We start from the raw sequence: 55,742 nt of genomic DNA, 5'->3' as shown, positions 1-55,742 counted from the left end.
AGTAACCCCAGTAGTTGTGCCTGCCCGAGCGCAGGAGAAGTGGCTCGTCGGCGAACGAGTGGACGGGCAGCAGTTCGACGGCCGTCACGCCCAGCCACAGCAGATGGTCGACCACGGCGGGGTGGGCCAGGCCGAGATAGGTGCCGCGCAGGTGCTTGGGCACGTCGGGATGGAGCTTGGTGAACCCGCGCACGTGCAGTTCGTAGATCACGGTCTCCTCGAACGGCACGTCCGGGTGCGGTCCCGGGTCGGGCCCGCCGGGCGAGGTGACCACCGACAGCGGAACGGAACCGAGCGAGTCGATCCGCGACGGCGGGCCGGTCATCGGGTCGCCGCGGTAGCCGCGGGTGGCGGCCAGGTCGGCCACCGCGCCGGTGATCCGCCGCGCGTAGGGATCGACGAGAAGTTTCGCCGGGTTGCAGCGGATGCCGCGTGCGGGGTCGTAGGGACCGTGCACGCGATAGCCGTAGCGCTGGCCGGGGGTGACGCCGGGGACCATGCCGTGCCAGATGCCGAAGGTGCGCTCGGTCAGTTCGATCCGCTGCTCGACAGGCCCGTTGTCGCCGTCGGCCACCAGACAGAGTTCTACCGCTTCGGCCACCGACGACGCGACGGCGAAGCGCACGCCACCGGCCTCGGGATGTGCGCCGAGCGGAAACGGATGACCGGGCAGCGGACGCCGAGTTGAGTGAGGCACGTCCTCCATCCTGGACCACCGGGCTGACAGGTTCGAGGTGTCAAGGCCGGGGTGCTGGACAGAGCCACGATTCGGGTTGCCGGTTGGCCCGCGCCTACAGCCGGAAGGTGTGGTGTTCGAACGACTCGTCCTCGTTCTCGGCCGTACGTCGGCTGCGGGAAGAAGGGCCGGGGTTCTCGGCAGGCAGTTCGCCTGACGGAGTCGCGGAGGCGACCAGTGCGCTGAACAGCCGCTGGTGCTCGTGCCAGCCCCGCTGGGACGGGCTTGCCAGCGTCAGCAGCAGCATCCGACCGGTGTCCGGCTCCGGGATGAACCCCTGCAACTGCAGTGTCAGCGGCAGCCGTTCGCGCGCTTGCTCAGGGCCGGGGATGCGCTGGGCGATCACGGCTGGGCCCATCGCGGTCTCCACGGTCATCGTCTCCCGCACGTCCGGGCCGCCGACGTTCTCGACGGAGTCGCGCAGGGCTTCGGCCGTGTCGGTGTCCCAGCCTGCCGGTACGACCAGGGCGACGCCGGTGAGCAGGGCAGGGTCGGCGCCTTCTGGGGTGACCACCGCCATCAGGAACGCGCCCTCCCGCAGCGCGGCGTCCACGGCCTGGGCTGCCAGTGGCTCCAGGTCGGCCGCCGACGCGGGGGTGTTGCGCAGGTCACCGATGATGCTTGCGAACTCCTGGACCGCCAGCTCCGGCTGCCCCATCGACACCTGGCGGGCTTCGGCGGGCATGGCGAGCCTCACGGGTTGTGCTCCTTCGCGGTGACCGCGGTCGTGTTGATGACCGCGTTCTCCGCCGCGCCGCGGCCGGGGTTGCCCGCGAGCTTGAGCAGCTCCAGCTCGCGCCGCTGGGCGGGGGTGAGTTCGACGCCCGCCGCGGTGGCGGACTTGACGGTGGTGTCGACGGCGGCGGAGAAGGCGTCGCCCGTGGAGCGGAGGCGGCCGAAGGCGTCGCGCTGGGCCGGGGTGAACTTCTCCGGGTCCTGGAAGCGCTTGGCGAGGTCGTCGCCCTTGTCGCGCAGGTCTTTGGCGCCCTTTTCGCGCAGGGCCTCCTTGAGCGACCCGGTGGTTCGGGTGGCGTCGCGCAGTTCCTTGATGTTCTTCGCGGCCTGGCCGAGTCCGGCGGAGGTGAATCCGTCCTTGACGCCGTCGCGGGCACCCGCGCCCGCGGTACGCAGCCGCGTGCTGTTCTCGGCGACGTCGTCGAGCAGGCCCTTGCCCAGGCCGACCGCGCCGGAGGTGACCGTGCGGCCGGGGACGAGCCCGAGCCCGATGTCGATCCAGTGCGGCGCGTTGCGGGAGCCCGCGGCCTTCTGGGCGAGCCCGGTGAGCGCGTTGATCCCGCCCGCCCCGGCCGCGACAGTGCCCGCGATCGGGGCCACGACCAGGCCGACACCGGGGATCAGCAGCGAGCCCGCGGCGACCAAGGCCGCCGCGCTGGAGACGATGCCCGAGGTCTTGCCGATCCCGTCGAGGGTCTGCACGAACCAGCCGTCGTTCTCCACGCCGAACACGTCGTCCGGGCCGCTCTTGAGGCCCTCGGCGGCCTGATTCGCCTCCCGCAGGTGCTTGCTCTTGAGCCGTTCCGCGTCGGCGATGACCGCTTCCAACTGCGCCCGCAGGTCGCCCGCCTCGTCGACGGTGTTCAGGAACGCCTGGTACTTGTCGTCGTAGTCCCGCCGGGTGGTGTCGTGCGGGATGGCCGATGCCGCCGCGTCTTGGGCGGCCTCGGCTGCCTTGAGCTGCTTCTTGAGCTTCTTCGCCTTGGCTTCGAGGTCGTCGGCCTTGTCCTGGTTGGCCTTCATCTGTCCGCCCCAGGTCGCCAGGGCCGTGGACGCCTTCGTCATGGACTCCGCGCCCTTGTCGATCCCCAGCGGGAGGTCGTCGCCGTGGTCGCTGAACTCCTCGGCGGCCGAGCCGTCCCAGTCGTCGGCGATCTTGATCGCTTCGGAGAGTCGGGGGCCGACCGCGGCGAGCATGGTCTGCACCTGGGCGAGGTTGATCAGCAGCTCTTGTACCGACGAGACCTCGCCCTCGGCGGGATCGAAGCCGAGTGCTGGGAAGGAGCGTGCCATCGTGGTCAGCCTCCGGTCTTGGCCGTGTCAGCGAGCAACTGGTCGGATTTGGCCTGCTGGGCGGCCGCGGCGACGCGCAGGACGTCGAGCTGCTGCTCGGCGATGCTCTCGTCGACCGCCATCCGCAGCCGGTCGGCACCGGCCTGCTCGACCGCCTCGTAGTTGGCCACCGCGCCGCTGACGTTGTCGGCGAGCTTGTCGATCTTGTCCCGCATCTTCCCGAGGTTGTCGCGCCACTGGTCGGCGAGTTCCTGGGCGGCGGCGGCGATGTTGCCGGGGCCGAGGTCGCCGCTGGCGCCGTCGAGCGCCCCCGCGGCCGCCTCGACCTCACCCGCCAGGGCCTTGAGTTCCCCGACCCGGACGGCCAGGCTCGTGGTGTTGACGGTGTAACCGGTTCCCATCAGCGCACTCCTTCGCGTTCGACGCCAGTCAAGGCGCACTCGCCGCGCGCGCCCAGCGCGGGTGCGCAGGGAGGCAAGCGGAGCGCACGGTGAGGCAAAGGCACAATGACGGCCGTGACCGCGCAGACTCAGGCCAGTGCTCCCGACGACCTCGTGCTGCACCTGGCGGACGTCGGCGTCCGCCGCGGCGGCAACGACCTGCTCACGGCGGTGGACTGGAGCGTCGAGCTCGACGAACGCTGGGTGATCCTCGGCGGCAACGGCGCGGGCAAGACGACCCTGCTGCGCCTCGCGGGCGCCGAACTGCACCCGACGACCGGCACCGTGGACGTGCTGGGCGAGCGCCTCGGCCGGGTGGACGTGTTCGAACTGCGCACCCGCATCGGGTTCTGCTCGGCGGCGTTGGCAGGCCGGGTGCCCGCCGACGAGAAGGTGCTCGACCTGGTGGTCAGCGCCGGGTACGCGGTGCTCGGCCGCTGGCGCGAGGAGTACGACCAGCTCGACACCGGCCGCGCCGGGGAGCTGCTCAAGGCGATGGGTATCGCGCACCTGGCCGACCGGACCTTCGGCACGCTGTCCGAGGGCGAGCGCAAGCGCACCCTGATCGCCCGCGCCCTGATGACCGACCCGGAGCTGCTGCTGCTCGACGAGCCCGCCGCCGGCCTGGACCTGGGCGGCCGCGAGGACCTGGTGTCGCGGCTCTCGGAGTTGGCGCTCGACCCGGACGCGCCCGCGACCGTGTTGGTCACCCACCACGTGGAGGAGATCCCGCCCGGGTTCACCCACCTGCTGCTGCTGGCCGAGGGCGGCGTGGTCGCGCAGGGTCTGGTGGCGGATGTGCTGACCAGCGAGAACCTGTCGGCCGCGTTCGGTCAGGAGCTGGAGCTGGAGCGGTCCGGGGAGCGGTACTTCGCCCGCCGCCGAAGCTGAATTCCGTACCGGCAGGTAGCCTGCGACGGTCGTTGCACCGGACCGGTAGGAGGCGTGGCCGTGGGTGAGTTCGTTCGGCTTGAGGTGGAGGACGGCATCGGCACCATCCGGCTCGACCGGCCGCCGATGAACGCGATCAACCGGCAGCTCCAGGCCGAACTGCGCGTGGCCGCGCACGAGGCCCGCGAGCGCGACGACGTCAAGTCGGTGATCGTCTACGGCGGTCCGAAGGTGTTCGCGGCGGGCGCGGACGTCAAGGAGTTCGCCGAGATGTCCTACACCGACATCGCCGACTACGCCCCGGAGCTGTCCGCGTCGCTGGCCGAGATCGCGGAGCTGCCGAAGCCGACGGTGGCGGCCATCACGGGCTTCGCGCTCGGCGGCGGGTTCGAGCTGGCGCTGTGCTGCGACCGGCGCATCGCGGGCGACAACGCCAAGGTCGGTCAGCCGGAGGTGCTGCTCGGCCTCATTCCCGGCGCGGGCGGCACCCAGCGGCTCACCCGGCTGATCGGCCCGAGCCGCACCAAGGACATCGTCTACACGGGACGGTTCGTGAAGGCCGACGAGGCGCTCTCGATCGGCATGGTCGACGAGGTCGTCGCCCCCGACGACGTCTACGAGGCGGCGAAGCGTTGGGCGGGCCAGTTCACCAAGGGTGCCGCGCGCGCGCTCGCCGCGGCGAAGCTGGCGATCGACTTCGGTCTCGACACCGACCTCGCCAACGGCCTGAAGCTGGAGACGACGCTGTTCGCCGCGTTGTTCGCGACCGAGGACCGCGAGACGGGTCTGCGCTCGTTCATCGACAACGGCCCCGGGAAGGCGGAGTTCCATGGCCGCTGACCCGATGCCGAACCCGCACGCCACCGCCGAGCAGGTCCGGGCCGCGTTCGCCGACCCGAAGCTCGCCAACGTGCTCTATCACGACTGGGAGGCGGGCTCGTACGACGAGAAGTGGTCCATCTCCTACGACGAGCGCTGCATCGACTATGCGGTCGGCCGGTTCAGGGCGGTTGCGGGCGAGCGGGACTGGCCGTACGAGACGGCCATGGAATTGGGCAGTGGCACGGGTTTCTTCCTGCTGAATCTGATGCAGGGCGGGGTGATCAAGAAGGGCTCGGTCACCGACCTGTCGCCCGGCATGGTCGAGGTGGCGCTGCGCAACGCCCGCAACCTCGGGCTCGACGTGGACGGCCGGGTCGCCGACGCCGAGCGGATTCCGTACGACGACGACAGTTTCGACCTCGTCATCGGCCACGCGGTGCTGCACCACATCCCCGACCTGCCCGCGGCGTTCCGCGAGATCCGGCGCGTGCTCAAGCCGGGTGGGCGGTTCGTGTTCGCGGGCGAGCCGACCAAGATCGGCGATCGCTACGCGCGCAAGCTCGGCCAGGCGACCTGGTGGCTGGCCACGAACCTCACCAAGGTCGGCCCGCTGCGGACGTGGCGGCGGCCGCAGGCGGAACTGGACGAGTCGTCGCGGGCGGCGGCGCTGGAGGCCGTGGTCGACATCCACACCTTCGACCCGGCGGAGTTGGAGCGCACCGCGCGCGAGGCGGGCCTGGTAGAGGTCGGCGCGGTCACCGAGGAGTTCGCGGCGGCGCTGTTCGGCTGGCCGGTGCGCACCTTCGAGGCGGCGGTGCCGCCGGGGAAGCTGGGCTTCGGCTGGGCCGTGTTCGCCTTCCGCACCTGGCAGCGACTGTCCTGGTTGGACGAACGGGTGCTGCGCAAGGTGTTGCCGCGCAACCTGTTCTACAACGTGCTGATCAGCGGCCGCAAGTCCCGCTGAGTGGGCTACGCGTTCAACCTCGGCGACGTCGGCTTCCTGCGGTCGGCCGCCGGGTTGGTGGCGGCGGCCGAGGTCGACCGGCTGCCGCTGACCTCCGCGAGCTATCTGGCCGACGTCGCGGCCGCGCGGTCGCTGGCCGGTGATCGCGCGTCCGCGCTGCTGGAAACCGTGCTGCTGCGCCGAAAAGCCATGTCCAAAGTGGACTCTCCAGAGCGGTGGCTGTTCACCGACGCGGCGCTTCAGCAGGCCACGCCCGCACTGGTCGCCGGACACCGGGCGCGCCGACTGGTCGGGCGCGACGTGCACGACGTGACCTGTTCGGTCGGAGTCGATCTGGTCGCCGTGGCCCGGGTCGCCGCGCGCTGCGTGGGCTCCGACCTCGACCCGGTCCGGCTTGCCATGGCGCGCAACAACATCGACGCCGCGAACGTGGCCGCCACGCTGTTGCGGGCCGACGCGCTCGGCCCGGTCACCCGCGGGACCGCTGTGCTCGCCGACCCGGGCAGGCGCGACGCGTCGGGCCGCAGGCGGTGGCGGCCGGAAGATTTCGCCCCGCCGCTCGGCGCGCTGGCCGAGACCTACCGGGGCCGCGACCTGGCGGTGAAGTGCACGCCCGGCATCGACTTCGCGGACGTGCCCTGGGCCGACGAGGTCGAACTCGTGTCCCTCGATGGCGCGGTCCGCGAGGCGTGCCTGTGGACCGGCGACCTGGCGACCGGCGTGCGCAGGCGGGCCACGGTGCTGCGCTCGGACGGTACCGAGTGGACAGTCACCGACACCCAGGACGACGACTGTCCGGTGCTCCCGGTGGGCGAGTGGATCATCGACCCGGACGGCGCCGTGGTGCGGGCCGGGCTGGTGCGGCACTACGCCACCGCGCACGGCCTCGGCCAACTCGACGAGCGGATCGCCTACCTGACCGGGCCGGTGCCGCCACCCGGGGTGCGCGCCTTCCGCGTGCTCGAACACGGCCGCTACACCGAGAAGGCGCTGCGCGCGACCCTCGCTCGGCTCGACGTCGGCCGGGTGGAGATCCTGGTGCGCGGCCTCGACGTCGACCCCAATGCCCTGCGCCCGCGGTTGAAACCGCGAGGTGGCGGGGAAGCCTCCGTCGTGCTGACGCGGATCGGTCGGGCGCCGGTGGCTATCGTGTGCCGCGCGGAGCGCACGTCCAGTTAGGACAGTCTACTGAGGATGAACGCGCGCAGGGCGTCCAGGTCGGTGTCGAGCGCGACGTCGATCGGCCGCGCACCCGACTCGTCAGCGAACGAGGTCAGCCTGCGGTCGGCGATCACCGAGCCGCGGGCCGGGCCGAACGCCGTCTCCACCGCCACGGGCAGCCGGGTGGTGGCGAGGATGCCCGGCCGGATCGCCTCGGCGACGGCGACGGCGTCGTGGATAACGGTGCCGTCGAAGCCCATCGACTCCCGGTAGTGCGCCCGGTAGACGCCGGTCAGCGAGTCCAGGGCAGCGCCGATCGGGCCGGTCGCCGCGAGCCGCGCCAGCCAGTGGTTGTCGACGGCGCAGCGGTAGGTCAGGTCGATGGGCACCAGCACAGTCGGCAGGTCCTCCACCACGAGCACCCGCCGCGCGGCTTCCGGGTCGCACCACAGGTTGAACTCCGCCGCCGCCGTGCAGTTGCCGCCGCTCAGGCCGCCGCCCATGATCACCAGGCGGTCGATCTTCGGCTTGACGCCGGGGTGCGCGGCGAGCAGCAGCGCGATGTTCGTCAGCGGCCCGATCGGCACCAGCGTCACCGGTTCGGGTGATGCTTGCAGCACCTGGGCCATCAGGGTCACCGCGTCCACCGGCTCGACGCCGCGCCCCCGGGCGGGCAGCGTCGCGGCCCGCCCGGACAGGCCGTCCGCGCCGTGCGCGGCCGTGGCCTCGCGCGGCTGCGGGTGCACCAGCGGCCGGGCCGCGCCGACCGCGACCGGCACGTCCTCCCGGCCGCACAGCGCCAGCACGCGCAGCGCGTTGTGAGTCGTGGCCGCCAATCCGACGTTGCCGAACACGGTCGTGACCGCCAGCAGGTCGACCTCGGGGGACCGGGCGGCCAGCGCCAGCGCGAAGGCGTCGTCCACGCCGGGGTCGGTATCGATGATCAGTCGGGGCATGCCACCACCCTGCCATCGGCCCCCGCCCGCTGGGCTACCGTCTTCGGCCATGACCTCGATGTGGGCCTCTCCGGTGGCCGCCCGGCTGCGGTGTTGGTCGCGCGCGCGGCGCGATCCGGCGCAGGCGCGCTTCCTCACCCGGGACTCGCTGCGCTGGGTGCTGCGCAATCGCGCCTACTCGCCCTGGTACCTGGTCCGCTACTGGCGGCTGCTCAGGTTCCGGCTCGCCAACCCGCACATCGTGCTGCGCGGCATGGTGTTCCTCGGCAAGGACGTGGAGATCCACGCGCGGCCCGGCTACGGCCGGATGGAGATCGGCCGCTGGGTGCACATCGGCGACGGCAACGCCATCCGCTGCCACGAGGGCTCACTGCGCATCGGCGACAAGGCCGTGTTCGGGCGGCAGAACGTGATCAACTGCTACCTCGACATCGAACTCGGCGCCGCCGCCCTGGTCGCCGACTGGGTCTACATCTGCGACTTCGACCACGTCACCGCCGACATCCACCAGCCGATCAAGGACCAGGGCATCGTGAAGTCGCCGGTGCGCATCGGCCCGGACACGTGGATCTGTACGAAGGTCACCGTCACCAAGGGCACCCGGATCGGCCGGGGCGCGGTCATCGGCGCCCACGCGGTCGTGCGCGGCGACATCCCGGACTACGCCATCGCCGCGGGTATGCCCGCCAAGGTGGTCCGCGACCGCCGCACCGCCTACGAGGCCGACGCCGAACGCCGCGCCGCGGTCGCCGACATGGCCCGCAAGGCATCGAAGGCCCTGCAGAAGACCTTGGAAGGCTAGGGTCCGAAGGCGTTGCCGGAGGCGATCTTCGGCCTGCCAAGCGGTCCGTGCTCACCGACGCGGGCATTCCCGTAGACGGTGGCGGTCTGCGCGGCGATCAGGTTCCAGTCGAAGTCCACCGCCAGGCGGGCTTTCGCGGTCCGGGCACGGCGCCGGGCCGCGGCCGGGTCGTCCAGGACGTCGCGCACGGCGGTGGCGATGCCGTCGACGTCCCCCGGGGTGAAGGACAGCCCGGTCTCGCCGTGCACCACGACCTCGCCCAAGCCGCCCGCGGTCGAGGCCACCAGCGGCGCGCCCGCCGCGGCCGCCTCCAGCGCCACGATGCCGAACGGCTCGTACCGGCTGGGCAGGACCACCGCGTCGGCCGCCGCCAGGGTCGCGCCGAGGTCGCGGTCGGAGAGCTGTCCGGCGAACTCGACCGCCCGGCGCACCCGCAGCTTGCGCGCCAGCTCGACCAGCGCCTTCGCCTGGGAGCCCTTGCCCGCCACCACCAGCCGGGTGCCCGGGTGCGTGCGCCGGATGCGGGGGAGCGCGGCGATCAGGTCGTGCACGCCCTTCTCCCACTCCAGCCTGCCGAAGAACAGCAGCAGCGGCGCCGCGTGCGCGGCGCGGGTCGGGCGCACGCGCCAGTTCCGCGGCTCGATGCCGTTGTGGATCACCGCGATCGAGGCCGGGTCGATCTCGAACAGGTGAACCACCTCGGCCCGCATCGCCGCCGAGCAGGTGATCAGCGCGTCCGCCCGGTTCGCCAACCACCACTCGACCGAGTGAATCTGCTGGTTGAGCGGCTGGGACAGCCAGCCGCTGTGCCTGCCCGCCTCGGTGGCGTGCAGGGTGGCCACCAGCGGCACCCGCGCCTGGTCGGCCAGCGTGATCGCCGGGTGGGTGACCAGCCAGTCGTGCGCGTGCACCACGTCCGGGCGCCACGCGTCGAGCAGCGCGAGGCCCTCGCGGATCATCGCGTGTCCCATGGCCAGCGTCCACGCGACCAGGTCCTGCTCGAACACCAGGTGGGTGGGGTCCTCGGCCACCCGGACCACGCGCACGCCGTCGTGCAGGCCGTCCTCGGTCGGGTGGGTGAGCGCGTCGGTGCCCGCCTCGTGCCTGCACAGCACGACCACGTCGTGGCCCTGGTCGGCGAGATGCCGCGCGACGGCGTGCACATGTCGGCCGAGCCCACCCACGACCACCGGGGGGAATTCCCAGGACAACATCAACACGCGCATCGTGAACCGGAATCCTCGCCGTCGGGTCTGGGGCACCCTACTCGCCGGTACCCAGCGCGCGTGCGTCGAGCCCGCCGAACAGACCGTCCTCCGCGCGGACCCGCGCCGCCCGCCCGGCGGCCCGGTCGCGGGCGCCCGCGCGCAGCAGCGACGCCAGTTCGGCGTACCGCTCGCCGTGCACTTTGGCCCGGCGGTGCGCGTAGTCGGCGGCGGAATCCTTGGTCACCATGAACGCCCAGTCGCTCGACAGCGCGAGCAGCGCCTCGCGCACCGCCTGGTCGAGCACCGGGTCGCGGCCGACGCCCGCGGGCAGGTGGTCCACCAGGTCGAGCAGGTCGCGCTGCAGTTCGGCGCCCGCGTGCACCAGGTCGGACACCTGCTCGCCGTCCCAGACCCGCCAGTCCTTGCCCGACCCCCACGACGACGCGGGCAGGTCGACCCGCCCGCCGACGTACCCGGCGTCGAGCGCCCCGCCCAGCGACGTGACGCGCACGCCCGCCTCGGGCAGCGCCCGCAGCACCGCCTCCAGCCAGGCCGGGCCCTCGTGCCACCAGTGGCCGTACAGCTCGGTGTCGTAGGCCGACACCACCAGCCCGGGCCTGCCGTGCCTCGCGCGCAGATCGCGCAGGCGCAACACCACCGTCTCGACGAAGTCCGCGGCGTGCCTGGCTATCGCCTCGGCGGCGAGCGCGGCTTCGTAAGGCCGCTTGTCCTCGGGCGCGACCTGCCTGCCGGTGACCCGCGACGGCTTGAGCCCGGACGGGTGGTCGTAGGTGTGGAAGTCGCGGTAAGCGGGGTCGCCGGGGTAGCCCGCCTTGGGCGACCAGACCCGGTAGGTGACCTCCAGGTCGCGCCCGAAGCACACCACGTCGGACTCGCCCACGGTCCGCGCGAACGCCGTGTCGCCATGCAGCGCGGGCCCGTCCACCAGGAACCGCTCGACGCCCGCCGCCGCGTAGCCGCGCTCCATGCCGGGCGCGTAGCCGCACTCGGGCGCCCAGATCCCGGCCGGGGTCCGGCCGATCCGCCCGGCGGTGTCGGCGAGCCCGGCCCGCAGCGCGAACGACCGCACCCGAGGGTCGAGCAGCGGCTGGAACGGGTGCGTCAGGGGGCCGCCGATCAGCTCGACCACGCCGCTGTCCACCAGCGGGCGCAGCACCGGGGAGAACCCGTGCCGCCACCGCGTCTCGAACTCCGCCAGCGCCCGCGCCGACGCGCGGTACTCCGCCGCGGCCACCTCGCGCAGCAGCGGATCACCGCCCTGCCAGCGGACGGCGGCGTACTGCGCGCGCAGGTTCCAGTTGCCCAACCAGTCGTGCAGGCCGCGCAGCGCGTACGGGTCGTCGAGCTGCGCGGCGAGCACCGGCGTGACGCCCAGGGTGAGCACGTCGCGGCGGCCCTCGTCGGCCAAGCGGCGCAGCAGGTCGACCACGGGCAGGTAGGAGTGCGCCCACGCCTGGTAGAGCCACTCTTCGCCGACCGGCCACGTGCCGTGGTGCGGCAGCCAGGGCAGGTGGCTGTGCAGGACGAGCGCGAACCCGCCGATCGGCTCCTTCATGCCCGCGCGACCGCGACCAGGTCGAGGCTCGCGGCCAAGTCCTCGCCGGTGATCTCGAAGTCGTCAGCCGTCACCGACGCGACGGCGGCCAGCAGCTCGGCCGACCACGGTTCGCCCGACACGGCGACGGCCACCTGCGCGTCGATGATCGAGCCGCCGAGCGCGGCGTCCAGCGCGCGCAGCCGCGGGCCGTGCCGCACCCCGCCGAGGAACTCGACCCCGAACCCCGCCGCGCGCACCAGTTCGTCCAATTCGGACGGTGCGAGTTCCCTGGTGTGGAAGGGGTTCAGCGGGGTGTCGCGGCCGGGGGAGAAGGTGAACCGGTTCGGCGTGGTCACCAGCAGCAGACCGCCGGGGCGCAGGACGCGGCGGCACTCGGTCAGGAAGCCCTCCTGGTCCCAGAGGTGCTCGATCACCTGCAGGTTGGCGACCACGTCGACCGACCCGCTCCGCAGCGGCAGCCCGGCGAGGTTGCCACGCACCGTGCGCACCGCCGGGTACACCTTCGCCACGTGCGCCGCGGTCAGCGCGTCGTAGTCCAGGCCGAGCACGAGCCGGGCGCGCGCGGCGAGCAGGTCGGCGCCGTAGCCCTCGCCGCAGCCCGCCTCCAGCACCACGGCGTCGGCGCACCGGTCGGCCAGCCGGAGATAGGCCACCTCGTGCCGCCGGAACCAATAGTTCTCCCGTGCGACGCCGGGAACAGTGCGTTCGCCGGTGAGCGGCAACTGGTCGGCCGGGTCTGCCGTTTCGGTGGACACGGCAGCACGGTAGCCGATGGCCTACCGGCCAGTACGGGTCAGGGCTTGCGGCCCACCGCGCCCGCGATGCAGTACTGGACCTGGTCGAGCGGCTTGATCCGCGGGCCGTCCGGCCACCAGTCCGCGCACAGCGAGAAGCCCGGCTCGATCATCTCCAGGCCCGCGAACAGCTCCTCGATCTGCGGCCGGGTGCGGAACAGGCCGCTGCCCATCGGGCTGTGCAGGAACACGTCCTCCATCCGGCGGGCGAGCGGGCTGTGCTCGTCGGTCTCCGGGTCGAAGAAGTGGCTGATCGCGACGATCGAGCCCGAGGGCAGCGCGTCGATGTAGACCTTCATGATGTCGGCCGGGGGGCGCTCGCCCGCGTAGTGGTGGATCGTGCCGAGCTGGAACAGCGCGATCGGCTCGGTGAAGTCGAGCGTGCGGGTGACGCACTGGTTCTGCACGATCCGCTCGGGCTCGAAGATGTCCTCGGCGATGAACAGCGTCTGGTCGTTCTCCTCCAGCAGCGCGCGCCCGTGCGCGAGGACCACGGGGTCGTTGTCCACGTAGACCACGCGCGAGTCCGGGTCGATGCGCTGCGCCACCTGGTGGGTGTTCTCCGCCGTGGGCAGCCCGGAACCGCAGTCGAGGTACTGCTTGATCCCCGTCTGGGTGGCGATGAACCGGGTGACGCGGATCAGGAACTCGCGGTTGTCCCGCGCGAGCTGGGCCGCCTCCGGCGCGACCCGCTGGACCCGGCGGAGCACCTCGCGGTCGATCTCGTAGTTGTCCTTGCCGTTGAGGAACGCGTCATACACTCGCGCGATGCTGGCCTTCGTCGTGTCGATGTAGATCGGCACGTCGTGGTCGGTCGGCTGGGCATCGGTGGTCGACATCTGGTCCTCACAGAGCGTCGTGGATCGTGGACGTTGTGCAGTCAAGGGGTACCCTCACCATAGGGGTACGTGCAAGTGGAAGACGCTGTCGGGTGCTGTGTCGGATATCGACGGATTCGCGAGAGGACGCGCTATGGCCGAGAGCCGGGCAGACGGCGGTCAGGGCAGGCCGACGGCGCGCAGAATCGTGCTGGGGTCCCAACTTCGCAGGCTTCGCGAGAAGCTGGAGATCTCCCGCGCCGACGCGGGCTGGCAGATCCGCGGCTCCGATTCCAAGATCAGCCGGATGGAGCTGGGCCGCGTCTCGTTCAAGGAGCGCGACGTCGCCGACCTGCTGACCATGTACGGCGTCATCGACCAGGACGAGCGCGAGCAGTTCTTCGACATGGTCAAGGACGCCAACGAGCCCGGCTGGTGGCACCGCTACAAGGAGATGCCGAACTGGCTGCAGGACTTCGTCGGCCTGGAGGAGTCCGCGTCCCGGATCCAGACCTGTGAGCTGCAGTTCGTGCCCGGTCTGATGCAGACCGAGGAGTACATGAAGGTGCTGGCCGCGCACGGGCGGCCGGACATGGCGGACGAGGTGACCGAGCGGCGGGTCTCGCTGCGGATGGCGCGGCAGAAGCTGCTGCACCGCACGGACTCGCCGAAGCTGTGGGCGGTCATCGACGAGTCCGTGCTGCACCGGCCGATCGGCGGGCCGCGGGTGCTGCGCAGGCAGATCGAGCACCTGCTGGAGCTCATCCGGCTGCCCAACATCACCCTGCAGGTGGTGCCCTTCGGGATGAGCGGGTACGCGGCGGAGGGCTCGTTCACCATGCTGCGGTTCATCGAGGGCGAGCTGCCCGACATCGTCTTCATCGAGCACCTCAGCGGCGCGCTCTACCTGGACCGGGTCGATGAGATCGAGCAGTACAGCCGCGTCCTCGACCGGCTCTCGGTGGACGCGGAGACGCCGAGCGGCTCCCGTCAGATGTTGATGAAGCGCCTCGCCGAGATCTGACCGGACGGTCACGCAGAGAACCGACTGATCCACCCCCTGTCGCGGCACGCTCGGATGCACGTGCATTTGCGCGGTCAACGGAACGTGTTATCTTCGACACGCACCGAATGCACGTGCATCTGCACGGCGACTGGGAGTCGGGAGGCGAGGTCATCATGACCGCTGTTCGCAACGGAGTATCAGCCGCGAAACTGACCGGCGCGCGCTGGCGCAAGGGCAGCCGCAGCGGCGCGGTGGGCAACTGCGTCGAGGTCACGCCAGTGGACGACCACCGCACCGCGATCCGCAACTCACGCAACCCCGAAGGCCCCGCGCTGGTGTTCCGCGGCCCGGTGGTGGGCTCCTTCGCCACGGTGGCCCGCGCGGGCGCCGTCGACGCGCCCGACACCGCGGCCTACCTGCGCAGACTCGTCGAGCGCGGCTTCGAGTTCCTGCACCCGCGCGACGCCACCGGCGAGATCGCCGCGGTGGTCGGCGTCCGCGCGCACGACAACGTCATCGACGTCGTCCGGCTGCACGCGGAGAACGACGTGACCGCGTCGCGGCTGCCTGGCGACGCGCCCGACGTGCTCAACCCGCGCGCCGTGCTGTGGCAGCGCACCGGCTGGGCCACCACCGTCCTGCGCGACCTGCTCGACCTCCCGGACGACCGCACCCCCGGCGCCCTCGGCAGGCCGCTCGCCGAGACCTCCGCCAACGGCTGTTGGGTGCCGACCGACCCGGGCCGCGCGAAGTGGCTCCCGGCGACCGCCTGAACGCCCACGTCGCGGGCCACCGCCCGACCGTGATCCGACCAGCGCGCCCTGGTCCATCACCCGAAGGCCACCTTCGCCGAAGGTGGCCTTCGGCGTTCGCCCGCTCAGATCGGCGAAATGGTGATGCCCAGCGCGCCCGGTCCCAGGTGGACGGCCAGCACGGAACTCACCTCGGTGACCACGGTCGCGCGGGTCCGCGGCAGCCGCTGTCCCAACTCGTGCAGCAGGGCCCGCGCCTGGTCCGGCACGCCGACGTGTTCCACCGCGATGTCCACCTCCCGGTCGGCCGCGCGGCGCACGGCGGTCTCGACCAGCCTGCGCAGTGCCCGGGTCGCGCCGAGCACCCGCTCCAGCGGCGCGATCTGGCCGTCGACGAGTGTCAGCAGCGGCTTGAGCGACAGGGCGCTGCCGACGAACTTCGCCGCCGCGCCGATCCGGCCGCCGCGGCGCAGGTACTCCAGGGTGTCCACATAGATCAGTGCGGAGCTGCCGCCGAGCCGGTGCGCCAGGATGTCCATGACCCGGCGCGGATCGGCGCCCGCGAGGGCTCCGCGGGCGGCGGCGGCCGTGGCGTAGCCCACGCTCATTCCGCAAGTGCGGGAATCCACCACGTGCACCGGCAGTCCCGCCTGCCCGGCGGCCTGCGTGGCGTGTTCGTAGGTCTGCGACTGCCGCGACGAGACGTGGACCGACACCACGGCGTCGGCGCCGTTCGCGGCGGCGGCCTGGTAGGCCCAGAAGAACGCCGCCGGGTCCGGCGGCTCGGTGGACACCGGCGTCCCGCCGCGCATCGCGTCGAGCAGGTCGGACTGGGACACGCGCGCCTCGTCGTCCAAGTGGTCGCCGATTCGGACCTGCATCGGCACGACGGTGATGCGCTCGCGCGCGGCCAACTCGGCAGGCAGGTTCGAGGTGGAATCGGTGACGACAGCGACCCTCATGTCCGGCGACAGTAACTCGTTCGGAGCAACAGACCCACCCTCCAGGGGGAAGTTTGGTGAGCGCCATCACGGACCGCTAGTGCTTGCTCTGGTTTGCAGTCACGCTACTGGTGAGTAACATACGGGTGGTGCAGGCCACCGTGCAAACCGGCCGATTGACATGGCAAGGTCTGCCGAACCGCACGAAAATCTGGGTTGCGCCGGCGCCGTCGGCGGCTCGTTTCCGGGAGGTCGAAGAAGGCCCATGCCAAACATCGTTGTCCTGGTCAAGCAGGTGCCAGACACCTACTCGGAGCGCAAGCTCTCCGAGTCCGACCACACGCTGGATCGCGAGTCCGCCGACGCGGTGCTCGACGAGATCAACGAGCGCGCCGTCGAGGAAGCGCTGTTGATCAAAGAGGCGCAGGGCGGCGAGGTCACCGTGCTCAGCGTCGGCCCCGACCGCGCCACCGAGGCGATCCGCAAGGCCCTGTCGATGGGCGCGGACAAGGCGGTGCACGTGTCCGACCCCGCGCTGCACGGCTCGTGCGTGCTGCAGACCGCGAAGGTCATCGCCGCCGCCATCGGCACGGTCGAGGGCGTCGACCTGGTCATCGCCGGGAACGAGGCCACCGACGGCCGCGCGGGCGCTGTCCCTGCCATCCTCGCCGAGCTGCTGGGCTACCCGCAGCTCACCCACGCCCGCAAGGTCGAGATCGACGGCACCACTGTCAAGGTGCTCCGCGAGACCGACGAGGGCATCGCGCACCTGGAAGCGGCCATGCCCGCCGTGATCAGCGTGGGCGAGAAGATCAACGAGCCGCGCTACCCCTCGTTCAAGGGGATCATGGCCGCGAAGAAGAAGCCCGTCGCCACGCTCACCGTCGCCGACCTCGGCATCGACGCGGGCGAGGTCGGCCTGGCCAACGCCAGCTCCACCGTGGTCGAGTCGGCCCCGAAGCCGCCGCGCACGGCGGGCACCCGGGTGAGCGACGAGGGCGACGGCGGCAGCAAGATCGCCGAGTACCTGGTTTCCCAGAAGCTCATCTGAGCAGGCAGCGAAGGAGGAGAGACACATGTCAGAGGTCCTGGTTCTCGTCGACCACATCGACGGCGAGATCAAGAAGGTCACCTTCGAGCTGTTGACCGCCGCCCGCCTGCTCGGTGAGCCGTCGGCCGTCGTCGTCGGCTCGCCCGGCACCGCGGCGAAGCTCAAGGAGTCGCTGGCGTCCTACGGCGCGGCCAAGGTCTACGTCGCGGAGTCCGATGACGCCCTCGGCTACCTGGTGACCCCGAAGGTCGACGTGCTCGCGGCCCTGGTCGAGCGCACGTCCCCGGCTGCCGTGCTGGTCGCCGCGACCGCCGAGGGCAAGGAGGTGGCCGGGCGGCTCGCCGCGCGGACCGGCTCCGGCCTGCTGGTGGACGCGATCGGCATCGAGGGCGCCGAGGGCGACGTCACCGCGGTGCAGTCCATCTTCGGTGGCGCGTTCGTGGTGAAGTCCAAGTCCACCAGGGGCACCCCGATCGTGTCGGTGCGCCCCGGCGGCATGGAGGCCGAGCAGGCGCAGGGCGCGGCGGCCGAGGAGGTCGTGGAGATTCCCGCGACCGACCCGGCCAAGGCGACCCGGATCACCGGCCAGGAGCCGCTCGCGGGCGGCGACCGGCCCGAGCTGACCGAGGCGTCGATCGTCGTCTCCGGCGGCCGCGGCGTCGGGTCGGCGGAGAAGTTCGAGGTCGTGGAGAAGCTCGCGGACGCGTTCGGCGCGGCCGTCGGCGCCTCCCGCGCGGCCGTCGACTCCGGCTACTACCCGGCCCAGTTCCAGGTCGGCCAGACCGGCAAGACCGTGTCCCCGCAGCTCTACGTCGCGCTCGGCATCTCCGGCGCGATCCAGCACCGCGCGGGCATGCAGACCTCGAAGACCATTGTCGCGGTGAACAAGGACGCCGAGGCGCCGATCTTCGAGATCGCCGACTTCGGCGTCGTGGGCGACCTGTTCGCGGTCGCCCCGCAGCTCACCGACGAGGTCGCCAAGCGCAAGGGCTGAGTGGTCCGACAAAGACTGATCGGGGCGGTTCCCAGGGTGGGAACCGCCCCGATTTCGGTCTCGAATGCGACGAATCGCACCCCGGAACCCGCAATTCACTGATTCTCCACCGACCCGTCACGGGAATGGCCACGTGATGGTTGCTGACCAGCCCGTACACCTGTTGTCATGACGCAGGCCCAGGTGCTGCTCAGCACCGCGAAGCCCGGAACCGACTCCCCGCACTACTCGCTGCTCGTCGCGCACGACAGCGCGGAGGTGCGCGCGGCGCAGCGACTTCGGCACCAGGTGTTCGCCGGGGAGATGGGTGCCACGCTGCACACCACCGAGCCCGGCCTCGACGTGGACCGGTTCGACGAGTTCTGCGACCACCTGGTGGTCCGCGAGGACTCCACCGGCGAGATCGTCGGGACCTACCGGATGCTGCCGCCCGAGCGCGCCGCCGCGGCGGGCGGGCTCTACTCCGAGACCGAGTTCGACCTCTCCGCGCTCGCCGGGCTGCGCGCGGGCCTGGTGGAGACCGGCCGCTCCTGTGTGCACCCCGACCACCGCACGGGCGCTGTCGTGAGCCTGGTGTGGGCGGGCATCGCCCGGTACATGCTGCTCTCCGGGCGCCGCTGGCTGGCGGGCTGCGCGTCGGTGCCGCTGCACGACGGCGGCGAGACGGCCGCGGGCGTGTGGCAGACCGTGCGGACCAAGCACTACGCGGACGAGGCGCACCGCGTGCGCCCGCTGACGCCGTGGGACCCCGAGTCGGTGCCCGCGCCGCCGCGCGCGGTGACGCCGCCACTGCTCAAGGGCTACCTGCGGCTCGGTGCCCAGGTGTGCGGCCCGCCCGCGCTCGACGCCGACTTCGGTGTCGCGGACTTCTTCGTGCTGTTGGGCCTGGAGAACATCGACCAGCGCTACCTGAAGTTCTTCCTGGGGGAGTAGCCATGGCGCACGCGTGGATGCCGACGTCGCCGTGCGGCTCGTCCTGCCTGACCGGCGACGAGCCCACGGTCGGGCGTACTCGGGCGGCGGCCCGGCTCACCGGCGCGGTCGGCGTGGTGCTGGTGGCTGTGCTGGCCGTGCCGCTGATGCCGCTGATCGGCCGCGTCGGCCGGGAACTGCTGGCCAAGGGGATCTTCCGGGGCGTGCTGCGCGCGTTCGGCGTCCGGCTCGCGGTCACCGGCGGCACGGCGCTGCGCACGGTGCGCGGGCGCGGCGCGCTCGTGGCGACCAATCACGTCTCGTGGCTCGACATCGCCGCGGTCAACGCCGTGCGGCCGATGCGGGCGCTCGGCAAGCTCGACATCCGGTCGTGGCCGGTGCTGGGGCGCGTCGTCGCCGCGGCGGGCACGGTGTTCCTCGACCGCGAGAACCTGCGGTCGCTGCCGGACGCCATGGCGACGCTGTCCGACGTGCTGCGGTCCGGCTCGCTGGTCTACGTCTGCCCCGAGGGCACCACCTGGTGCGGCCAGGGCGTCGGCCGGTTCCGGCACGCGGTGTTCCAGGCCGCCATCGACGGGGGCGTCCCGGTGCGGCCGGTGGCGCTGCGCTTCCGAATGGCAGACGGCCGGGAGACGACCGCGCCCGCGTTCATCGGCGAGGAGACCATCATCGACTCGGTGCGCCGGGTGGCCCGGCTGCGCGGGCTGGTGCTGGAGGTGCACGTCCTCGACGAGCTCGCGCCCGGTCGAGCGGCCGACCGTCGCGAACTGGCCGCGCTCACCGAGGCCGCGGTGAACTCCGCGCTCGACCGGGTCACGCTGCCCGCCCAGCGCCGCCGCCGCGCGCTCCCCGTGCGGCAGAGCGCGTAAACGACTGGACTTCCACCACGGTGGAGGTTGCACGATAGCCGGGTGACGATCACCGAAGTCCCCGGCAGAGCCCTGTGGAGCGCGGAGAACCGGGCCACCACGCTCGGTGTCCTGCTGCTGATCACCATCGGTGCCTTCGAGCACCTCGGGGTCAGCACCGCGATGCCGAGCATGCTCGCCGACCTCGACGGCGGGGCGCTCTACTCGTGGCCGTTCACCGCGTTCCTGGCCGCGAGCGTGGTGGCCACCGTGCTCGGCGGCCGGGTCTGCGACCGGGTCGGGCCGGGCCCGGTCCTGATGGTCGGGCCCGCGCTGTTCCTTGCCGGCCTGGTCGTCGCCGGGACGGCGCAGGCGATGCCGACCCTGCTCGCCGCGCGCGCACTGCAGGGCGTCGGGCTGGGCGCCGAGGTCGTCGCGATCTACGTGCTCGTCGCCGTGGTCTACCCGGAGCGCTCCCGGCCTGCCGCGTTCGGCCTGCTGGCCGCCGCCTGGGTGGTGCCCTCGATCGTCGGGCCGACCGCCGCCGGGCTGGTCACCGAGCGATTCGGCTGGCGGTGGGTGTTCCTCGGCCTGGTGCCGCTCGCGGTGCTCGGCGTGGTCCTGCTGGTGCCCGCGCTGCGCAGGCTGCCCCCGCCGTCGCCGGACACCTCGGCGCCCGCCCGGCGCGGTCTGCCGCTGGCCGCCGTCGCCGCCGGGGTCGGCATCTCCGCGGTGAGCTGGGCGGCACAGCACCCGTCGGTGAGCACGCTGTGGCTTGGGCTGGGCGGGCTCGCCGCCCTGGTGCCCGCGCTGCGCACACTGCTCCCGACGGGCACCCTGCGCGGTCGGGCGGGCCTGCCGCGCGTCGTGCTGGCCCGCGGTCTGCTCGCCGGCGCGTTCTTCGGGGTGGAGGCGTTCGTCCCGCTCACGCTCACCGCCGTGCACGGCTTCTCGCCCGCCATGGCCGGGCTGCCGCTCACCGTCGGCGCGCTCGGCTGGTCGCTGGCCTCCGTGTGGCAGGGACGGCACCCGGAGATCCCGCGCACCACGCTGATCCGCTGGGGCTTCGGGACGCTCGCGACGGGTCTCGCGGCCATGGCGTTCGTCGGGCTGGCCTGGGGTCCGCCGTGGCTGGCCGCGGTCCTGTGGGTGGTCTGCGGCGCCGGGATGGGCATGAGCTTCCCCTCGCTGAGCGTGCTCGCGCTGGGCTATTCGGCCGAGCGGGACCGCGGGTTCACCTCGTCGGCGCTGCAGGTCGCGGACATGATGTTCTCCGCGACCATGGTCGGCCTCGGCGGTGTGCTGCTCACCGCCCTGGCCTCCGCCGCGGCGCCGAGCGCGGCCGTGGTGCCGATCGACCTGGTCATGGCCGGTGTCGCGGCGATCGGCGTGGTGCTGTTCCGGCGAACCCGCGAGGCGCCGTCGTGAGCGAACAGGTGTCACAGCGGTGCCTCGTTACACCTTTGCCTGCCGCCGTCTACTCTGGTTGAGCGATGACCTATCTCGACCACGCGGCCACCACGCCGATCCTGCCCGAGGCGGCCGCGGCACTCACAGGGGCGTTGTCCACCTTCGGCAACGCCTCTTCTCTGCATTCCTCCGGCAGGCGCGCCCGCCGCGCCGTCGAGGAGTCCCGCGAGGTGATCGCCGCGGCGCTCGGCGCTCGGCCGTCCGAGGTCGTGTTCACCTCCGGTGGTACCGAGAGCGACAACCTGGCCGTCAAGGGCATCTTCTGGGCCCGCCGCGCGCAGGACCCGGCGCGCACCCGCGTGTTGGTCTCCGCGACCGAGCACCACGCCGTGCTCGACGCGGCGCTGTGGCTCGCCGACCACGCGGGCGCCGAGGTCACCCTGCTGGAGGTCGACGACTTCGGCCGCGTGCACGAGGACACCCTGCGCGCCGCCATCGCCGAGGACCCGGCCTCCGTGGCGCTGGTCAGCGTGATGTGGGCGAACAACGAGGTCGGCACCGTCAACCCGGTGCGCGAGCTGGCCGCCACCTGCGCGGCGCACGGCATCCCGTTCCACACCGACGCCGTGCAGGCCATCGGTGCCCTCCCGGTCGACTTCGCCGCGTGCGGCGCGAGCGCGCTGACCGTGTCCGGCCACAAGGTCGGCGGCCCGTACGGCGTCGGCGTGCTGCTGCTGGGCCGCGACGTGGCCTGCACGCCGATCTCGCACGGCGGCGGCCAGGAGCGCGACGTGCGCTCCGGCACGCTCGACGTACCCGCGATCGTCGCGCTGGCCACCGCCGTGCGCATCGCCACCGCGCAGCGCGCCGAGCGCGCCGCCCGGCTGGCCGCGCTGCGCGACGAGCTGATCCGCGAGGTCCGCGTCCGGCTGTCCGCGGCGGTGCTCAACGGCGACCCCGGTCAGTCCGGTATGGACGGTGGGCCGTCCCGGCTGCCCGGCAACGCCCACTTCAGCTTCCCCGGCTGCGAGGGCGACAGCCTGCTGATGCTGCTCGACGCCAAGGGCATCGAGTGCTCCACCGGGTCGGCGTGCACCGCGGGCGTCGCCCAGCCCAGCCACGTGCTGCTGGCCATGGGCCTGGCACCCGCGCTGGCCCGCGGGTCGCTGCGCTTCTCCCTCGGCCACACCTCGACCGTCGCCGACGTCCGCGCGCTCGCCGAGGCCATCGGGCCGGTGGTGGAGCGTGCCCGCAGCGCCGGGCTCGCGGGGCTGCGCCGGGCCAAGTCGCCCGCCGCGGCGGAGGTGTAGGGCGATGCGGGTACTGGCCGCGATGAGCGGCGGGGTCGACTCGGCGGTGGCCGCCGCGCGCGCGGTGACCGCGGGCCACGACGTCGTCGGCGTGCACCTCGCGCTGTCGGCCAAGCCCGGCACGCTGCGCACCGGCTCCCGCGGCTGCTGCACCGTCGAGGACAGCCACGACGCCCGCCGGGTCGCCGACATCCTCGGCATCCCGTTCTACGTCTGGGATTTCGCCGAGCGCTTCACCGAGGACGTGGTCGAGGACTTCGTCGCCGAGTACGCCGCGGGTCGCACCCCGAACCCGTGCCTCAAGTGCAACGAGCGGATCAAGTTCGAGGCGCTGCTGGACAAGGCGATCGCGCTGGGCTTCGACGCCGTCTGCACCGGCCACTACGCTCGACTGTCCCAAGTGGACGGTCGGCCGGAGCTGCGGCGCAGCGCCGACCTCGCCAAGGACCAGTCCTACGTGCTGGCCTCGCTGACCCCCGAGCAGCTCCGGCACGCGATGTTCCCGCTCGGCGGCTCGCTCAAGTCCGACGTGCGCGCGGAGGCCACCGAGCGCGGCCTCGCCGTCGCGGAGAAGCCCGACAGCTACGACATCTGCTTCATCCCCGACGGCGACACCCGCGCGTTCCTCGACGCCAAGCTCGGCGAGCGCCCCGGCACCCTCGTCGACGACGAGACCGGCGCGGTCCTCGGCGCGCACGCGGGCGTGCACGGCTTCACCGTCGGCCAGCGGCACGGCCTCGGCATCGACAAGCCCGCACCGGACGGCCGCCCGCGCTACGTGCTCTCCCTGGAGCCGGTGAGCGGCAACGTCCGCGTCGGCCCGGTCGAGCGGCTCGCCGTCCGCGAGATCGTCGCCGCCCGCCCGGTCTGGCCCTCCGGCGTCGCGCTCACGGGCACCGTGGACTGTGTGGCCCAGGTCCGCGCGCACGGCGGCACCGCCACCGCCGAGGCCACCCTCGTCGGCGCCGACCTGGTCGTGCGCCCGGCGGGCGAACTGCGCGGCGTCGCGCCCGGCCAGGCCGTGGTGCTCTACCGGCCCGACGCGGGCGGCGACGTCGTGCTGGGCAGCGGGATGATCTCCGCCACCCGCTGACGCCACACCCGGTGACCGACTGACCACCTCGCGCAGCATCGGGAAAACCCGTTACGCAGGCACTTCGCCCGTCGACGTATCTGGTGGGCGTGCCCCTGCTCTACTACGGGTGAGCAGGTCGGGCAGCGCGCACACCGACCGTGACCGACGACTTCCCAGGCGGCGAATATCAATGGCGACCATGAGTCCAAGCGGTGACCACCTGTTCAACGGCGCGGGCAGCGAGGGCAGCGCCCACCTGTCGGAGGTGGTCGGACTGCCGTCCGGTGTCGTGATGCGGCACAGAGGGCGGGTGCTCAACCCGTCCACAGCGGTCCCGAGCCGGAACAACCGCAGGCCGGAGTCCACGGCCTACCGCGCCGACACGCTGCTGGTGCCGCTGCGCATCGCCCGCGACGACACGGCCATCGCCCGGTACAACGAGGTGATCGCGCCACTGGGCGCCGAACTCGTCGTCACGCTGCCCGCGACCGAGCGCTGGCAGCGGGCCGAGCGTTCCTTCGACGCCGGGTTCGCCGTCCCGGTGCTGGTGCGGTTGCGCGAGGACGCGGTCGCCGACCGCGCCCCGGATCCGTGGACCGTGCTGGTCAACCTGCGGCGCAGGTTCGACGAGAAAGACCTCGCGGGCATCGGGCTCGAACACATCGCGATCGCCGCGTCCGTGGAGATGGAGGGCACCCCCTACGGCAGCGGCGTGCCCTATGGCAGTGGCGTGCCGTACGGCAGTGGCGTGCCGTACGGCAGTGGCGTCGGCCATGGTGGCGGCGGCGGGGTGGCGCTCGCCACCGGCAGCCGCAACCCGGTCCGGCTGTTCATGCCCGAGCCACAGCGGGCGATCGCGACGGACCTGCCCTGCGGACGGCGTCCGGTCGTGGCCGTGCTCGACACCGGCATCGGCCCGCACCCGTGGCTGTCGGTCGGCGAGGTGGCCCTCGACCCTGTCGTCGAGGTGTCGACCGAATTCCAGGCACTGCTCGCGGACCTGGAGTCCACGCTCACCAACGCCAGCGGCGCCACCATGCCCACCCTGATCTCTCCGGTAGACCAGCGCGACGTGCTGCAGCCCCTGCTCGGCATCACCGACTCGCACTCCGGCCACGGCACGTTCGTCACCGGCCTGGTGTTCCAGAACTGCCCCGACGCCCGCGTGCTGTCGCTGCGCGTGCTGCACACCGACGGCATCACCACCGACGCGTCCGTGCTGCTCGCCCTGGAGTGGCTGCGCGAGCGCGTGCGGAACGCGATCGACACCGACACCCCGCAGGATCTGGTCGACGTCGTCTCCGTGTCGCTCGGCTTCTACCCCGAGCACACCGACCACCAGACCGGCCTGCTGCTCGCCGAGGCCGTGCGCAAACTGACCGACCTCGGCGTCGTCGTCGTCGCCGCCGCGGGCAACGACTCCACCACCCGGCCGTTCGTGCCCGCCGCGCTGGCGCTCAACCCGGACGGCTCCAACACCGCCAACCCGCTGCTGGTCGCCGTGGGGGCGCTCAACGCCTCCGGCAAGTCGGTGGCCGCGTTCAGCAACGAGGGCGACTGGGTCACCCGGTGGGCCCCCGGCAACGCGGTCGTCAGTACCGTCCCGCTCTGGGAGGGGCCCGAGGGCGCCGGTCTGGAAACCGCGGGCGACGGCAACCCGACCCTGCCCAGGACCACCCCGGACCCGGACGACCTCACCACCGGATTCGCCGTGTGGGCAGGAACCTCGTTCGCCACACCGGTGATCGCGGGCATGCTCGCGGCCAACCTGGCCGGTGTCGCCGACGCGTCGACGGTGTCCGAGCGCGGCCTGCGCGCCACCGCGGCGCTCGCCAAGACCGACTGCCAGTTGAAAGGTCTGGGCTGGTTGTCCTGATTCCCGCGGTTCGGCCCGCGCCCGGTGACCGAGCAGTACTGTGTACTGCCATGGCCGGTCTCGTCGTGACATCGCGATGTCCGCAGTGAACGAGCGGGCACATCGGCGAGCCACGGGACTGCACGACCGGGCGCGGGCGGCCGTGTACGGCTATGACTTCGCCCAGGCGAGGTCGCTGCTCGACCAGGCGCTCGGCGCGCTGGACTCCGCGCCGGAGCGGGACAACCCGGACCTGGTCCCGATGCGCGTGCGGGTCCTGGTGACCGCCGCCTACGTCGACACCGAGATCGGACAGGTGGACCTCGGGCTCGGCAGGCTCGACGTCGCCGACCGGCTCATGCACGACATCGCCGACGACGCCCGCCGCAGGGAGCTCACCGGTCTATCGCTGGAGCAGCGCGGGTTCCTGCTGATCAGGGTGGGTCGCAACGACGAGGGGCTGCGGGTCTTCGAGGACGCCGCCGACGTGCTCGAACGCAATCTCGCCGACGGTGTCGGCGACCCCAGCGTGCTGGCGATCCTGTACCTCAACCGCAGCCTGGCGCACATCCTGGAGGTGCGCCCCAACGCCGCGGTCGCCGAGCTGGACCGGTGCGTCGACCTCGCCGAGCGGCACGACCTGGACCCCACGATCAGCTACAAGGCACGCCACAACCTCGGGTACGTCGCCTACATGTCCGGCGACATGCCCACCGCGCTGCGCCGCTACGAGGAGAACGCGCGCCTGTGCCGGGAGCGCGCGCTGAGCCTGTTGCCGGTCGTGCTGGTCGATCAGGCGCGCGCGATGCTCGCCGCGGGCTTGGGCGAAGAGGCCGCCCGCACCCTCGACGAGGCGCTGCTGCTGCTGCGCAGGCAGCGCGGCAGTCAGGACGCGGCCGAGGCCGAGGTCGCCCGCGCGGCCGCCGCGCTGCTCGACGGCGACGTCGCGCTCGCCCGCAGGCGGGCACGGTCGGCGGAGGCGAAGTTCACCAAGCGGGGCAACTTCCGGTGGGCGGCTATCGCCGCCCTGACAGGCATCCGTGCCCAAACCGTGTCGGCCTTGCGCACGGGGCGCGTCCGACAGTCCCTTGTGGACAGTGCGGTGAAGCTCGCCGACCGGCTGCGGGCGCTGATGCTGGAGGACGAGACCGCGCTCGCGCTGCTGCTCGCGATCCGGCTGGAGCTGCGCCGCGGCGATCCCGCGGCGGCCGAGGTGCTGCTGGACATGGTGCCGCGCGCGCGGCCCACCACCCCGATCGACCACAAGATGCTGCTGCGGCTGTGCCGCGCCGAACTCGCCGTGTCCCGCGGAGTCACCCGGGTCGCGCTGGCCGAGGCGCGGGCAGGCCTGATCGAACTGGGCAACGCGCGCGACCGGATGGGCGGCCTGGAACTGGTCTGCGGGACCGCCCTGCACGGCCAGGAACTCGGCGAACTCGCGGTACGCCTCGTGCTCCAGCGGCGCGCGCCCGACGCGCGGCGGCTGTTCGGCTGGCTGGAACGCACGCGAGCCCAGGTGTACCGCTACGAGCCGCTGCCCGCGATCGACGATCCGGTCATGGCCGAGAAGGCCGCCGAACTGCGCAACGTCCGGCGCGCGGTGCAGTCCGTGCGACTCGCGGGCCGCTCGGCGCAGAAGCTGGAAAAGCAGACTGTCGCCCTGGAGCGCGAAGTGCTGCGGCTGGGCTGGTCAGCCAGCACGTGGGGCAGGCCGCGTCCGGTCGGGACACTGGAGGAGGTGACGGCCGCGCTCGGCGACCGCGCGCTGGTGTCGTTCGCGACCTCCGGCGGCGAGGTGGTCGCCGTGGTCGTGGCAGGCACCCGGGTACGGATGATCCGGCTGGGGACCTCGTCCGCCGCCGCGGAGTGGTCCGCGCGGCTGCACGCGGACCTCAACGCGCTCGCCCCGGACACCCTGCCGCCGCCCATCGTGGACGTCGTCAAGGCGTCGGCAGGCCGCAGTGCGGGCGGGCTCGACGCGCAGTTGATCCGGCCGCTGCTCGGCCTTGTCGGCGACCGCGAGCTGATCATCGTGCCGACCGGCGCGCTGTACGCGGTGCCCTGGGGCAGTCTGCCGTCGCTGTGCGGCAGGCCGGTTGTCGTCGCGCCGTCTGCCACCGCGTGGCTCACGGCCGTCGCCGCGGAGGCCACCGCGGGCCGGACCGTGCTCGCCCGCGGCCCCCTGCTGACCGGGCTCGTCGCCGAAGAGGAGAAGCTGCGCCAGGTCTACCCCGACGCGATAGCCCTCGACGGCGAGCACGCCACCGTCGCCGAGGTGCTCAAGGCGCTCGACGGAGCCGACCTCGCCCACCTCGCCGCGCACGGCGAACACGAGCCGACCAACGCGCTGTTCTCCCGGTTGGAGCTGGCAGACGGACCGATGTTCGCCTACGAGGTCGCCCGGCTGCGCCAGCCGCCGCGACAGGTCGTGCTCGCCGCGTGCGAGCTGGCCCTGAACTACGTCCGCCCCGGCGACGAGGCGCTCGGCTACGCGGGCGCGCTGCTGGCCAGCGGCGTCCGCACTGTCGTCGCCGCCATCAGCCGCGTCGGCGACGAGTCCGCCGCCACCGCCATGATCGGCTACCACCAGCGCCTCGCGGCGGGCGTCACCCCCGCCCGTGCCCTGGCCGAGTCGGTGGCCGAAGATCCGTACCGCAGGCCGTTCATCTGCCTGGGGGCGAGCTGATCAGCCGCCCGATCCGGGCGGTTTGACCGTAGACAGGCGATGATGGTGCTACATACGATCACGGCCCTGCGTCGCCGCCCACACCACCGAGAGGCAGCTCGATGAGCCAGCCCGAGACCCTTTGCGCGGCCTACCAGGCCACGGCCGAGAAGATCCCCGACCTGGTCGCACTCCGCACCACGGGCGACGCGGTGTCCGTCACCTGGCGGGTGTACGCCGAGCGGGTGCGCCGGATCGCGGCGGGCCTCGCCGCCGCCGGGGTCGCCAAGGGCGACACGGTCGGCATCATGCTCACCAACCGCCCGGAGTTCCACCTGGTCGACACCGCCGCGCTGCACCTGGGTGCCGTGCCGTTCTCGGTCTACAACTCCAGCGCCGCCGAGCAACTCGCCTACGTGTTCGCCAACGCGGGCAACAAGATCGTGATCACCGAGCGCTCGTTCGTGCCCACCCTGCGGGAAACCGGCACCGACCTGCGCATCATCTGCCTCGACGCGGACGTCGAGGGCACCACGTCGCTGGCCGAACTTGAGGCCGTCAACGACGAGGGCCACGACTTCGAGGCGGCGTGGCGTTCCGTCGGGCCGGACGACCTCGCCACGATCATCTACACCTCGGGCACCACGGGCCCGCCGAAGGGCGTCGAGCTGACCCACGCGAACGTCCTCGCGGTGGTCGACGCGGTGAAGCACTCCTACGACCTGGTGGCGGGTGAGCGGGTGCTCTCGTTCCTGCCGTCGGCCCACATCGCCGACCGTGTGGTGTCGCACTACGCGTCGATGCTGTTCGGCACCGTGGTCACCTCCGTCGCCGACCCGAAGCAGCTCGCGGCCGCCCTGCCCGACGCCCGCCCGCACTACTTCTTCGCCGTACCGCGCGTGTGGCAGAAGTTCAAGCTCGCCATCGACACCGCGCTCGCCAACGAACAGAGCGGCGCCAAGCGCAAGATCGCGGGCTGGGCGTTGGGGGTCGGTGCCCGCAAGGCGAAGCTGGAGATCGCGGAGCAGCCCGTGCCCGGCGCGGTGGCTCTGCAACACCGCTTCGCCGACAAGCTGGTGCTGTCCAAGCTGCGCCAGCGCCTCGGCCTGGACGACCTCAAGGTCGCCGTGTCCGGCGCCGCCGCGATCCCGGTCGAGACCATCGAGTACTTCTGGGGCCTCGGCATCCCGGTGTACGAGGTCTGGGGCATGTCCGAGACCGGCGGCCTCGGTACGTCCGGCCGCCGGGGCACCACGAAGCTCGGCTCCGTCGGCACCGCGATCCACGGCACCGAGGTCACGGTCGCCGCCGACGGTGAACTGCTCATCCGCGGTGCCTCGGTGATGCGCGGCTACCGCAACGACCCCGAGAAGACCGCCGAGACCATCGACGCCGACGGCTGGGTGCACACCGGCGACATCGGCACCGTCGACAGCGACGGCTACATCACCATCGTGGACCGGAAGAAGGAACTGATCATCAGCTCCTCCGGGAAGAACATGTCGCCCACCAACATCGAGAACGCGGTCAAGGCGGCCAGCTCCGTCATCGGCCAGGTGGTCGCCATCGGCGACGACCGCCCGTACGTGTCCGCGCTGATCGTGCTCGACCAGGACGCCGCCGCCGCACTCGCCGCCAAACACGGCCTGCCCGCGGCGTCCCCGGGCGCCGTCGTGGCCCACGACGACGTACGAGCCCTCATCACCGACGCGGTCCGCACCGGCAACGCCAAACTGTCGCGGGTGGAGCAGATCAAGCGCTTTCGGATCGTGCCCTCCTTCTGGGAGCCCGGCGGCGATGAGCTGACCCCGACCCTCAAGCTCCGCCGCAAGCCGATAGCCGAGAAGTACGCCCACGACATCGACGACCTCTACGCCGACTCACCCACCGCGGAAACCGTCAACCTCGGCACCTCCTGACCCGTTCCCAGCGACGTTTCGGACCAGGCTGACCCCGACCACCGCCGTTCAAGGAAGCGCGTCTACCGCCACCCAAGGAAGCGGTTCTACCGCCACCCAAGGGAAGCGAGTGTCTACCGCCACTCCAGGAAGTGAGTGTCCGCCGCACGCAACGCGATGAGCCGCGCCTCAATGCCGGTCGCCTCCCGCACGTGCCGTCCCGACTTCTTGGCGCGGCGGCTGTACCCGATCGCCTTGTCGACGTCGATCCGGTCTCCGGCCGCGAGCAGCACCGCGGCCAGCCGAGCGGCTTCGAGGTAGGCGTCGGGGGAGGGTGTCTCGTCAAGGCGCCGAACCTGCTCCGAATACGCCTTCCGCGTCCGCTTCACCGCCCGGCAGCCCGGGCAATGCACCGTCTCCTTGTCAATGTGCAGCCCGAGCGTCTCGTACAGGTGCTGCTGCTCGTCCGCGGAGAACACGAATGGCGCCTCGCACCGTCGGCAGACTTTCTCCCGCGGTCCGTAGAACCGATGGGGCCCACCCATGCCGTAGTACTGCTTCGTCGGATCCGCCCACAGGAACCCGTCCGGCAGGGCCTGCCCCGGAACCGGTTCACAATGCTCAACCCAACAACCATGCTGGACGACGAGCATCCGCGCGGACCCGATCTCACGCCAACCGGAGTCGGCGCCGCCGCGATAGTGGAACAGCTCGCGATTGATCGGCCCGAACTCCCCGCCGCGCTGCGGGTGGAAGAAGAGCGGCCATTCGACTTCCTCCGCCACGCCCCGCATCGGCTCCGGTGGGAAACTCCGCCGACCGCTCTCCGACATGCCGACGATCCTAGTGTCCTGCGCCTGAAGTTCGTTGATGAATTGCAGTGTTGGCGGATGGCTCGTAGGGGTCGGCCGGTGGCCGAGGTGACGTTGACGGATGAGGAACGCGAGACGCTGGTTCGGTGGGCGCGGCGGGCGAAGTCGTCGCAGGCGTTGGCGCAGCGGTGTCGGATCGTGCTGGGTTGCGCGGCGGGTAAGTCCAATCAGGACGTTGCGACCGAGTTGGGGACCTGGCCCCAGACGGTAGGCAAGTGGCGTCGGCGGTTTGTGGAGCAGCGGCTGGAGGGCCTGGTGGACGAGCCGCGCCCGGGAGGCCCGCGCAAGATCACCGACGAGCAGGTCGAACAGTTGGTGATCGCCACTTTGGAGCGGACTCCGACCGCTGCCACGCATTGGTCACGGGCCTCGATGGCCGCCGAGAGTGGGGCTGTCGCGTTCGACGGTGGGGCGGATCTGGAAGGCGTTCAACCTCAAGCCGCACAAGGTCGAGACGTTCAAGTTGTCCAACGATCCGCAGTTCGTGGACAAGGTCCGCGACGTGGTCGGCTTGTACCTGGACCCGCCGGAGAAGGCGCTGGTGCTGTGCGTGGACGAAAAGAGCCAGATCCAGGCCCTGGACAGGTCCGCGCCGATGCTGCCGATGATGCCGGGCCTGCCCGAACGCCGCACCCACGACTACATCCGACACGGCATCACCACCCTGTTCGCCGCCCTCGACGTGGCCACCGGCGAGGTGATCGGCTCGATCCACCGCCGCCACCGGGCGGTGGAGTTCAAGAAGTTCCTCACCAAGATCGACAAAGAGGTGCCCGCCGACCTGGACGTGCACCTCATCTGCGACAACTACACCACCCACAAACACCCCAGCGTCCAGCGATGGCTCAGCGCACATCCCCGCTTCCGCATGCACTTCACCCCCACCTACTCCTCCTGGCTCAACCAGGTCGAGCGATGGTTCGGCCTGCTCACCGACAAACGACTACGCCGAGCCGCGCACACGTCACTACGCGCCCTGGAAACGACATCCGCGACTGGACCAAGGCATGGAACGACGACCCGAAGCCCTTCAACTGGACCAAGACCGCCGACGAGATCTTCGACCGCCTCGCCTCATATCTTGATCGAATTCCTGGCGCAGGACACTAGTTGGCCACCCGGACGACCCTGCCCGGCCGTCGACGGGTGTGGGTGGTCAGGGGATCAAGAGGTTGAGGTCGCCGAATTCGTGCCAGAGGTAGCCTCCTTCCACTGCGGACCGGTAGCACCGGTCGAGGAGGTCGCGGCCTGCGATGGCGGCGAGCATGTCCAAGTGGGACGCACGAGGTTCGTGGAATCCCGTCAGCAGTCCGTCGACCGCGCGCACGCCGCGGTCCGGTGTGACGATCAGGTCCGTCCACCCTTCCGCCGTCGCCACGGTGCCATCGGCGGTGACCGCGCTTTCCAATGCCCGCACCGCGGTCGTCCCCACCGCGATCACCCGCCCGCCCGCCGCGCGGGTGTGGTTGACCAGGCGGGCGGTGGTCGCCGTGACCCGGAAGCGTTCGGGGTAGGGGCGTTCGTGGGCCTCCGGGGAAGCCACACCGGTGTGCAGGAGTACCGGGGCGAACTGAACGCCCGCCGACACCAGTGTGGTCACCAGTCGGTCGGTGAACGGGCGGGACGCGCTGGGCATCTCGGCGCTGCCCGGTTCGGTGCCGAACACGGTCTGGTAGTACCGAAGCGGCCACGCCCGCGGCACGTAGTCGTAGCGGATCGGGGAGCCGAAGGCGTGCAGGTAGCCGACTACCGACCCGAACGCGCCCGGTGTCACCGTGGCCTCCCACAGCCGGTCGCGGGAGAATCGGCGCAGCAGGGTCACCACTGCGCCGCCGATCGCCTCGTACCTCGCCCCGGGGTCCCCGAGCGGGTACGGCGCGGTCGACTTGCCCTCGGCCTGCCGCAACTCCACTAACCAGGTGCCCGTGGGCAACTCGGTCGACAGGTGCACGGTCAAGTCGGTGCCCGGTATCACGAGCGCGGCGGGCAGCGTCGCGGACGTGTTGACGACGAGCAGGTCACCCGGTCGCAGCACGGTCGGCAGATCGGCGAACCGACGGTGGCTGAGCGAGGCGCCCTCGCCGACCAGCAGTCGGACACCGTCACGCGACAACCCGCGTGCCTCCGGCGGCTCGTGCGCCTCCGACTCGGCAGGCAGTGTGAACTCCAGGGTGTTCATGTCTCCCTCCTTGTCGGCGGCCGGCGCCTCGCAGTGAAAGCCCGCCTCGTCAGGCGGCTGACCGTCTACTCTGGACACTCTGGTCGCTGTGCGGAGGTTCATGTCGTCACCCCTCGTGCCAGAGCATGACGTGGGTGCCCGCCGGGTCGAGGGCCTCGAACCCGTAGTGTCCGCGCGGATAGCGGGCAGGCGGCCGGATCACCTTGGCCGGGCCGAGTGCGGCGAAGACCCGGTCCACCTCGGTTCGGTCGCCCAACTGGAAGGCGAGCGGCGGGGCACGGTGCCTGCCCGGGGACACGAGTTCGACGTAGGCGCCTTCGCCTGCCCGCAGCACCACACCACGCTCGGATTCCGTCGACCATCCGTCCACTGCGGACAGTCCGAGGCGCGAGGTGTAGAACTCGTGGGCGGTGTCGAAGTCGTCGACCTCGATCGGGATCCACAGGGCGCGCGGGCTGGTCATACCAACTCCGGCAGCCGGACGCGGCCAGACTCCGGGCGGTTGGCCAAGAGCTTGAGCACGGCGGGGACCACGGTCTCGGGGAGCGGCCGGTCGGTGATGTCCTCACCTGGGTACGCGTCCTGGTGCATCTGGGTGCGCAGGTCACCAGGGTCCGCCCACCACACGCGCACGCCGGGTTCCTCCGCGGCCAGCACGCGGCTGAGCTGCTCCACCGCGGCCTTGGACGCGCCGTAGCCGCCCCAGCCCGGATAGCCCTCGACCGCGGCATCCGAGCTGATGTTCAGCAGCACGCCCGCGCGTTCCCGCAGGTCGGGCAGCACGAGCTGGGTGAGGCCGAGCAGGCCGACCACGTTCACCTCGAACACGTCCCGCAAGGCGTCGAGCGGATGGTCGGCGACCCGCGGTAGCGGGCTCGGGCCTAGTGCGCCCGCATTGTTCACCAGCAGGTCCGCGCCGCCCAGGGATGCGGCGGCGGCGTGCAGTTCGGCGCGGTGCTCGGGGTCGGTGATGTCGCCGGGCACGGCGATCACCTCGCCCGCGAGGGAACGCGCGGCGTCGGCGAGGGCACTCGCGCCGCGGGCGTCGAGTACCAGCCGCCAGCCCGCGGCCGAGAGGCCTGCTGCCAGGGCGAGGCCGAGGCCGCGGGAGGCGCCGGTGATGATGGCGACGGACATCGGGGTCCTTTCGTCGGTCGGGACTTACTTGATCGACGTTAGGCAGGTGGCTGGGTGGTTCCATCGGTCTCTGGACTGGACCTGCCTCGGTCTTTGGTCCTAGGACCGGAGGTTTTGTCGGTGGGCATGCGTACCGTTGTCGCTGTGACCAGGATCGAGAGAAACGAGCTGCGCGACGTCAGCGCCGCGGTGCTGGCTGTCGCCACGCACCTGTCGGTGCGAGACGTCCTGCAGACGATCCTGGTCTCGGCGCGCAGGCTGCTCGGCGCCCGGTACGCGGCGCTCGGTGTGCCCGACGCCGACGGCGGCTTCGCCGAGTTCCTCGCCGACGGCATCAGCGACGAGCAGTGGGCGGCCATCGGTCCGGTGCCCCGCCAGCACGGACTGCTCGGTCTGCTGCTGCGCGATCCGAATCCGGTGCGGCTGGCCGACATCCGGGCCCACCCCAGGTTCGAGTGGTGGCCCGCCGCGCACCCGGTGCTGACCGATTTCCTCGGCGTGCCGATCACCGACGGCGCCGACATCCTCGGCGAGATCTTCCTGGCCAACAAGGAGGAGCCGGGGGGATTCAGCGCGCAGGACGAGGAACTGCTCGGCCTGCTGGCCGCGCACGCGGCCATCGCGCTGGTCAACGCCCGGCTGCACGAGCGCAACCGGGAACTGTCCATTGTGGAGGAGCGCAACCGGATCGCCCGCGAGCTGCACGACTCCGTGACCCAGAAGCTGTTCAGTCTGCGGCTTACCGCCGAGGCGGCGTCGGCGCTGGTCGACCGCGACATCGACCGTGCCCGCGCCGAGCTCGACACCGTGCGCAGGCTGGCCGCCGAGGCCGCCGACGAACTGCGCGCGGTGGTCGTGGGGCTGCGGCCGCCCGACCTCGCCGGCGACGGCCTCGACGTGGCGCTGGGCAAGCAGGCCGACCTGCTGGACCGGGTGCACCGGCCGGATGTCCGCTTCTTCGGCGGTCAGGTGCCGCGGCTGAGCACCGCCCGGGAGGAGGCCGTGTACCGGATCAGTCAGGAGGCGCTGCACAACGCGCTGCGGCACGCCTCCGCCGGTCGGATCGAGATCGACCTGAGCCTGCGGGCCAACCTGGTGGTGCTGGAGGTCCGCGACGACGGCATCGGATTCGACCTCGCGGCGTCCGGGCACGCCGCGCGCAGGCTCGGCATGACCTCGATGCATGAGCGCGCGCGGTCCGCGGGCGGTCGGCTCGACGTCACCTCGCACAGCCCGGGCGGCACCATCGTGCGGCTGGAGGTGCCACTTGGTCACTGAGCAGATCAGGGTCCTGGTGGTCGACGACCATCCGGTGGTGCGCCAGGGATTGCGGACCTTCCTGGACCTGCAGGACGACATCACCGTGGTCGGCGAGGCGGCCGACGGCGCCTCGTGCGTGGTGGCGGCGGAGCGGCTGCGTCCCGACGTCGTGCTGCTCGATCTGCGTATGCCGGGGACGGATGGGGTGCACGCGTTGCACGGTCTGCGCGAGCGGGCGAACCCGGCGCGCGTCCTGGTGATCACCAGCTTCGCCGAGCCCTCGTCGATCGTGCCCGCGGTCCGTGCGGGTGCGGCCGGGTACGTGTTCAAGGACGTCGATCCCAAGGCCCTCGCGGCGGCGATCCGGTCGGTGCACGCGGGCCACGTGCTCCTGCATCCAGACGTGGCCCGGCTGCTGGCCGACGGCGACGCGCGGCCGAATGGGACGAAACTGACCGCCCGCGAGCTGGAGGTGCTCGGTGAGGTGGCGGCCGGGCGGTCCAACCGGGAAATCGCGCGGGGCATGGCGCTGTCGGAGAAGACGGTGAAGACCCATGTGAGCGCGATCCTGGGCAAGCTCGACCTGCACGACCGCACCCAGGCGGCGCTCTACGCGGTGCGGATGGGGTTGGTGTCCTTGGCCGGAAAGTGAACGACGCCGTAGCAGGCGACCGCGCAGGCGAGCAGCAGGGTGGCCAGGCCCGTGTAGGCGAACACGTCGGCGATCAGGGGTGCGGCCAGCGGTGACACCCCGGTGAACGACTCGGCGGCGACGACCGCGCCGAGGAGCAGGTAGCCGGCGGTCCCGAGTTGAACGACCCGCAGTCGCAGCAGGTCGGTCCACAGGGTGAAGCCGAGCAGCCAGGCGAGGCCGGGTAGCACCAGCACGGCGTGCATCAGGACGGCGTGGGCAGGCTTGAACGCGCCTGCGGTCGTGTATGCCAGGGCGGGGTCGCCCGACTGTGCGGCGGTGATTCCGCGCACGATCATCACCGCGCCGACGGCCAGTGCCGCCACCAACGCGACCAGACCGAACCGGACCGCGAGTCGCATGTCCGGTCGGGTCACCGCACCCGCACGCAGCGACCCGACGGCGAGGATCAGCGCGGACACCAGGATCAGGCCGCCGCCACCGGCCAGGGACGTGGAGATGATCCGGTTCACGCCGGGCTCGACGTTGAAGTGCGACGGCACCCCGCGCCACGCCTGCAGGGAGATCAGGGCAACCTCCAGCACGCACGCTCCGGTGAACACGCCGAGGGCGATCGCGCGGGCACGGTCGCCGAGTCGGATCCAGGTGCTCACCCACACGACCGTCACCAAGGTCAACCCGAACGACAGGCCGAAGGTGACGGGCTTGCGCCACGACACCGGCCCCTGCCACGGCCCGCCGTCGACCAGGAACACCCCGACATGGAGGAGACCCGAAAGGAGCAGCGCCGACCCGACCACATAGCCGACCCGCTCGACCCGCCTGCCCGTGCGCCAGACCTCGCGCAGGGACCGGCGCATCGCGCCCACCTGCCCGGCTGCCACCACGTCGTCACCTCCGACATCGAGTGTGGTCCTCGGCCACGGCATCCGGCGAGACCCGACGTCGCGGCGTAAGCACCCGGACGTCGGTCAGGGCAGTGATCCGACACTATGCACCGCATGTATAGACTCGACGAGTACCGGTCACGAAACGACCTTGGGGGTACCGGTGAACACACGCTTTCTCATCGCCGTCCTTGTCGCTGCCACGGCCCTCGCCGGGTGCTCGACGTCGGACTCCGGGCCGCCAACGCCCGAGTTGGCCGAGCGCGGCACCACCATGACCACGGCGAAGCTGACCCGCCAAGACCTGACCAACAAGGTCAGCCTCAACGGCAAGGTCACGCTGAACCCGGTGTTCGGCCTGGTCGCCCCGATCGACGGCCAAGTGCGCTACCTGGACGTCAAGGAGCAGAAAGGCACGCCGACCAGGCCCACCCGGGTCGGCGCGGTGTGGGCGGCGGGCAAACCGACGCAGGTCGACGTTCCGGCGGGCTCGGTCTTCGCCGGCCGCCTGGTGGACGACCGGGCGACGGTCACCACGGGCATGCCGATCGTGTCGGCCAAGTACGGCGGGTACGGCATCGTCGCCGATATCGACGGCGCGCAGGCGTACAAGCTCTCCGACGCCCTGACCTCGGTCCGCGCGCAGATCAAGAGCGGCCCGGGTCCGTTCGACTGCGCGGTGCTCGGCACGATCGCGGCCCTGCCCGCGGGCACGATCCCGGATCCGCCCGCCCCGGCGCCCGCGCCGCGGCCCGACCCGGCCGACCCCGCCGCGGGCGCCGCGCCGACGCCGCCGCCCGCGCCCGAGCAGGACAGCCGCACCCCGTCGGAGGCCACCGGCCTGCGGCTGGTGTGCACCGCGCCCGCCGACGTGAAGCTGATCAACGGCGCCGCCGCCACCCTGGAGGTGGTGACCGAGCAGGCCAAGCAGGTGCTCGTCGCCCCGGTCGAGGCGGTCGCGGGCAGGCAGGGCGCGGGCAAGGTCGACGTGCTCGGCCCGGACGGCACCCGGCAGACCAAGGACGTCGTGCTCGGCCTGACCGACGGCCGGGTGGTGCAGATCAAGTCCGGCCTGACCGGCGACGAGACCCTCGCCGTACCCGGCCCGAACCTGCCGCCCGGTCCGCCCGACCAGCAGCAGCAGCCCGGCATGCCCGGTATGACGGGGCCGTGACATGACGCCGCTGATCCAGTTGACCGGGGTCACCAAGACCCTCAAGGGACAGGGCGAGCCGCGCTCGATCCTGTCCGGCGTGGACCTCACTGTCCACAGTGGCGAGAGCGTCGCCATCCTGGGCCGGTCCGGCTCGGGCAAGAGCACGCTGCTGAGCCTGATCGGCCTGTTCGACCGGCCGGACGGTGGCGAGTACCTGCTCGGCGGCCAGGACATCACCCGGCTCTCCGAGCGCCGGGCCGCGCGGCTGCGCAGCGACGAGTTCGGCTTCGTCTTCCAGCGGTTCTTCCTGCTCAAGCACCTCACGGCCGCGCAGAACGTGGCCATGGCGCTGGTCAACGGCCAGGGCTGGCTGCCCCGCCGCAAGCGGCGCGCGAAGGTGCTGGCGGCGCTCGACGAGGTCGGCATCGCGCACCTGGCCAAGCAGAAGCCACCGCGGTTGTCGGGCGGCGAACAGCAGCGAGTGGCTATCGCGCGGGCGCTGGTGCGTGAGCCGAAGGTGCTGCTCGCCGACGAGCCGACAGGCGCGCTCGACACCGAGACCGGCGCGCTGGTGATCGACGTGCTGCACTCGGCCACCGACCGCGGCTGCGGGCTCGTCCTGGTCACCCACGACCACGCGCACGCCACCCGAATGGGCCGCGTCGTCCGGCTCACCGACGGCGCCCTCGTGCCCGAACCCCGCGGGGTGCTCGCATGAGGCGCCTCTCGGGCCGGTTCCGGTCGGCGCTCGTCATCGGCGGACAGGGGATCCGCGCGCGTAAGCTGCGCACGTTCCTGTCGATGATCAGCCTGTTCCTCGGCGTGCTGGCCGTGGTCACCGTGCAGGCGGGCGCCGAGATCGCCAACCGCGCGCTGCTCTCGGACATCGAACTGAACCGCGGCAAGGACGGCTCCATCCAGGTCAGCCTGCCGCCGCACGAGCAGACCGTCCCGGTGACCATGGACACCCTGCGCGAGCACCCGGAGGTCGTGGCCGCCACCAACACCTCCGCGATCATCGGCGAGCCCGGGGTGGTCCCGATCAACGCGGGCGGCGTGCCCTTCGACTACGCGGGGCAGGGCGGCGGTCCCGGCGGCTACTACTGCGACTCCCGCGGCTGTTACCCGGTGCGCGCCGAGGAGAACCAGCCGCCGGGGCAGGCCGTCGAGCTGCAACTGGTTGGTCTCACCGGCGACATCCGCCCGTTCCGCCCCTTCCACGCCGAGGCGGGCCGCTGGCTGGACTTCGGCGGCGACCCGTCGCTGTCGCCCGGGCTGGTGCTCAACCGCGAGGCCGCCAAGGGGCTCGCGCGGTACCGGGTGCCCGCCGAGATGCGCATCGACGGCGCGACAGCCAACTCGACCCCGCGGATCGTCGGCGTGGTGCACGACGGCTCGCCGCAGCCGACCGCGTACGTGCGGGCCGACGAACTGCTGAACTGGCTGCCCGCCACCGGGTTCGCGGGCGCCCGCGGCATCGGCATGCAGCTCTACCTGTCGTCGTCGGCGACCGACGTCGAGCAGACCCTCAACGCGCGCCTCGCCGCGCAGGGTGTGCCGATGGAGCAGAGCTACCGGTCCGTTGTGGACTCCAAGGAGCAGATCGGCGCCCAGCTCACCCTGATGCGCTGGATCTTCCTCGGCATGGCGGCACTGGTGCTGCTCATCGGCGTGGCGGGCATCCTCAACGTCGGCCTGGCCACGGTCGGGGAGCGCATCGAGGAGTTCGCGCTGCGCCGGGCGGTGGGCACGCCGCGATTACTGCTCGGGGGCATCGTGCTGGCCGAGACGCTGATCATCGGCCTGCTCACGGCGGCGGCGGCGGTCGGCGTGGGGGTGGTTGGCCTGGAGTTCGCCGGACAGCTCTTCGGCGACCGCGAACCCATGCTGCGCGACGTCCAGTTCCCGTGGCAGGCAGGCGTTGCCGGGGTGATCGCGGGCTTGGTCGCCGGTGTACTCGGCGGCCTGCTCCCGGCGATCCGCGCCGCCCGCATCCCGATCGCGACGGTGATGCGCGCCTAGCGGGGCATCCACTCGGTGTTCGCGCCGCAGATCACCAGGCAGGCGAGTCCGCCGGGTACTCGTCCGGCGAGCCACGCCGCGAACGGCACGGCAGCGGCGGGCTCCACCGCGAGGCGGAACTCCTCCCACAGCCGGTCCCGCGCGGCGAGCAGTTCCGCGTCGCTGACCAGCACGGATCGGGCGTGTCGGACGACCGCGAACGGCAGGTCGCCAACGCGGGTGGCGCCCAGCGCGGACGCGGCCACCGAGTCGACGGCGGCGTCGACCGGCGCGCCCGCGGCGAGCGCGTCGTGCATCGCCTGGCAGTTCTCGGGTTCCACCAAGACCGTCGGCCTGCCACCGCCACCCAGGACGGTGCCCGCGGCGAGCCCACCACCACCTACCGCCACGACAAGCGTGTCCACGTCCGGCGCGTCGGCGACAGCCTCGGCGGCGCAGGTCCCCTGCCCGGCGATGACCAGCGGGTGGTCGTAGGCGGGCAGGTAGAGCGAGCCGGACTCCGCGGCCTCGGCGAGTGCGGCGGCCGACGCCTCGGCGTAGGCCGCGCCGTGGCGGACCAGTTTCGCGCCCGCCGCCTCGATCCGGCGGGCCTTGGCCTCGGGAACGCTCTCCGGCACGAACACGGTCGCGGGCAGGTCGAGCAGCCGCGCCGCCGCGGCCACCGCGAGGCCGTGGTTGCCGCCCGACGCCGTGACGACATGGGCGGGCCGGTCGCCGCCGAGCAGCGCGTTGAGCGCCCCGCGCAGCTTGAACGAGCCGGTGAGCTGCAGGTGTTCAAGCTTGAGCACCACCGCGCGACCGTCCACTTCGGCCCGCAGCACGGGTGTGCGGCGAGCGTAGGGGGCGATCCGCCGGGCGGCGGCGGCGACGTCGGTGTGGTCCACAGGCCCTCATGCTAACCGCGGCGTCGGTAGAAGATCGCGCGGTGCACACTGCACCCGTGACCAACGCACCCTGGCCGCCCGGCGCCGCCACCGGGATCGGCTCGCTGCCCGGCGACGACCCCTTCGAGGCTGCCACGGTGGTGCTCGGCGAGCTGCCCGACCTGCCGTTCCTACCGGAACTCCCCGCCCGCGGCCTGGGCGCCGACGTAATCGGCCGCACCACCTCACTGCTGGTCGACCTGGCCATCGAACTGGTGCCGTCGGGCTACCGCGTCACCGCCCGGCCGGGCGTGGACCACCGACGCGGCGTCGACCTGATCCGCCGCGACCTCGACGCCATCGAGGAGGCCGTCGAACGAGCGGGCACGCCCCCGCTCGCGCTGAAGCTGCAGATGGCCGGTCCGTGGACGCTCGCTGCGGGCGTCGAACTCCCGCGCGGACATCGGGTGCTGTCCGACAAGGGCGCGCTGCGCGAGTTCACCGAGTCGCTGGCCGAGGGACTCTCGCGGCACGTCGCCGAGGTGCGCAGGCGCACGGGGGCGCCGGTCGTCGTGCAGCTCGACGAGCCGAGTCTGCCCACGGTCCTCGCGGGCGCGCTGTCCACACCGTCCGGCTACGGCACGGTGCCCGCGGTCCACGAACCGGAGGCGCGCGACGTCATGGCCGTGGTCGTCGATGCGGCCCGCGCGGCCACGGGTCAGCCCGTGATCGTGCACTGCTGCGCCAACCGCCCGCCGGTCGCCCTGCTGCGCTCGGCAGGCGCCGAGGCCCTCTCCCTCGACGCCACCCTGCTCGGCGGGCTCCCCGCGGCGCTGGCCGACGAGATCGGCGAGGCGTGGGACGCGGGCACGGTGCTGTTCCTCGGCGTGGTGCCCGGCACCGATCCGGCGCGCCCGCTGACCCTGCGCCAGGCGACCGGCCCGGCGCTGCGCCTGGTCGACCACCTCGGCTTTCCCCGGTCGATCCTCGCCGAGCGGGCCGTCGCGACGCCCGCCTGCGGCCTCGCGGGCGCGTCGACGGGCTGGGCGCGCCGGGCGATGGCGCTGGTCCGCGACGTGGGCAAGGCGTTCGTGGAGCCGCCAGAGTCCTGGTGAGACGGTTCTGTCGGACCCGAGGCGTACGGTGGCCCCGATCACGTTCGGAGGTATGTCATGACGTCGAAAGTCCTGCTTGCGATAGGAACGCGCAAGGGTCTGTTCCTGGCCACCAACTCCGGTGCCGACTGGGAGGTCACGGGCCCGCACCACCCGATGACCGATGTCTACGCGGTCGCCATCGACACGCGCCGGGACACCCCGCGGCTGCTCGCCGCCGTCACCTCGGAGCACTGGGGCCCGAGCGTCGCGGTCAGTGACGACCTCGGCGCGACCTGGCGCGAACCGGACCGGCCCGCGCTCGCGTTCCCCGAGGACACCGGTGCCGCGCTCGCCCGCGTCTGGCAGCTCGCGCCTGGGCCTGCGGGCGAGCCGGATGTGGTCTACGCCGGGGTCGAGCCGTCCGCGCTGTTCCGCTCGACCGACCGCGGCAGCACATTCGAGCTGGTCCGCGGCCTGTGGGAGCACCCGCACCGCGAACGGTGGACGCCCGGGTTCGGCGGGATGGCGGTGCACTCGGTCATCCCGCACCCGCGCGACGCGGGCCGGGTCACGGTGGCCATGTCCACCGGCGGCGTCTACGTCAGCGCTGACGGCGGCGAGTCCTTCGCGGCCCGCAACGAGGGCATCAAGGCGTACTTCCTGCCCGACCCCTATCCCGAGTTCGGCCAGTGCGTGCACAAGATCGCCCAGCACCCCGACCGGCCCGACCGGTTCTTCGCCCAGAACCACCACGGCGTCTACCGCAGCGACGACGGCGCCCACACCTGGAAGTCCATCGCGGACGGGCTGCCCAGCGACTTCGGGTTCCCGATGGTCGTGCACCCGCACCGCCCGGACACCGTCTACGTGTTCCCGTTGACCGCCGACGCCATGCGCTTCCCACCGGACGGCCGCTGTCGCGTCTACCGAAGTGACGACGCGGGTGCCACCTGGACCGCGCTCGCCGCGGGCCTGCCCGACGACGGCTTCTGGACCGCGGTCATGCGCGACGCGATGTGCGTGGACGACGCCGATCCCGCGGGGGTCTACTTCGGCTCGCGCTCCGGCGAGGTCTACGCCAGCCGCGACGAGGGGGCGCACTGGACACAGGTCGCCGCGCACTTGCCGGACGTGCTGTCCGTGCGAGCCGCGGTGATCTGATGACCATCACCGTGCGACTGCCGGGCGTCTTGCGCGCGAACGCGGACGGGCAGGCCGAGGTCGAGGTGGACGTCGACGCTCCGACGACCCTGTCGGCGGTGCTCGACGCGCTCACCGCGCGCTACCCGGCCCTGGAACGCCGTCTGCGCGACGAAAGCCGCGTACTGCGCCGGTACGTGAACTTCTACGTCGACGGCGAAGAGTGCCGCTATCTCGGCGGCGCGGACACCCCGGTCGCGGCGGGCGGCGAGATCCAGGTGATCCCGTCGGTGGCAGGCGGGTAGCGGTGGTGCGCCAGGATGGCGCCATGAGCTGGTTCCGGCGACCGCCGCGCCCCACTGTCGAACAGCCCGACCCGGACGCCCTGGCCGAGCGGTTCTGGGCGGACTGGCACGTCGCGTTGCCCGAGGTCGCCGCCGCCCTCGGCGACGGCGAGCCGCAGCGGGTCGAGAATCTGCTGTGCGACCTCGTCGCCGCTGTCCACCCCGACCTGCATTTCGCCCTCGAACGCGGCACCCGGTCCATCTACGCGCTGGTCATCTCCGGCCAGGAAGACCCGGCGCTGCGGCCGTACACCGACGCCTGGAAGGCCGCCGCGCCCGCGGACACCGCCATCTGGGAGTTCCACGACTCGGTGCCCGCCGTGCCCGATCCGACGGAGGTCACCGTCACTCTGGGAGAGCACCGGGTCGCGCTGGCCGATGTCCGGGTCTTCGCCCAGGTGGACGCGGAGGCGGGCGTCATCGACGTCGCGGTGCACCACCCGGTGCTGGCCGAGTTGGCGCCCGCCGCCCGGTCGGCCATGACGTTCCTCCCCCTCGACGCCACGCTGGGGGAGCGCCTCGCGGGTGAGCGCCTGCGCCGCGTGGAGACCGCGGCGATCGACCCCGAGGGCAGCATCGGCCTCTTGGAGCTGCGCGAACTTGTCCACAGGCTGGCGGGCTGACCTCCGCGAATGTCGGTCCCCCTCGATACCCTGCACTTCGTGAGCAGTGTTGACGACGATTTCCCGCCGCAACGCCCCGGCACCTCCGCCGAGGGCGTCGAGGACGTGCCCGCCGAGGTGCGCGAGCGACATGCGGTGCTGGCCGAGGAGTTGCTCGGCCACCAGTTCCGCTACTACGTGCTCGACGCGCCGACCGTCGCCGATGGCGAGTTCGACACGCTGCTGCGCGAGCTGCAGGCGATCGAGGAGCAGCACCCGTCCCTGATCACCCCGGAGTCGCCCACGCAGCGCGTCGGCGGCACGTTCTCCACCGAGTTCGCCGCGGTCGACCACCTGGAGCGGATGCTCAGCCTCGACAACTCCTTCGATCTCGACGAGCTGGGCGCCTGGGTCGACCGCGTGGCGAAGGAGGTCGGGTCCGCCGCGCACTACCTGTGCGAACTCAAGATCGACGGCCTGGCCATCAACCTGCTCTACCGCGACGGAAAGCTCACCCGCGCGCTGACCAGGGGCGACGGCCGCACCGGTGAGGACGTCACGCTCAACGTCCGCACCATGCGCGACGTCCCCGACCGCCTCACCGGCACCGACGAGTTCCCCGTGCCCGTGCTCGTCGAGGTCCGCGGCGAGGTGTTCTTCAAGGTCGAGGACTTCCTCGACCTCAACGCGCGCCTGGTCGAGGCGGGCAAGCCCCCGTTCGCCAACCCGCGCAACACGGCCGCGGGCTCCCTGCGGCAGAAGGACCCGAAGGTCACCGCGGGCCGCGGCCTGCGGATGATCTGCCACGGCCTCGGCAAACGCGACGGCTTCGAGCCGATAGCTCTGTCGGAGGCGTACCGCGCGCTGGCCGCGTGGGGCCTGCCGGTCTCCCGGCACACGAAGCTGCTCGACTCGGCCGACCAACTCGCCGCGCACATCAAGTACTGGGGCGAGCACCGCCACGACGCCGACCACGAGATCGACGGCGTCGTCGTCAAGCTCGACGAGGTCGCCCTGCAGCGCAGGCTCGGCACCACCTCGCGCGCCCCGCGCTGGGCGATCGCCTACAAGTACCCGCCAGAGGAGGCGACCACCACGCTGCTGGACATCCAGGTCAACGTCGGGCGCACCGGTCGGGTGACGCCGTTCGCGGTGATGGCGCCGGTCAAGGTGGCCGGGTCCACGGTGGCCATGGCGACGCTGCACAACGCAGGCGAGGTCAAGCGCAAGGGCGTGCTCATCGGCGACCGCGTGGTCATCCGCAAGGCGGGCGACGTGATCCCGGAGGTGCTCGGCCCGGTCATCGAGGCACGCCCGGCCGACGCGCGCGAGTTCGAGATGCCCACCGACTGCCCGGCGTGCGGCACCCCCCTGCGCTACGAGAAGGAGGGCGACGCCGACATCCGGTGCCCCAACTCCCGCTCGTGCCCCGCGCAACTGCGCGAGCGCCTGTTCCACCTCGCGGGCCGCGGTGCCTTCGACATCGAGGCGTTCGGCTACGAGACCGCCGCCGCGCTGCTGTCCTCCGGCGTCATCGCCGACGAAGGCGACGTGTTCGCCCTCGACGAGGACGTGCTGTCGGCGGTGGAACTGTTCCGCACCAAGGCGGGGGAGCTCTCCGCGAACGGCCGCAAGCTCGTCGCGAACCTGACCGTCGCCAAGGACCGTCCACTGTGGAAAGTCCTGGTCGGCCTCTCCGTCCGGCACGTCGGCCCCACCGCGGCGCAAGCACTGGCCCGCGAGTTCGGCTCGATCGACGCCATCGCCACCGCGAGCGAACAAGACCTGGCCGACGCCGAGGGAGTCGGTCCCACCATCGCCACCTCGGTCCGCGAATGGTTCGAGGTCGACTGGCACCGCGAGGTCGTGGCGAAGTGGCGCGCCGCGGGCGTGCGCATGGCCGAGGAGCGCGACGATTCCACTCCCCGCACGCTGGAGGGCCTGTCGATCGTCGTCACCGGCAGCCTCGACACGTACTCCCGCGACGAGGCCAAGGAGTCCATCATCGCCCGCGGTGGCAAGGCATCCGGCTCGGTGTCCAAGAAAACGGCCTTCGTCGTCGTCGGTGACGCCCCAGGCACCAAGTACGACAAGGCCGTCCAACTCAAGGTCCCAGTCCTGGACGAGCCCGGCTTCCGCGTCCTGCTGGACCAGGGCCCCGAAGCCGCCACTGCCGTAGCCACCATCGGCGACCCCAACGCCGCCGCCGATCCCGACCCGGCTACCGCCGCCGACCCCGATTCCGCCACCGCCGATCCCGACCCGGCCACCACGGCCGCCGATCCCGACCCGGCCGCCGCCGATCCCGATTCCGCCACCGCCGCCGATCCCGACGGCACGGGTGCTCCTACCGCTCATCCCGCCGATGACTAGGCCAGTGCCGTCGCGACCCCACTCGCAGACCTCGGAGGCCAAGCGGAACGGTCCGCGGGTCGGAACTGCCGATGTCTCCGCTCGCGCGGCCAGGGCGGACGAGTTTGACGAGATCGGCTCGCTGACCGTCGACGCATACCGGGCCGACGGCTACATCACCGGTTCCACCTCGACCGGCTACGCCCGAGACCTCGCCGATGCCGCGAGCCGGATGGCCGCCGCCGAGCTGTTGGTCGCCGTCGATGCGGCTGACTCGATCCTGGGCACGGTGACCGTCGCCCTCCCCGGCTCGCGGTTCGCGGAAGTCTCGCGGCCGGGTGAGCTGGAGTTTCGGATGCTCGCGGTAGCCCCGACCGCGCGCGGACAAGGCGTCGGCGAAGTGCTGGTCCGTGCGGTCTTCGCCCGCGCCCGCGATCACGGCCTGACCCGCGTGGCCATGTGCAGTTCGGAGGACATGGCGCCCGCCCACCGCCTCTACCGCCGCCTCGGCTTCACCCGCCTGCCCGCCCGCGACTGGCGACCCGTCCCCGAGATGCTCCTCATCGCCTTCACCGCGGAGGTGCCCGACGACGGAAACCGTTGATCTTGTCCCGATCGCCCGGACCACCGCCGCAGCACCCGCGACTTCACCCAATGAGGTGAATCTCGGAGTTGATCCCAGGCCGTGCGGTGCCTCGCCTGCGCGGGGCGCCGGGGCTCGCGGCGCCCAACCACCCGAGCGGGTGCCATAGCCGGCGATGGGTTAACGGTCAACCGGCCGACCGGCCCGCCTCGATCCCGACGGCCGAACCCGCGTGCCCAAGCACGGCCGGACCCGCGTGATCAAGCACGGCCGGACCCGCGTGATCAAGCACGGCCGAGCCGGTCAGTCCGGCAGGACGACCGCCACGATCCCGGCCAGGTGCGCGAGCCGCGCGACTTCGGCGGCGCGGAACATCGGGCCGCCCGGCCTGCCGACCAGCAGGACCCGGTCCGGCTTGCCCAGCGGCGTCGCGGCGAGTTCGGTGCCGAGTTCGCGCCAGGTGGCGGGCACCCACGACTCCTCGCCATCGAGGACGGTGGCGCGGGCCAGGGGCATCCACGGCAGGTCGAGGGTCTGGATCGTCGGCGCGGCGGTGCTCGCGGCGAGGCGGTGGGCGCCCTCGGCGTCGAAGCCCACCACCAGCGCCCACCCGGCGCGGATGATCTTCGGGACGCCCTCGGTAAAGATTTCCAGGCCGTCGTTGGGCTCGGCGGCGACCTCCTCGACCAGCTCCAGCTCACGGTGGGTGTCGAGCACCCCAGCGTAGGGGCGCACCGCGTCCACCTCGACGCCCGCGACCGACTCGGCCGCGGTGATGAGCACATCGGGCAGTCTGCCGTTGGGCAGCTCGACCACCAGGTCGTCGATGGCGACGCCGCCGACGCGTTCGACCACGTCCACGCTCAGTATGTCGGCCCCGATGGCACCCAGGGCGGTCGCGACCGCCCCCAGGGTTCCTGGGCTGTCCGGGAGCTGCACCCGGATCAGGAAGGACAAGGCGAACGCCTCCCACTACGTACTCGGTGCGCGGACCATTGTCGTCCGCGCCCTACGCCGACCGCTGATTGTCGCAGACCAGGTGTCCCGCGCGTCCGACCGGACCGAATCGCGGGACGGGCACCGGGTCCGCACCCGCGTGGCCGCACCGAACAACCCGTTCGGGGCTTGGCGGAGTGCGCGAAATAGACTCTGGGGGTCCCATCGCTGCCACCCCCGGGGGTTCGTCGAGTGCCAAGCATCTCCCGAGCCGAGGTCGCCCACCTCGCTCGACTGGCCAGGCTGGCCGTCACCGAAGCCGAACTGGACCTGTTCGCGGGCCAGCTCGACCAGATCGTGCAGGCGGTGGCGAAGGTCGGCGAGGTCGCCGACCAGGACATTCCGCCCACGTCGCACGCGGTGCCGCTGACCAATGTGTTCCGTCGCGACCTCGTCCGGCCCGGGCTCACCCAGCGGCAGGCACTCGACGGCGCACCCGCGGCCGAGGACGGCCGCTTCCGCGTACCGCGGATTCTCGGGGAGGAAGCATGACCGAGCTGATCCGCCTGACCGCCGCCGAGTTGGCGGCGAAGATCCAGGCCAAAGAGGTGTCCGCGGTCGAGGTCGCCCAGGCGCACCTGGACCGCATCGAGGCGGTCGATCCCGCCGTGCACGCTTTTCTCCATGTCGACGGCGACCGCGCGCTGCAGGCCGCGAAGGCGGTCGACGAGGACGTGGCCGCGGGTCGGGCGCCCGCCTCACCGCTGGCCGGGGTTCCCTTGGCGCTCAAGGATGTGCTCACCATGCGGGGCGCGCCGACCACGTGCGGCTCGAAGATCCTCGCCGGCTGGCACCCGCCCTACGACGCGACCGTGACGCTGCGGTTGCTCGAAGCGGGTGTGGTGATCCTCGGCAAGACCAATATGGACGAGTTCGCGATGGGCTCCTCCACCGAGAACTCCGCCTACGGCCCGTCGCGCAACCCGTGGGACCTCGACCGCATTCCCGGTGGTTCCGGCGGCGGCTCGTCGGCGGCGCTGGCCGCGTTCGAGGCGCCGCTGGCGATCGGCACCGACACCGGCGGCTCGATCCGCCAGCCGGGCTCGGTCACCGGCACGGTCGGCGTGAAACCCACCTATGGCACGGTTTCCCGCTACGGCCTGGTGGCGTTCTCGTCCTCGCTCGATCAGGCCGGGCCGTGCGCGCGCACGGTGCTCGACGCGGCGCTGCTGCACGAGGTGATCGGCGGCTACGACCCGCTCGACTCCACCTCGATCGACGCCGCCCTGCCACCGGTTGTCGCCGCCGTGCGCGAAGGCGCGACGGGCGACCTGCGCGGGGTCCGCGTCGGCGTGGTCACGCAGTTCTCCGGCGACGGCTACCAGTCGGGTGTGCTGCGCGCGTTCGAGGCCGCGGTCGCGCAGTTGTGCGACCTGGGCGCGGAGATCGTCGAGGTCTCCTGTCCGAGCTTCGACCTGGCGCTGCCCGCGTACTACCTGATCGCGCCGAGCGAGTGCTCGTCGAACCTCGCCCGGTTCGACGCCATGCGTTACGGCCTGCGCGTGGGCGACGACGGCACGCACAGCGCCGAGGAGGTCATGTCGATGACCCGCGAGGCCGGGTTCGGCGCGGAGGTCAAGCGGCGCATCATGCTCGGCACCTACGCGCTGTCCGCGGGCTACTACGACGCCTACTACGGCTCGGCGCAGAAGGTCCGCACGCTCATCACCCGCGACTTCGACGCCGCGTTCGAGCGGGTCGACGTGCTGGTCTCGCCGACCACGCCGACCACGGCGTTCCGCATCGGCGAGCGGGCGAACGACCCGATGGCCATGTACAAAGCCGATCTGTGCACCATCCCGTCGAACCTGGCGGGCAACGCCGCCCTCAGTGTCCCGTGTGGACTGTCCGAAGACGACGGTCTGCCGGTCGGCCTGCAGATCATGTCCCCGGCGCTGCGGGACCACCGCGGCTACCGCGTGGCCGCCGCGTACGAGGCAGCCCGCGACGCCGCGCAGGGCGGCCCGCTGATCAGTCGCGTTCCCGAACTGGAGGTGGCCCACTGATGGTCGGTACGAGGAAGTTCAAGGGCGCGTTCGGGATCGTCAGCTCGGTCACCGCCGCGTCCAGCGCGGCGAACAGTCTGCGCAATGCCCGCGAGGACAAGGACAAGCTGGCGCTGGCGCACGCGATCGGCAGCATCGTCGTGGCCATCACCGGTGTGCTGATCGCCGTCCGCGCGTTCAGGAGGGGCAAGTGACCACTGTGGAGCTGATGGACTACGACGAGGTGCTGGCCCGGTTCGATCCGGTGCTGGGCCTGGAAGTCCACGTCGAACTGTCCACGAACACCAAGATGTTCTGCGGCTGTCCCACGGGATTCGGCGCCGAGCCGAACACCCAGGTCTGCCCGACCTGCCTGGGGCTGCCAGGTTCCCTGCCGGTGCTCAACGGGACCGGTGTGGAGTCGGCGATCCGCATCGGCTTGGCGCTGCACTGCGAGATCGCGCGGTGGTGTCGGTTCGCCCGGAAGAACTACTTCTACCCGGACATGCCGAAGAACTTCCAGACCTCGCAGTACGACGAGCCGATCGCCTTCAACGGCTACCTCGACGTGACGCTGGACGACGGCGAGATCGTGCGGGTGGAGATCGAGCGCGCGCACATGGAGGAGGACACCGGCAAGTCGCTGCACGTCGGCGGTGCCACCGGCCGCATCCACGGCGCCGAGCACTCGCTGCTCGACTACAACCGCGCGGGCGTGCCGCTGATCGAGATCGTCACCAAGACGATCACCGGTACCGGCGCCCGCGCGCCGGAGGTGGCCCGCGCGTACGTGACGGCGCTGCGCGACCTGCTCCGCGCGCTCGACGTGTCCGACGTGCGGATGGACCAGGGTTCCCTGCGCTGTGACGCGAACGTGTCGCTGATGGCCAAGGACGCCACCGAGTTCGGCACCCGCACCGAGACCAAGAACGTCAACTCCCTGCGCAGCGTCGAGCGCGCGGTGCGGCACGAGATGACCCGGCAGGCCGCGATCCTCGCCGACGGCGGCTCGATCCTGCAGGAGACCAGGCACTTCGAGGAGGCGGGCGGCACGACGCGCGCCGGGCGCCGCAAGGAGACCTCGGAGGACTACCGGTACTTTCCCGAGCCCGACCTGGCGCCGATCGCCCCGTCGCGCGAGTGGGTCGAGGAACTGCGGCTGACCCTGCCGGAGCTGCCCGCGGCGCGCCGCAAGCGCATCCAGACCGAGTGGCGGCTCTCCGACCTGGAGATGCGCGATCTGGTCAACGCGGGCGCGATCGATCTCGTCGCGGCCACCGCCGACGCCGGTGCCCCACCGGACGAGGCGCGGTCGTGGTGGGTGTCGTATCTGAGCCAGCAGGCCAACAACCGCGCCGTCGACCTGGGCGAACTGCCCATCACGCCCGCGCAGGTCGCCAAGGTGATCGCGCTGGTCGCCGCCGGGACGCTGACCAACAAGCTGGCCCGCGAGGTGGTCGACGGCGTGCTGGCGGGCGAGGGCGAGCCGGAGCAGGTCATCGAGAGCCGCGGCCTCAAAGTCGTCTCGGACGACTCGGCGCTCTACGCCGCGGTGGACGAGGCACTGGTCGCCCAGCCCGACGTAGCCGCCAAAATCCGCGACGGAAAACTCGCGGCGGCGGGCGCCATCGTCGGCGCGGTCATGAAGGCGACGAAGGGCCAGGCCGACGCCAAACGGGTCCGGGAACTGGTTCTCGACCGCTGCCAAGCCTGACAGCCGCCTGCTCTGCCGGTGTCGCCACGACACCGGCAGAGCTGGTGGGACGGGTCAGTCGGTGCCGCCGCCTCCGCCGCCACCTTGGACGACGATCACCACGGCGCGGTCGTCGCTCGACACCGGGGTGCCGCCGCGTTTGTTGACGGTTCCGCCGATCGCGAACTGCTCGGTCACCAGATCGAGACCGTCGACGCGGCCGAAGCCTTCTTTCTCGGCCATCACGATCTGTGGCTTCCCACTGAATGTGCCGTCCGGTGCCTGCGGGAGGTTCTGCAGGTGGCCCGCGGTCGACATGGCGACCCACACCGCCTGTGCGGGGGACGCGCAGCCCGAGACGCCCGGCTTGTCCGCCCATGACCAGGCGGGGGTGCCGAGGGGCTTGCCCGGCTCGACCCGGTACAGCACGTCGGCGGCAGGCGTGCGGTCGGTGACCCAGGTGCGGGAGCCGTCGAGTGAACTGCACAGGCCGCCGGGGGCTTGCAGGCCGCTGGTGATGATCAGCGAGTCGGGGGTGGGGTTGCCTTCGGCGGGTTTGCCCGCCGAGTTGAGCCGCAACAACTTCCCCGCGCTGGAGTTGGGGTCGAGCGGGGCCGTGGCGCTGCCCGCGTTGCCGGTGGCCAGCAGCAGCGCACCGCGGTGGTCGACGGCGAGGGCGCCGCGGTTGCCGCTCGGTCCGCGTGGGATGCCGATGAGCACCGGCTTCGGCGTGTCGTTCGGGGCGATGCGGACCAGGCGGTTGTCGGTGGGGGTGGTGATGTAGGCGAAGACGAGTTGGTCCTCGGCGTAGCTGGGGGAGAGCGCGAGCCCGGTGAGGCCGCCGTCGGTGGACGCGTCGACCGGGATGGTGGCGACCAGCGCGGGCTCGGTGTCCTTGCGTACGAGCAGGATGCGCCCGGTGGTGCGCTCGCCGACCAGCGCGGTGGGGTTCCGGCCGTCGCCGGGGAGGGCGGCTACCGCTACGAGGGTGTCCATGCAGGTGCCGAGCACCGCGGGGTGGAAGTCCTTGCAGCCGTTCGGCGGCGGGATCTCCGACATCGGCGGCTGCTCGCCCGCCTGCTCTCCACCACCACCGCCGCCGCCCTGACCAACGTCCGGCGCGGGCGCGGTCTGCGGCGTCAGCGGCGCGCGCGGCTGCCAGCTCGGCGGGGGCGGCTGCGCGGTGAACGTCGCACAACCCGACAGCAGGACACCGGCCGCGCAAGCGGCCGCCAGCACACGGGCCTGGCGCGGTGAACCTGACATGGTGCCCAAGGCTAAGCGCGCGGCCGTGAATCTCCGGTGAGCACCGCCCGCTCGACTGCCGCCACCCGCGCCATCAGCGCCGCCAGCTCGTCCGCGATCACCTGCGGCGCCTCCAGCGGCACGAAGTGGCTGGTCGGCACCACGCGGACACGGGCATGCGGCAACACCGCCGCCGGACCGGTGGCCCGCCGCGGGTCGGCGACCACGTCGTAGCGGGCGGCGAGCACGGTTACCGGGCAGGTGATCCCGGCCAGGTCGCGCTCGGGCACATCGGCCAGGGCCAGCGCCAGCGTGACGTACCAGCGCCAGTCGTGGCGCAGGAAGCGGCGCAGCGCGGCCGCGACGTCGCCGGGGTCGGCGCCGGGCAGCATGAACCCGCTGTGCTGCATCATCGACGCGGTGACCCGGTTGACCGGGAGCCGGTGCAGCACCGCGTCGACCAGCGGTCCGGCCGCCCGGATCGTCCGCGCGCCCGCCAGCGTGACGGCCCGGCGCAGCGCCGCGGGGATGTGCAGCACGCCGAGCAGGCCGCCGAACAGGTCGCCCGGCACGCCCGCCGCCAGGAGCAGTCCGCTCACCCGGTCGGGATGGCGCAGCGCCAGCTCGGTGGCCACCATCACCCCCATCGACCAGCCCATCACCACGCACCGCCGCACACCCGCGGCGTCCAGCACGGCGAGGGCGTCGGCGACGTGGTCGTCGAGGGTGATCCGCGACTCGTCGGCGGGCCGGTCCGAGCCCATGGTGCCGCGGTGATACCAGCTCAGCACCCGTACGCCCGAGGTCGGCAGCACCAGCATCGGCCACGCCTCGGGGATGGTGCCGAGGCCGGGGCAGAGCAGGACGACCGGGCAGGCGGACTCGGTGTGCCAGCCGCGGAGCCGGGTGCCGTCGGCGGCGACGAAGTCGTGTTCACGCATCGGCGCCATTGTCGCCTACGCCGAACGTCGGCTTACTGTGTCCCTCGTGACGGTCACAGTTCTGGTTCCCGACGAGTACGGCGTCGAGGCGCTCGCCGAGGTCGACGGCACCCACGCCGTCGAATACGCCAAGCTGGACGATCTGCCCACGAGTACCTCCGCCAAGGCCGAGGTGCTCGTGCCGAACTTCCTCGCCGACGACTCGATGGTCGCGGCGATCGAGCGGCTGCCCGAGCTGCGGCTGGTGCAGTTGCTCACGACCGGCGCCGAGGCGTGGGTCGGCAAGTTGCCGCCGCGGGTGCTGCTGTCGACCTGCCGGGGCGCCCACGGCGGCAGCACGGCCGAGTGGGTCATCGGCACGCTGCTCGCGATCTACCGCGAACTGCCCGGTTTCGAGGACGCCAGACGCGCCGCCCAGTGGACCACGCACGTCACGGAAACCTTGCAGGACAAGCGAATCCTCGTACTCGGCGCGGGCGACCTCGGGCAGCAGCTCCGCCGCAGGCTCGACGCGTTCGACGCGCACACCACGCTCGTGGGCAGCCGCGCGCGCGACGGCGTGCACGGTGTGGCCGAGCTGCCCGAGCTGATTCCCTGGCACGACGCGGTGGTGCTGATGGTGCCGCTGACCCAGGCCACCACCGGCCTGGTCGACGCCGAGTTCCTGTCCAGGATGCGGGACGGCGCGATCCTGGTGAACGCCGCCCGCGGCCCGGTGGTGCACACCGACGCGCTGCTCGCCGAGCTGCGCGCGGGCAGGCTCCGCGCCGCCCTCGACGTCACCGATCCCGAGCCGCTGCCCGCGAGCCATCCACTGTGGACCGCTCCTGGCCTGCTGCTCACCCCGCATGTCGCGGGGAGCTGCACGGGCCACCGCAACCGCGCCTACCGCGTGGTGGCCGCCGAGATCGCCCGGTTCGTCGCCGGGCAGGAGCCGATGAACCTGGTGCGCGGGGACTACTAGCGCCGGTCTGTCCGGCGGGCACGTGTCCGATCGCCTAGTCTGCGCGGCGTGAGTACCGAAGACGACCGCCCCAAGTCAACCGGCGGATACGCAGACAGCGGATATTTCACGCCATCAGAGCCGAGGTCTACCGATTCGGGTTACAACCCACCCGGTCAGGGCTACGACCAGTCGCCGTACTCGGATGGCCCGACCACCGTCCTGCCGACACCGGACGTCGAGGACGACGGCAGACACCGCGCCGAGACCGTCGAGCGCGAACCCCTCGCCTGGCACGTGGGGGCCGACCTCGGCCTGCTCGTGCTGCGGGTCACGCTGGGCGCGCTGTTCCTCGCGCACGGCCTGCAGAAGGTCTTCGGGCTCATGCAGGGCCCGGGGATCGACGGCTTCGCGCAGGTGCTCGGCAGCCTCGGCTACGAGCAGACCACCCTGCTGTCCTGGGTCACCGGCATCACCGAGCTGGCAGGCGGCGCGCTGCTGATCCTGGGCCTGTTCACCCCGGCGGCGGCCGCGGCCGTGCTCGGCGTGATGGCCAACGTCATCTGGGTCAAGGTGGACACCGCCGCGTTCGCGGGCGCGGTGGAGCTGGAGACCAGCTACGCGGCGGCCGCGTTCGCGCTGCTGTTCACCGGCGCGGGCCGGATCTCCCTGGACCGCAACACACCGTGGTTGCGCCGGGCGCCCGCGTTCGGCTTCGTGTTCCTGCTGCTGGCCGCGGGCCTGTCCGTGGTCACGCTGGTTGTGCTTCGCTAGCAGCGGTAACGTCGAGGGGGGGGGGGCGGGTGGAGGCAACCGCACCCCGAAAGCAGTAAGAGGGGGCCGAGGTCGGCCGGGC

53 protein-coding genes and 1 pseudogene (1 of these 54 running past the window's edge) are annotated in these 55,742 nt (G+C 72.0%); 35 read left to right on the top strand and 19 right to left on the bottom strand.

What is annotated here, in order from left to right; genetic code table 11:
- The 4 genes from glgX to ACT4N7_RS14755 form a co-directional block, all read right to left on the bottom strand.
- A protein-coding gene (gene glgX, locus ACT4N7_RS14770) for a glycogen debranching protein GlgX (RefSeq protein ID WP_444829283.1) crosses the window boundary here: on the bottom strand, positions 1 to 706 show its start. 1,430 nt of this gene lie to the left of the window's left edge; the window shows 706 of its 2,136 coding nt (coding positions 1-706); it begins with the start codon at positions 704 to 706; its stop codon lies beyond the left edge, outside the window.
- Positions 707 to 791: 85 nt separating this feature from the next.
- Positions 792 to 1,433, bottom strand: a complete 642-nt coding sequence (locus ACT4N7_RS14765) for a hypothetical protein (RefSeq protein ID WP_444829282.1) — start codon at positions 1,431 to 1,433, stop codon at positions 792 to 794.
- On the bottom strand, positions 1,430 to 2,764 hold the full coding sequence (locus ACT4N7_RS14760) for a hypothetical protein (RefSeq protein WP_444829281.1): 1,335 nt from the start codon (positions 2,762 to 2,764) through the stop codon (positions 1,430 to 1,432). Before ACT4N7_RS14760 ends, ACT4N7_RS14765 begins: the two co-directional genes overlap by 4 nt.
- A gap of 5 nt (positions 2,765 to 2,769) precedes the next feature.
- Positions 2,770 to 3,165, bottom strand: coding sequence for a hypothetical protein (locus ACT4N7_RS14755; protein ID WP_444829280.1), 396 nt, complete (start codon positions 3,163 to 3,165; stop codon positions 2,770 to 2,772).
- A gap of 105 nt (positions 3,166 to 3,270) precedes the next feature.
- Here ACT4N7_RS14755 and ACT4N7_RS14750 point away from each other — a divergent pair, with 105 nt between their 5' ends.
- The 4 genes from ACT4N7_RS14750 to ACT4N7_RS14735 are packed head-to-tail and all read left to right on the top strand — an operon-like array spanning position 3,271 to position 7,060.
- Entirely contained in the window at positions 3,271 to 4,095 is an 825-nt protein-coding gene (locus tag ACT4N7_RS14750; protein WP_444829279.1) for an ABC transporter ATP-binding protein, read from the top strand.
- A gap of 60 nt (positions 4,096 to 4,155) precedes the next feature.
- The gene (locus ACT4N7_RS14745; RefSeq protein WP_444829278.1) at positions 4,156 to 4,935 is read left to right on the top strand and encodes an enoyl-CoA hydratase/isomerase family protein; all 780 of its coding nucleotides are present in this window, start codon (positions 4,156 to 4,158) and stop codon (positions 4,933 to 4,935) included.
- Positions 4,925 to 5,881 (top strand): class I SAM-dependent methyltransferase, encoded by a 957-nt coding sequence (locus tag ACT4N7_RS14740; RefSeq protein WP_444829277.1) that lies wholly within the window; start codon positions 4,925 to 4,927, stop codon positions 5,879 to 5,881. Before ACT4N7_RS14745 ends, ACT4N7_RS14740 begins: the two co-directional genes overlap by 11 nt.
- Positions 5,882 to 7,060, top strand: coding sequence for a class I SAM-dependent methyltransferase (locus tag ACT4N7_RS14735; protein ID WP_444829276.1), 1,179 nt, complete (start codon positions 5,882 to 5,884; stop codon positions 7,058 to 7,060).
- On the opposite strand, the gene ACT4N7_RS14730 is transcribed toward ACT4N7_RS14735, so the two are convergent.
- On the bottom strand, positions 7,057 to 7,998 hold the full coding sequence (locus ACT4N7_RS14730) for a nucleoside hydrolase (protein WP_444829275.1): 942 nt from the start codon (positions 7,996 to 7,998) through the stop codon (positions 7,057 to 7,059). The genes ACT4N7_RS14735 and ACT4N7_RS14730 overlap by 4 nt on opposite strands.
- A gap of 49 nt (positions 7,999 to 8,047) precedes the next feature.
- On the opposite strand from ACT4N7_RS14730, the gene ACT4N7_RS14725 reads away from it, so the two are divergent.
- Positions 8,048 to 8,800, top strand: a complete 753-nt coding sequence (locus ACT4N7_RS14725; RefSeq protein WP_444829274.1) for an acyltransferase — start codon at positions 8,048 to 8,050, stop codon at positions 8,798 to 8,800.
- Here ACT4N7_RS14725 and ACT4N7_RS14720 read toward each other — a convergent pair.
- Genes ACT4N7_RS14720 through ACT4N7_RS14705 form a run of 4 tightly spaced genes read right to left on the bottom strand, consistent with a single transcriptional unit; the run spans position 8,797 to position 13,220 of the window.
- Positions 8,797 to 10,026 (bottom strand): glycosyltransferase family 4 protein, encoded by a 1,230-nt coding sequence (locus tag ACT4N7_RS14720; RefSeq protein WP_444829273.1) that lies wholly within the window; start codon positions 10,024 to 10,026, stop codon positions 8,797 to 8,799. The genes ACT4N7_RS14725 and ACT4N7_RS14720 overlap by 4 nt on opposite strands.
- A gap of 37 nt (positions 10,027 to 10,063) precedes the next feature.
- Complete coding sequence (locus ACT4N7_RS14715) at positions 10,064 to 11,584, bottom strand: 1,4-alpha-glucan branching protein domain-containing protein (protein ID WP_444829272.1); 1,521 nt, start codon at positions 11,582 to 11,584, stop codon at positions 10,064 to 10,066.
- On the bottom strand, positions 11,581 to 12,342 hold the full coding sequence (locus ACT4N7_RS14710; RefSeq protein ID WP_444829271.1) for a class I SAM-dependent methyltransferase: 762 nt from the start codon (positions 12,340 to 12,342) through the stop codon (positions 11,581 to 11,583). Before ACT4N7_RS14710 ends, ACT4N7_RS14715 begins: the two co-directional genes overlap by 4 nt.
- A 38-nt stretch (positions 12,343 to 12,380) precedes the next feature.
- The gene (locus ACT4N7_RS14705) at positions 12,381 to 13,220 is read right to left on the bottom strand and encodes an SAM-dependent methyltransferase (protein WP_444829270.1); all 840 of its coding nucleotides are present in this window, start codon (positions 13,218 to 13,220) and stop codon (positions 12,381 to 12,383) included.
- Between the two features lie 133 nt (positions 13,221 to 13,353).
- Between ACT4N7_RS14705 and ACT4N7_RS14700 the strand changes: the two genes are divergently transcribed.
- Positions 13,354 to 14,223 carry a helix-turn-helix domain-containing protein gene (locus ACT4N7_RS14700; RefSeq protein ID WP_444829269.1) on the top strand — a complete coding sequence of 290 codons (870 nt, stop codon included), beginning with the start codon at positions 13,354 to 13,356 and terminating at the stop codon, positions 14,221 to 14,223.
- A gap of 107 nt (positions 14,224 to 14,330) precedes the next feature.
- Positions 14,331 to 14,978, top strand: coding sequence for a DUF397 domain-containing protein (locus ACT4N7_RS14695; RefSeq protein WP_444829268.1), 648 nt, complete (start codon positions 14,331 to 14,333; stop codon positions 14,976 to 14,978).
- Positions 14,979 to 15,082: 104 nt separating this feature from the next.
- Here ACT4N7_RS14695 and ACT4N7_RS14690 read toward each other — a convergent pair whose 3' ends face one another.
- Complete coding sequence (locus ACT4N7_RS14690; protein WP_444829267.1) at positions 15,083 to 15,919, bottom strand: DegV family protein; 837 nt, start codon at positions 15,917 to 15,919, stop codon at positions 15,083 to 15,085.
- 244 nt (positions 15,920 to 16,163) lie between these two features.
- Here ACT4N7_RS14690 and ACT4N7_RS14685 point away from each other — a divergent pair, with 244 nt between their 5' ends.
- The 10 genes from ACT4N7_RS14685 to ACT4N7_RS14640 all read left to right on the top strand — a co-directional run bounded on the left by ACT4N7_RS14685 (position 16,164) and on the right by ACT4N7_RS14640 (position 29,958).
- Positions 16,164 to 16,949 (top strand): electron transfer flavoprotein subunit beta/FixA family protein, encoded by a 786-nt coding sequence (locus ACT4N7_RS14685; protein WP_444829266.1) that lies wholly within the window; start codon positions 16,164 to 16,166, stop codon positions 16,947 to 16,949.
- A gap of 25 nt (positions 16,950 to 16,974) precedes the next feature.
- Positions 16,975 to 17,943 (top strand): electron transfer flavoprotein subunit alpha/FixB family protein, encoded by a 969-nt coding sequence (locus ACT4N7_RS14680; protein WP_444829265.1) that lies wholly within the window; start codon positions 16,975 to 16,977, stop codon positions 17,941 to 17,943.
- A gap of 168 nt (positions 17,944 to 18,111) precedes the next feature.
- Entirely contained in the window at positions 18,112 to 18,876 is a 765-nt protein-coding gene (locus tag ACT4N7_RS14675) for a GNAT family N-acetyltransferase (protein ID WP_444829264.1), read from the top strand.
- A 2-nt stretch (positions 18,877 to 18,878) separates the two neighbouring features.
- Positions 18,879 to 19,745: a lysophospholipid acyltransferase family protein gene (locus ACT4N7_RS14670; RefSeq protein ID WP_444829263.1), complete on the top strand. Its 867-nt coding sequence runs from the start codon at positions 18,879 to 18,881 to the stop codon at positions 19,743 to 19,745.
- Between the two features lie 42 nt (positions 19,746 to 19,787).
- Entirely contained in the window at positions 19,788 to 21,152 is a 1,365-nt protein-coding gene (locus ACT4N7_RS14665; RefSeq protein ID WP_444829262.1) for an MFS transporter, read from the top strand.
- Between the two features lie 65 nt (positions 21,153 to 21,217).
- A complete protein-coding gene (locus ACT4N7_RS14660; protein ID WP_444829261.1) occupies positions 21,218 to 22,444 on the top strand; it encodes a cysteine desulfurase family protein in 1,227 nt (408 codons plus the stop codon).
- 4 nt (positions 22,445 to 22,448) lie between these two features.
- The gene (gene mnmA, locus ACT4N7_RS14655; RefSeq protein ID WP_444829260.1) at positions 22,449 to 23,537 is read left to right on the top strand and encodes a tRNA 2-thiouridine(34) synthase MnmA; all 1,089 of its coding nucleotides are present in this window, start codon (positions 22,449 to 22,451) and stop codon (positions 23,535 to 23,537) included.
- Positions 23,538 to 23,718: 181 nt separating this feature from the next.
- The gene (locus tag ACT4N7_RS14650; RefSeq protein WP_444829259.1) at positions 23,719 to 25,395 is read left to right on the top strand and encodes a S8 family peptidase; all 1,677 of its coding nucleotides are present in this window, start codon (positions 23,719 to 23,721) and stop codon (positions 25,393 to 25,395) included.
- 76 nt (positions 25,396 to 25,471) lie between these two features.
- Complete coding sequence (locus ACT4N7_RS14645; RefSeq protein ID WP_444829258.1) at positions 25,472 to 28,060, top strand: CHAT domain-containing protein; 2,589 nt, start codon at positions 25,472 to 25,474, stop codon at positions 28,058 to 28,060.
- Between the two features lie 101 nt (positions 28,061 to 28,161).
- Positions 28,162 to 29,958 (top strand): AMP-dependent synthetase/ligase, encoded by a 1,797-nt coding sequence (locus tag ACT4N7_RS14640; RefSeq protein ID WP_444829257.1) that lies wholly within the window; start codon positions 28,162 to 28,164, stop codon positions 29,956 to 29,958.
- Between the two features lie 113 nt (positions 29,959 to 30,071).
- On the opposite strand, the gene ACT4N7_RS14635 is transcribed toward ACT4N7_RS14640, so the two are convergent.
- Positions 30,072 to 30,770 carry a zinc-ribbon domain containing protein gene (locus tag ACT4N7_RS14635; RefSeq protein WP_444829256.1) on the bottom strand — a complete coding sequence of 233 codons (699 nt, stop codon included), beginning with the start codon at positions 30,768 to 30,770 and terminating at the stop codon, positions 30,072 to 30,074.
- A gap of 57 nt (positions 30,771 to 30,827) precedes the next feature.
- Between ACT4N7_RS14635 and ACT4N7_RS14630 the strand changes: the two are divergent.
- Positions 30,828 to 31,919 (top strand): annotated as a pseudogene (locus ACT4N7_RS14630) (IS630 family transposase).
- A 46-nt stretch (positions 31,920 to 31,965) separates the two neighbouring features.
- On the opposite strand, the gene ACT4N7_RS14625 reads toward ACT4N7_RS14630, so the two are convergent.
- The 3 genes from ACT4N7_RS14625 to ACT4N7_RS14615 all read right to left on the bottom strand — a co-directional run bounded on the left by ACT4N7_RS14625 (position 31,966) and on the right by ACT4N7_RS14615 (position 34,125).
- Positions 31,966 to 32,988: an S-adenosylmethionine:tRNA ribosyltransferase-isomerase gene (locus tag ACT4N7_RS14625; protein WP_444829255.1), complete on the bottom strand. Its 1,023-nt coding sequence runs from the start codon at positions 32,986 to 32,988 to the stop codon at positions 31,966 to 31,968.
- 106 nt (positions 32,989 to 33,094) lie between these two features.
- Positions 33,095 to 33,451 carry a VOC family protein gene (locus tag ACT4N7_RS14620; protein ID WP_444829254.1) on the bottom strand — a complete coding sequence of 119 codons (357 nt, stop codon included), beginning with the start codon at positions 33,449 to 33,451 and terminating at the stop codon, positions 33,095 to 33,097.
- A complete protein-coding gene (locus tag ACT4N7_RS14615; protein ID WP_444829253.1) occupies positions 33,448 to 34,125 on the bottom strand; it encodes an SDR family NAD(P)-dependent oxidoreductase in 678 nt (225 codons plus the stop codon). Before ACT4N7_RS14615 ends, ACT4N7_RS14620 begins: the two co-directional genes overlap by 4 nt.
- A gap of 144 nt (positions 34,126 to 34,269) precedes the next feature.
- Between ACT4N7_RS14615 and ACT4N7_RS14610 the strand changes: the two genes are divergently transcribed.
- Entirely contained in the window at positions 34,270 to 35,403 is a 1,134-nt protein-coding gene (locus ACT4N7_RS14610) for a GAF domain-containing sensor histidine kinase (RefSeq protein ID WP_444829252.1), read from the top strand.
- The gene (locus tag ACT4N7_RS14605) at positions 35,393 to 36,037 is read left to right on the top strand and encodes a response regulator (RefSeq protein WP_444829251.1); all 645 of its coding nucleotides are present in this window, start codon (positions 35,393 to 35,395) and stop codon (positions 36,035 to 36,037) included. Before ACT4N7_RS14610 ends, ACT4N7_RS14605 begins: the two co-directional genes overlap by 11 nt.
- On the opposite strand, the gene ACT4N7_RS14600 is transcribed toward ACT4N7_RS14605, so the two are convergent.
- Positions 35,995 to 36,924: a hypothetical protein gene (locus tag ACT4N7_RS14600; protein ID WP_444829250.1), complete on the bottom strand. Its 930-nt coding sequence runs from the start codon at positions 36,922 to 36,924 to the stop codon at positions 35,995 to 35,997. The two genes, ACT4N7_RS14605 and ACT4N7_RS14600, sit on opposite strands and share 43 nt — an antisense overlap.
- Before the next feature lie 163 nt (positions 36,925 to 37,087).
- Between ACT4N7_RS14600 and ACT4N7_RS14595 the strand changes: the two genes are divergently transcribed.
- From ACT4N7_RS14595 to ACT4N7_RS14585, 3 genes are read left to right on the top strand one after another with little or no spacing between them, the layout of a single operon-like run.
- Positions 37,088 to 38,098: an efflux RND transporter periplasmic adaptor subunit gene (locus ACT4N7_RS14595; protein ID WP_444829249.1), complete on the top strand. Its 1,011-nt coding sequence runs from the start codon at positions 37,088 to 37,090 to the stop codon at positions 38,096 to 38,098.
- Position 38,099: 1 nt separating this feature from the next.
- Complete coding sequence (locus ACT4N7_RS14590; protein ID WP_444829248.1) at positions 38,100 to 38,798, top strand: ABC transporter ATP-binding protein; 699 nt, start codon at positions 38,100 to 38,102, stop codon at positions 38,796 to 38,798.
- Positions 38,795 to 40,102, top strand: coding sequence for an ABC transporter permease (locus ACT4N7_RS14585; RefSeq protein WP_444829247.1), 1,308 nt, complete (start codon positions 38,795 to 38,797; stop codon positions 40,100 to 40,102). The genes ACT4N7_RS14590 and ACT4N7_RS14585 overlap by 4 nt, the downstream gene beginning before the upstream one ends.
- On the opposite strand, the gene ACT4N7_RS14580 is transcribed toward ACT4N7_RS14585, so the two are convergent.
- Complete coding sequence (locus ACT4N7_RS14580) at positions 40,099 to 40,986, bottom strand: serine/threonine dehydratase (protein WP_444829246.1); 888 nt, start codon at positions 40,984 to 40,986, stop codon at positions 40,099 to 40,101. The genes ACT4N7_RS14585 and ACT4N7_RS14580 overlap by 4 nt on opposite strands.
- A 56-nt stretch (positions 40,987 to 41,042) precedes the next feature.
- Between ACT4N7_RS14580 and ACT4N7_RS14575 the strand changes: the two genes are divergently transcribed.
- The 6 genes from ACT4N7_RS14575 (at position 41,043) to ACT4N7_RS14550 (ending at position 47,104) form a co-directional block, all read left to right on the top strand.
- Positions 41,043 to 42,080: a methionine synthase gene (locus tag ACT4N7_RS14575; protein WP_444829245.1), complete on the top strand. Its 1,038-nt coding sequence runs from the start codon at positions 41,043 to 41,045 to the stop codon at positions 42,078 to 42,080.
- 57 nt (positions 42,081 to 42,137) lie between these two features.
- The gene (locus tag ACT4N7_RS14570) at positions 42,138 to 43,223 is read left to right on the top strand and encodes a WD40/YVTN/BNR-like repeat-containing protein (protein ID WP_444829244.1); all 1,086 of its coding nucleotides are present in this window, start codon (positions 42,138 to 42,140) and stop codon (positions 43,221 to 43,223) included.
- Positions 43,223 to 43,507, top strand: a complete 285-nt coding sequence (locus tag ACT4N7_RS14565; protein ID WP_444829243.1) for a ubiquitin-like small modifier protein 1 — start codon at positions 43,223 to 43,225, stop codon at positions 43,505 to 43,507. The genes ACT4N7_RS14570 and ACT4N7_RS14565 overlap by 1 nt, the downstream gene beginning before the upstream one ends.
- A gap of 23 nt (positions 43,508 to 43,530) precedes the next feature.
- Positions 43,531 to 44,169 carry a hypothetical protein gene (locus ACT4N7_RS14560; RefSeq protein WP_444829242.1) on the top strand — a complete coding sequence of 213 codons (639 nt, stop codon included), beginning with the start codon at positions 43,531 to 43,533 and terminating at the stop codon, positions 44,167 to 44,169.
- Between the two features lie 39 nt (positions 44,170 to 44,208).
- Positions 44,209 to 46,521 (top strand): NAD-dependent DNA ligase LigA, encoded by a 2,313-nt coding sequence (gene ligA / locus ACT4N7_RS14555; RefSeq protein ID WP_444829241.1) that lies wholly within the window; start codon positions 44,209 to 44,211, stop codon positions 46,519 to 46,521.
- A gap of 112 nt (positions 46,522 to 46,633) precedes the next feature.
- The gene (locus ACT4N7_RS14550; RefSeq protein WP_444829303.1) at positions 46,634 to 47,104 is read left to right on the top strand and encodes a GNAT family N-acetyltransferase; all 471 of its coding nucleotides are present in this window, start codon (positions 46,634 to 46,636) and stop codon (positions 47,102 to 47,104) included.
- Between the two features lie 282 nt (positions 47,105 to 47,386).
- Here the strand turns inward: ACT4N7_RS14550 and ACT4N7_RS14545 are convergent, their stop codons facing one another.
- Positions 47,387 to 48,040: an amino acid-binding protein gene (locus tag ACT4N7_RS14545; RefSeq protein ID WP_444829240.1), complete on the bottom strand. Its 654-nt coding sequence runs from the start codon at positions 48,038 to 48,040 to the stop codon at positions 47,387 to 47,389.
- Positions 48,041 to 48,271: 231 nt separating this feature from the next.
- Here ACT4N7_RS14545 and gatC point away from each other — a divergent pair, with 231 nt between their 5' ends.
- From gatC to gatB, 4 genes are read left to right on the top strand one after another with little or no spacing between them, the layout of a single operon-like run.
- Positions 48,272 to 48,571, top strand: a complete 300-nt coding sequence (gene gatC, locus ACT4N7_RS14540) for an Asp-tRNA(Asn)/Glu-tRNA(Gln) amidotransferase subunit GatC (RefSeq protein WP_444829239.1) — start codon at positions 48,272 to 48,274, stop codon at positions 48,569 to 48,571.
- Entirely contained in the window at positions 48,568 to 50,085 is a 1,518-nt protein-coding gene (gene gatA / locus ACT4N7_RS14535; RefSeq protein ID WP_444829238.1) for an Asp-tRNA(Asn)/Glu-tRNA(Gln) amidotransferase subunit GatA, read from the top strand. Before gatC ends, gatA begins: the two co-directional genes overlap by 4 nt.
- Entirely contained in the window at positions 50,085 to 50,279 is a 195-nt protein-coding gene (locus ACT4N7_RS14530) for a hypothetical protein (protein WP_444829237.1), read from the top strand. The genes gatA and ACT4N7_RS14530 overlap by 1 nt, the downstream gene beginning before the upstream one ends.
- Entirely contained in the window at positions 50,276 to 51,778 is a 1,503-nt protein-coding gene (gene gatB, locus ACT4N7_RS14525) for an Asp-tRNA(Asn)/Glu-tRNA(Gln) amidotransferase subunit GatB (RefSeq protein ID WP_444829236.1), read from the top strand. Before ACT4N7_RS14530 ends, gatB begins: the two co-directional genes overlap by 4 nt.
- Before the next feature lie 54 nt (positions 51,779 to 51,832).
- Here the strand turns inward: gatB and ACT4N7_RS14520 are convergent, their stop codons facing one another.
- Both ACT4N7_RS14520 and ACT4N7_RS14515 read right to left on the bottom strand, forming a co-directional pair.
- Positions 51,833 to 53,023, bottom strand: coding sequence for a PQQ-dependent sugar dehydrogenase (locus ACT4N7_RS14520; RefSeq protein WP_444829235.1), 1,191 nt, complete (start codon positions 53,021 to 53,023; stop codon positions 51,833 to 51,835).
- A gap of 11 nt (positions 53,024 to 53,034) precedes the next feature.
- A complete protein-coding gene (locus tag ACT4N7_RS14515; protein WP_444829234.1) occupies positions 53,035 to 53,943 on the bottom strand; it encodes an alpha/beta fold hydrolase in 909 nt (302 codons plus the stop codon).
- Between the two features lie 37 nt (positions 53,944 to 53,980).
- Here ACT4N7_RS14515 and ACT4N7_RS14510 point away from each other — a divergent pair, with 37 nt between their 5' ends.
- Complete coding sequence (locus ACT4N7_RS14510; RefSeq protein WP_444829233.1) at positions 53,981 to 54,907, top strand: 2-hydroxyacid dehydrogenase; 927 nt, start codon at positions 53,981 to 53,983, stop codon at positions 54,905 to 54,907.
- Positions 54,908 to 54,955: 48 nt separating this feature from the next.
- A complete protein-coding gene (locus ACT4N7_RS14505) occupies positions 54,956 to 55,660 on the top strand; it encodes a DoxX family protein (RefSeq protein ID WP_444829232.1) in 705 nt (234 codons plus the stop codon).
- Positions 55,661 to 55,742: the final 82 nt, after the last annotated feature.

It is taken from the genome of Actinokineospora sp., assembly GCF_052390155.1.
Taxonomy (GTDB): Bacteria; Actinomycetota; Actinomycetes; order Mycobacteriales; family Pseudonocardiaceae; genus Actinokineospora.
This window is presented reverse-complemented; position numbering and strand designations above follow the sequence as displayed.

Excerpts from the sequence above, each read along its gene's own strand:
- ACT4N7_RS14760 (WP_444829281.1), bottom strand. The coding sequence starts at position 2,764 with ATGGCACGCTCCTTCCCAGCACTCGGCTTCGATCCCGCCGAGGGCGAG.
- ACT4N7_RS14755 (WP_444829280.1), bottom strand. The coding sequence starts at position 3,165 with ATGGGAACCGGTTACACCGTCAACACCACGAGCCTGGCCGTCCGGGTC.
- ACT4N7_RS14750 (WP_444829279.1), top strand. The coding sequence starts at position 3,271 with ATGACGGCCGTGACCGCGCAGACTCAGGCCAGTGCTCCCGACGACCTC.
- ACT4N7_RS14740 (WP_444829277.1), top strand. The coding sequence starts at position 4,925 with ATGGCCGCTGACCCGATGCCGAACCCGCACGCCACCGCCGAGCAGGTC.
- ACT4N7_RS14730 (WP_444829275.1), bottom strand. The coding sequence starts at position 7,998 with ATGCCCCGACTGATCATCGATACCGACCCCGGCGTGGACGACGCCTTC.
- ACT4N7_RS14725 (WP_444829274.1), top strand. The coding sequence starts at position 8,048 with ATGACCTCGATGTGGGCCTCTCCGGTGGCCGCCCGGCTGCGGTGTTGG.
- ACT4N7_RS14720 (WP_444829273.1), bottom strand. The coding sequence starts at position 10,026 with ATGCGCGTGTTGATGTTGTCCTGGGAATTCCCCCCGGTGGTCGTGGGT.
- ACT4N7_RS14715 (WP_444829272.1), bottom strand. The coding sequence starts at position 11,584 with ATGAAGGAGCCGATCGGCGGGTTCGCGCTCGTCCTGCACAGCCACCTG.
- ACT4N7_RS14705 (WP_444829270.1), bottom strand. The coding sequence starts at position 13,220 with ATGTCGACCACCGATGCCCAGCCGACCGACCACGACGTGCCGATCTAC.
- ACT4N7_RS14700 (WP_444829269.1), top strand. The coding sequence starts at position 13,354 with ATGGCCGAGAGCCGGGCAGACGGCGGTCAGGGCAGGCCGACGGCGCGC.
- ACT4N7_RS14695 (WP_444829268.1), top strand. The coding sequence starts at position 14,331 with ATGCACGTGCATCTGCACGGCGACTGGGAGTCGGGAGGCGAGGTCATC.
- ACT4N7_RS14690 (WP_444829267.1), bottom strand. The coding sequence starts at position 15,919 with ATGAGGGTCGCTGTCGTCACCGATTCCACCTCGAACCTGCCTGCCGAG.
- ACT4N7_RS14685 (WP_444829266.1), top strand. The coding sequence starts at position 16,164 with ATGCCAAACATCGTTGTCCTGGTCAAGCAGGTGCCAGACACCTACTCG.
- ACT4N7_RS14680 (WP_444829265.1), top strand. The coding sequence starts at position 16,975 with ATGTCAGAGGTCCTGGTTCTCGTCGACCACATCGACGGCGAGATCAAG.
- ACT4N7_RS14675 (WP_444829264.1), top strand. The coding sequence starts at position 18,112 with ATGACGCAGGCCCAGGTGCTGCTCAGCACCGCGAAGCCCGGAACCGAC.
- ACT4N7_RS14670 (WP_444829263.1), top strand. The coding sequence starts at position 18,879 with ATGGCGCACGCGTGGATGCCGACGTCGCCGTGCGGCTCGTCCTGCCTG.
- ACT4N7_RS14660 (WP_444829261.1), top strand. The coding sequence starts at position 21,218 with ATGACCTATCTCGACCACGCGGCCACCACGCCGATCCTGCCCGAGGCG.
- mnmA (WP_444829260.1), top strand. The coding sequence starts at position 22,449 with ATGCGGGTACTGGCCGCGATGAGCGGCGGGGTCGACTCGGCGGTGGCC.
- ACT4N7_RS14650 (WP_444829259.1), top strand. The coding sequence starts at position 23,719 with ATGAGTCCAAGCGGTGACCACCTGTTCAACGGCGCGGGCAGCGAGGGC.
- ACT4N7_RS14645 (WP_444829258.1), top strand. The coding sequence starts at position 25,472 with ATGTCCGCAGTGAACGAGCGGGCACATCGGCGAGCCACGGGACTGCAC.
- ACT4N7_RS14640 (WP_444829257.1), top strand. The coding sequence starts at position 28,162 with ATGAGCCAGCCCGAGACCCTTTGCGCGGCCTACCAGGCCACGGCCGAG.
- ACT4N7_RS14635 (WP_444829256.1), bottom strand. The coding sequence starts at position 30,770 with ATGTCGGAGAGCGGTCGGCGGAGTTTCCCACCGGAGCCGATGCGGGGC.
- ACT4N7_RS14625 (WP_444829255.1), bottom strand. The coding sequence starts at position 32,988 with ATGAACACCCTGGAGTTCACACTGCCTGCCGAGTCGGAGGCGCACGAG.
- ACT4N7_RS14620 (WP_444829254.1), bottom strand. The coding sequence starts at position 33,451 with ATGACCAGCCCGCGCGCCCTGTGGATCCCGATCGAGGTCGACGACTTC.
- ACT4N7_RS14615 (WP_444829253.1), bottom strand. The coding sequence starts at position 34,125 with ATGTCCGTCGCCATCATCACCGGCGCCTCCCGCGGCCTCGGCCTCGCC.
- ACT4N7_RS14590 (WP_444829248.1), top strand. The coding sequence starts at position 38,100 with ATGACGCCGCTGATCCAGTTGACCGGGGTCACCAAGACCCTCAAGGGA.
- ACT4N7_RS14585 (WP_444829247.1), top strand. The coding sequence starts at position 38,795 with ATGAGGCGCCTCTCGGGCCGGTTCCGGTCGGCGCTCGTCATCGGCGGA.
- ACT4N7_RS14570 (WP_444829244.1), top strand. The coding sequence starts at position 42,138 with ATGACGTCGAAAGTCCTGCTTGCGATAGGAACGCGCAAGGGTCTGTTC.
- ACT4N7_RS14565 (WP_444829243.1), top strand. The coding sequence starts at position 43,223 with ATGACCATCACCGTGCGACTGCCGGGCGTCTTGCGCGCGAACGCGGAC.
- ACT4N7_RS14560 (WP_444829242.1), top strand. The coding sequence starts at position 43,531 with ATGAGCTGGTTCCGGCGACCGCCGCGCCCCACTGTCGAACAGCCCGAC.
- gatA (WP_444829238.1), top strand. The coding sequence starts at position 48,568 with ATGACCGAGCTGATCCGCCTGACCGCCGCCGAGTTGGCGGCGAAGATC.
- ACT4N7_RS14530 (WP_444829237.1), top strand. The coding sequence starts at position 50,085 with ATGGTCGGTACGAGGAAGTTCAAGGGCGCGTTCGGGATCGTCAGCTCG.
- ACT4N7_RS14520 (WP_444829235.1), bottom strand. The coding sequence starts at position 53,023 with ATGTCAGGTTCACCGCGCCAGGCCCGTGTGCTGGCGGCCGCTTGCGCG.
- ACT4N7_RS14515 (WP_444829234.1), bottom strand. The coding sequence starts at position 53,943 with ATGCGTGAACACGACTTCGTCGCCGCCGACGGCACCCGGCTCCGCGGC.